Origin of the sequence: Gemmobacter serpentinus (genome assembly GCF_008973825.1) — a bacterium.
GTDB classification, from domain to species: Bacteria; Pseudomonadota; Alphaproteobacteria; order Rhodobacterales; family Rhodobacteraceae; genus Gemmobacter; species Gemmobacter serpentinus.
In genome coordinates, this window is sequence record NZ_WCHR01000039.1 from 1 (window position 1) to 55,734 (window position 55,734).

56 protein-coding genes (1 of these 56 only partly in view) are annotated in these 55,734 nt (G+C 63.3%); 24 read left to right on the forward strand and 32 right to left on the reverse strand.

Features of this window, described 5'->3' with window-relative positions; genetic code table 11:
* The first annotated feature begins 823 nt into the window (after positions 1 to 823).
* The 10 genes from yidC to GBJ34_RS18065 all read left to right on the forward strand — a co-directional run bounded on the left by yidC (position 824) and on the right by GBJ34_RS18065 (position 11,012).
* Positions 824 to 2,707, forward strand: a complete 1,884-nt coding sequence (yidC, locus tag GBJ34_RS18020; RefSeq protein WP_151720591.1) for a membrane protein insertase YidC — start codon at positions 824 to 826, stop codon at positions 2,705 to 2,707.
* Positions 2,704 to 3,450, forward strand: a complete 747-nt coding sequence (locus tag GBJ34_RS18025) for an MOSC domain-containing protein (protein ID WP_151720592.1) — start codon at positions 2,704 to 2,706, stop codon at positions 3,448 to 3,450. The genes yidC and GBJ34_RS18025 overlap by 4 nt, the downstream gene beginning before the upstream one ends.
* Complete coding sequence (gene yihA / locus GBJ34_RS18030; protein ID WP_151720593.1) at positions 3,447 to 4,097, forward strand: ribosome biogenesis GTP-binding protein YihA/YsxC; 651 nt, start codon at positions 3,447 to 3,449, stop codon at positions 4,095 to 4,097. The genes GBJ34_RS18025 and yihA overlap by 4 nt, the downstream gene beginning before the upstream one ends.
* Complete coding sequence (locus GBJ34_RS18035; RefSeq protein ID WP_151720594.1) at positions 4,094 to 4,471, forward strand: fluoride efflux transporter FluC; 378 nt, start codon at positions 4,094 to 4,096, stop codon at positions 4,469 to 4,471. The genes yihA and GBJ34_RS18035 overlap by 4 nt, the downstream gene beginning before the upstream one ends.
* Positions 4,468 to 5,505 carry an RluA family pseudouridine synthase gene (locus GBJ34_RS18040; RefSeq protein WP_151720595.1) on the forward strand — a complete coding sequence of 346 codons (1,038 nt, stop codon included), beginning with the start codon at positions 4,468 to 4,470 and terminating at the stop codon, positions 5,503 to 5,505. Before GBJ34_RS18035 ends, GBJ34_RS18040 begins: the two co-directional genes overlap by 4 nt.
* 1 nt (position 5,506) lies before the next feature.
* On the forward strand, positions 5,507 to 6,214 hold the full coding sequence (locus GBJ34_RS18045; protein WP_151720596.1) for an ATP12 family chaperone protein: 708 nt from the start codon (positions 5,507 to 5,509) through the stop codon (positions 6,212 to 6,214).
* A gap of 243 nt (positions 6,215 to 6,457) precedes the next feature.
* Positions 6,458 to 7,474: an amino acid ABC transporter substrate-binding protein gene (locus GBJ34_RS18050; protein ID WP_151720597.1), complete on the forward strand. Its 1,017-nt coding sequence runs from the start codon at positions 6,458 to 6,460 to the stop codon at positions 7,472 to 7,474.
* 120 nt (positions 7,475 to 7,594) lie between these two features.
* Complete coding sequence (locus GBJ34_RS18055; RefSeq protein WP_151720598.1) at positions 7,595 to 8,911, forward strand: amino acid ABC transporter permease; 1,317 nt, start codon at positions 7,595 to 7,597, stop codon at positions 8,909 to 8,911.
* Position 8,912: 1 nt separating this feature from the next.
* Positions 8,913 to 10,220 (forward strand): amino acid ABC transporter permease, encoded by a 1,308-nt coding sequence (locus GBJ34_RS18060; protein WP_151720599.1) that lies wholly within the window; start codon positions 8,913 to 8,915, stop codon positions 10,218 to 10,220.
* Between the two features lie 12 nt (positions 10,221 to 10,232).
* Entirely contained in the window at positions 10,233 to 11,012 is a 780-nt protein-coding gene (locus GBJ34_RS18065) for an amino acid ABC transporter ATP-binding protein (RefSeq protein WP_151720600.1), read from the forward strand.
* A 113-nt stretch (positions 11,013 to 11,125) separates the two neighbouring features.
* On the opposite strand, the gene GBJ34_RS18070 is transcribed toward GBJ34_RS18065, so the two are convergent.
* The 3 genes from GBJ34_RS18070 to argB are packed head-to-tail and all read right to left on the reverse strand — an operon-like array spanning position 11,126 to position 13,238.
* The gene (locus GBJ34_RS18070) at positions 11,126 to 11,632 is read right to left on the reverse strand and encodes a SixA phosphatase family protein (RefSeq protein ID WP_151720601.1); all 507 of its coding nucleotides are present in this window, start codon (positions 11,630 to 11,632) and stop codon (positions 11,126 to 11,128) included.
* Positions 11,562 to 12,335: a ferredoxin gene (locus GBJ34_RS18075; protein WP_151720602.1), complete on the reverse strand. Its 774-nt coding sequence runs from the start codon at positions 12,333 to 12,335 to the stop codon at positions 11,562 to 11,564. Before GBJ34_RS18075 ends, GBJ34_RS18070 begins: the two co-directional genes overlap by 71 nt.
* A 6-nt stretch (positions 12,336 to 12,341) precedes the next feature.
* Entirely contained in the window at positions 12,342 to 13,238 is an 897-nt protein-coding gene (argB, locus tag GBJ34_RS18080) for an acetylglutamate kinase (RefSeq protein ID WP_192931280.1), read from the reverse strand.
* Positions 13,239 to 13,343: 105 nt separating this feature from the next.
* On the opposite strand from argB, the gene GBJ34_RS18085 reads away from it, so the two are divergent.
* Positions 13,344 to 14,075, forward strand: a complete 732-nt coding sequence (locus GBJ34_RS18085) for an SDR family NAD(P)-dependent oxidoreductase (protein WP_151720603.1) — start codon at positions 13,344 to 13,346, stop codon at positions 14,073 to 14,075.
* 117 nt (positions 14,076 to 14,192) lie between these two features.
* On the opposite strand, the gene GBJ34_RS18090 is transcribed toward GBJ34_RS18085, so the two are convergent.
* The 15 genes from GBJ34_RS18090 to dapA all read right to left on the reverse strand — a co-directional run bounded on the left by GBJ34_RS18090 (position 14,193) and on the right by dapA (position 27,762).
* Positions 14,193 to 15,509: a replication-associated recombination protein A gene (locus GBJ34_RS18090; RefSeq protein WP_151720604.1), complete on the reverse strand. Its 1,317-nt coding sequence runs from the start codon at positions 15,507 to 15,509 to the stop codon at positions 14,193 to 14,195.
* Positions 15,510 to 15,551: 42 nt separating this feature from the next.
* Positions 15,552 to 16,940: a trypsin-like peptidase domain-containing protein gene (locus GBJ34_RS18095; RefSeq protein WP_151720605.1), complete on the reverse strand. Its 1,389-nt coding sequence runs from the start codon at positions 16,938 to 16,940 to the stop codon at positions 15,552 to 15,554.
* 254 nt (positions 16,941 to 17,194) lie between these two features.
* Entirely contained in the window at positions 17,195 to 17,611 is a 417-nt protein-coding gene (rplQ, locus tag GBJ34_RS18100) for a 50S ribosomal protein L17 (protein WP_151720606.1), read from the reverse strand.
* A 167-nt stretch (positions 17,612 to 17,778) separates the two neighbouring features.
* Positions 17,779 to 18,795, reverse strand: a complete 1,017-nt coding sequence (locus GBJ34_RS18105) for a DNA-directed RNA polymerase subunit alpha (RefSeq protein WP_151720607.1) — start codon at positions 18,793 to 18,795, stop codon at positions 17,779 to 17,781.
* 115 nt (positions 18,796 to 18,910) lie between these two features.
* Positions 18,911 to 19,300 (reverse strand): 30S ribosomal protein S11, encoded by a 390-nt coding sequence (gene rpsK / locus GBJ34_RS18110; protein WP_151720608.1) that lies wholly within the window; start codon positions 19,298 to 19,300, stop codon positions 18,911 to 18,913.
* 13 nt (positions 19,301 to 19,313) lie between these two features.
* Positions 19,314 to 19,682: a 30S ribosomal protein S13 gene (gene rpsM / locus GBJ34_RS18115; protein WP_151720609.1), complete on the reverse strand. Its 369-nt coding sequence runs from the start codon at positions 19,680 to 19,682 to the stop codon at positions 19,314 to 19,316.
* A 214-nt stretch (positions 19,683 to 19,896) separates the two neighbouring features.
* Entirely contained in the window at positions 19,897 to 20,481 is a 585-nt protein-coding gene (locus tag GBJ34_RS18120; protein WP_151720610.1) for an adenylate kinase, read from the reverse strand.
* Positions 20,482 to 20,519: 38 nt separating this feature from the next.
* Positions 20,520 to 21,878, reverse strand: coding sequence for a preprotein translocase subunit SecY (gene secY, locus GBJ34_RS18125; RefSeq protein ID WP_151720611.1), 1,359 nt, complete (start codon positions 21,876 to 21,878; stop codon positions 20,520 to 20,522).
* A 99-nt stretch (positions 21,879 to 21,977) separates the two neighbouring features.
* Positions 21,978 to 22,448 carry a 50S ribosomal protein L15 gene (rplO, locus tag GBJ34_RS18130; protein ID WP_151720612.1) on the reverse strand — a complete coding sequence of 157 codons (471 nt, stop codon included), beginning with the start codon at positions 22,446 to 22,448 and terminating at the stop codon, positions 21,978 to 21,980.
* A 132-nt stretch (positions 22,449 to 22,580) separates the two neighbouring features.
* A complete protein-coding gene (locus GBJ34_RS20635) occupies positions 22,581 to 22,733 on the reverse strand; it encodes a hypothetical protein (RefSeq protein ID WP_192931284.1) in 153 nt (50 codons plus the stop codon).
* A gap of 251 nt (positions 22,734 to 22,984) precedes the next feature.
* Entirely contained in the window at positions 22,985 to 24,166 is a 1,182-nt protein-coding gene (locus GBJ34_RS18135; protein ID WP_151720613.1) for an amino acid aminotransferase, read from the reverse strand.
* Positions 24,167 to 24,170: 4 nt separating this feature from the next.
* The gene (sseA, locus tag GBJ34_RS18140; RefSeq protein WP_151720614.1) at positions 24,171 to 25,031 is read right to left on the reverse strand and encodes a 3-mercaptopyruvate sulfurtransferase; all 861 of its coding nucleotides are present in this window, start codon (positions 25,029 to 25,031) and stop codon (positions 24,171 to 24,173) included.
* Positions 25,032 to 25,377: 346 nt separating this feature from the next.
* A complete protein-coding gene (gene smpB, locus GBJ34_RS18145; RefSeq protein WP_151720615.1) occupies positions 25,378 to 25,857 on the reverse strand; it encodes an SsrA-binding protein SmpB in 480 nt (159 codons plus the stop codon).
* Positions 25,858 to 25,930: 73 nt separating this feature from the next.
* Complete coding sequence (locus GBJ34_RS18150) at positions 25,931 to 26,794, reverse strand: DMT family transporter (RefSeq protein ID WP_151720616.1); 864 nt, start codon at positions 26,792 to 26,794, stop codon at positions 25,931 to 25,933.
* A gap of 95 nt (positions 26,795 to 26,889) precedes the next feature.
* Positions 26,890 to 27,762 (reverse strand): 4-hydroxy-tetrahydrodipicolinate synthase, encoded by an 873-nt coding sequence (gene dapA / locus GBJ34_RS18155; RefSeq protein ID WP_151720617.1) that lies wholly within the window; start codon positions 27,760 to 27,762, stop codon positions 26,890 to 26,892.
* A gap of 156 nt (positions 27,763 to 27,918) precedes the next feature.
* Here dapA and GBJ34_RS18160 point away from each other — a divergent pair, with 156 nt between their 5' ends.
* Positions 27,919 to 29,844, forward strand: a complete 1,926-nt coding sequence (locus tag GBJ34_RS18160) for a lytic transglycosylase domain-containing protein (RefSeq protein WP_226341261.1) — start codon at positions 27,919 to 27,921, stop codon at positions 29,842 to 29,844.
* A 35-nt stretch (positions 29,845 to 29,879) separates the two neighbouring features.
* Here the strand turns inward: GBJ34_RS18160 and GBJ34_RS18165 are convergent, their stop codons facing one another.
* The 8 genes from GBJ34_RS18165 to GBJ34_RS18200 all read right to left on the reverse strand — a co-directional run bounded on the left by GBJ34_RS18165 (position 29,880) and on the right by GBJ34_RS18200 (position 39,046).
* On the reverse strand, positions 29,880 to 30,077 hold the full coding sequence (locus tag GBJ34_RS18165; protein WP_151720619.1) for a hypothetical protein: 198 nt from the start codon (positions 30,075 to 30,077) through the stop codon (positions 29,880 to 29,882).
* Positions 30,078 to 30,413: 336 nt separating this feature from the next.
* Entirely contained in the window at positions 30,414 to 31,625 is a 1,212-nt protein-coding gene (locus tag GBJ34_RS18170; protein WP_151720620.1) for a phenylacetate--CoA ligase family protein, read from the reverse strand.
* A 177-nt stretch (positions 31,626 to 31,802) separates the two neighbouring features.
* Positions 31,803 to 32,654 carry an ABC transporter ATP-binding protein gene (locus GBJ34_RS18175; protein ID WP_151720621.1) on the reverse strand — a complete coding sequence of 284 codons (852 nt, stop codon included), beginning with the start codon at positions 32,652 to 32,654 and terminating at the stop codon, positions 31,803 to 31,805.
* A 97-nt stretch (positions 32,655 to 32,751) separates the two neighbouring features.
* Positions 32,752 to 34,053 carry an ABC transporter substrate-binding protein gene (locus tag GBJ34_RS18180; RefSeq protein ID WP_151720622.1) on the reverse strand — a complete coding sequence of 434 codons (1,302 nt, stop codon included), beginning with the start codon at positions 34,051 to 34,053 and terminating at the stop codon, positions 32,752 to 32,754.
* A 70-nt stretch (positions 34,054 to 34,123) separates the two neighbouring features.
* The gene (locus GBJ34_RS18185; protein WP_151720623.1) at positions 34,124 to 35,200 is read right to left on the reverse strand and encodes a branched-chain amino acid ABC transporter permease; all 1,077 of its coding nucleotides are present in this window, start codon (positions 35,198 to 35,200) and stop codon (positions 34,124 to 34,126) included.
* A gap of 96 nt (positions 35,201 to 35,296) precedes the next feature.
* The gene (locus GBJ34_RS18190; protein ID WP_151720624.1) at positions 35,297 to 36,283 is read right to left on the reverse strand and encodes a branched-chain amino acid ABC transporter permease; all 987 of its coding nucleotides are present in this window, start codon (positions 36,281 to 36,283) and stop codon (positions 35,297 to 35,299) included.
* Entirely contained in the window at positions 36,276 to 37,094 is an 819-nt protein-coding gene (locus GBJ34_RS18195) for an ABC transporter ATP-binding protein (protein ID WP_151720625.1), read from the reverse strand. Before GBJ34_RS18195 ends, GBJ34_RS18190 begins: the two co-directional genes overlap by 8 nt.
* Positions 37,091 to 39,046 carry a long-chain fatty acid--CoA ligase gene (locus GBJ34_RS18200; protein ID WP_151720626.1) on the reverse strand — a complete coding sequence of 652 codons (1,956 nt, stop codon included), beginning with the start codon at positions 39,044 to 39,046 and terminating at the stop codon, positions 37,091 to 37,093. The genes GBJ34_RS18195 and GBJ34_RS18200 overlap by 4 nt, the downstream gene beginning before the upstream one ends.
* Positions 39,047 to 39,256: 210 nt before the next feature.
* On the opposite strand from GBJ34_RS18200, the gene GBJ34_RS18205 reads away from it, so the two are divergent.
* Both GBJ34_RS18205 and GBJ34_RS18210 read left to right on the forward strand, forming a co-directional pair.
* Entirely contained in the window at positions 39,257 to 41,242 is a 1,986-nt protein-coding gene (locus GBJ34_RS18205; protein WP_151720627.1) for a PAS-domain containing protein, read from the forward strand.
* The gene (locus GBJ34_RS18210; RefSeq protein ID WP_151720628.1) at positions 41,239 to 41,940 is read left to right on the forward strand and encodes a response regulator transcription factor; all 702 of its coding nucleotides are present in this window, start codon (positions 41,239 to 41,241) and stop codon (positions 41,938 to 41,940) included. The genes GBJ34_RS18205 and GBJ34_RS18210 overlap by 4 nt, the downstream gene beginning before the upstream one ends.
* Positions 41,941 to 41,983: 43 nt before the next feature.
* Here the strand turns inward: GBJ34_RS18210 and GBJ34_RS18215 are convergent, their stop codons facing one another.
* Together GBJ34_RS18215 and GBJ34_RS18220 are read right to left on the reverse strand one after the other, a co-directional pair.
* Positions 41,984 to 42,583 (reverse strand): MlaC/ttg2D family ABC transporter substrate-binding protein, encoded by a 600-nt coding sequence (locus GBJ34_RS18215; RefSeq protein ID WP_226341262.1) that lies wholly within the window; start codon positions 42,581 to 42,583, stop codon positions 41,984 to 41,986.
* 7 nt (positions 42,584 to 42,590) lie between these two features.
* Entirely contained in the window at positions 42,591 to 43,355 is a 765-nt protein-coding gene (locus tag GBJ34_RS18220) for an MlaA family lipoprotein (protein WP_151720629.1), read from the reverse strand.
* Between the two features lie 180 nt (positions 43,356 to 43,535).
* Here GBJ34_RS18220 and GBJ34_RS18225 point away from each other — a divergent pair, with 180 nt between their 5' ends.
* The 6 genes from GBJ34_RS18225 to GBJ34_RS18250 all read left to right on the forward strand — a co-directional run bounded on the left by GBJ34_RS18225 (position 43,536) and on the right by GBJ34_RS18250 (position 49,962).
* Positions 43,536 to 45,284 (forward strand): type I secretion system permease/ATPase, encoded by a 1,749-nt coding sequence (locus GBJ34_RS18225; protein ID WP_151720630.1) that lies wholly within the window; start codon positions 43,536 to 43,538, stop codon positions 45,282 to 45,284.
* Positions 45,285 to 45,540: 256 nt separating this feature from the next.
* The gene (locus GBJ34_RS18230) at positions 45,541 to 46,845 is read left to right on the forward strand and encodes an HlyD family type I secretion periplasmic adaptor subunit (RefSeq protein ID WP_151720651.1); all 1,305 of its coding nucleotides are present in this window, start codon (positions 45,541 to 45,543) and stop codon (positions 46,843 to 46,845) included.
* A 118-nt stretch (positions 46,846 to 46,963) separates the two neighbouring features.
* Positions 46,964 to 47,422: a RidA family protein gene (locus GBJ34_RS18235; RefSeq protein ID WP_151720631.1), complete on the forward strand. Its 459-nt coding sequence runs from the start codon at positions 46,964 to 46,966 to the stop codon at positions 47,420 to 47,422.
* Entirely contained in the window at positions 47,422 to 48,195 is a 774-nt protein-coding gene (locus GBJ34_RS18240) for a glycerophosphodiester phosphodiesterase family protein (RefSeq protein WP_151720632.1), read from the forward strand. The genes GBJ34_RS18235 and GBJ34_RS18240 overlap by 1 nt, the downstream gene beginning before the upstream one ends.
* 81 nt (positions 48,196 to 48,276) lie before the next feature.
* Positions 48,277 to 49,434 carry a GNAT family N-acetyltransferase gene (locus tag GBJ34_RS18245; RefSeq protein WP_151720633.1) on the forward strand — a complete coding sequence of 386 codons (1,158 nt, stop codon included), beginning with the start codon at positions 48,277 to 48,279 and terminating at the stop codon, positions 49,432 to 49,434.
* Between the two features lie 168 nt (positions 49,435 to 49,602).
* Positions 49,603 to 49,962 (forward strand): 4a-hydroxytetrahydrobiopterin dehydratase, encoded by a 360-nt coding sequence (locus GBJ34_RS18250; protein ID WP_151720634.1) that lies wholly within the window; start codon positions 49,603 to 49,605, stop codon positions 49,960 to 49,962.
* Positions 49,963 to 50,074: 112 nt separating this feature from the next.
* On the opposite strand, the gene GBJ34_RS18255 is transcribed toward GBJ34_RS18250, so the two are convergent.
* Positions 50,075 to 50,563, reverse strand: a complete 489-nt coding sequence (locus GBJ34_RS18255; RefSeq protein WP_151720635.1) for a peroxiredoxin — start codon at positions 50,561 to 50,563, stop codon at positions 50,075 to 50,077.
* 113 nt (positions 50,564 to 50,676) lie between these two features.
* On the opposite strand from GBJ34_RS18255, the gene GBJ34_RS18260 reads away from it, so the two are divergent.
* Genes GBJ34_RS18260 through GBJ34_RS18275 form a run of 4 tightly spaced genes read left to right on the forward strand, consistent with a single transcriptional unit; the run spans position 50,677 to position 53,622 of the window.
* Positions 50,677 to 51,888, forward strand: a complete 1,212-nt coding sequence (locus tag GBJ34_RS18260) for an NAD(P)/FAD-dependent oxidoreductase (RefSeq protein WP_151720636.1) — start codon at positions 50,677 to 50,679, stop codon at positions 51,886 to 51,888.
* Positions 51,885 to 52,454 (forward strand): 16S rRNA (guanine(966)-N(2))-methyltransferase RsmD, encoded by a 570-nt coding sequence (rsmD, locus tag GBJ34_RS18265; protein WP_151720637.1) that lies wholly within the window; start codon positions 51,885 to 51,887, stop codon positions 52,452 to 52,454. Before GBJ34_RS18260 ends, rsmD begins: the two co-directional genes overlap by 4 nt.
* Entirely contained in the window at positions 52,451 to 52,975 is a 525-nt protein-coding gene (locus GBJ34_RS18270) for a hypothetical protein (RefSeq protein ID WP_151720638.1), read from the forward strand. Before rsmD ends, GBJ34_RS18270 begins: the two co-directional genes overlap by 4 nt.
* Entirely contained in the window at positions 52,960 to 53,622 is a 663-nt protein-coding gene (locus tag GBJ34_RS18275) for an HAD family hydrolase (protein ID WP_151720639.1), read from the forward strand. The genes GBJ34_RS18270 and GBJ34_RS18275 overlap by 16 nt, the downstream gene beginning before the upstream one ends.
* A 32-nt stretch (positions 53,623 to 53,654) precedes the next feature.
* Here the strand turns inward: GBJ34_RS18275 and GBJ34_RS18280 are convergent, their stop codons facing one another.
* From GBJ34_RS18280 to GBJ34_RS18290, 3 genes are all read right to left on the reverse strand, one after another.
* Positions 53,655 to 53,993, reverse strand: a complete 339-nt coding sequence (locus GBJ34_RS18280) for a hypothetical protein (RefSeq protein ID WP_151720640.1) — start codon at positions 53,991 to 53,993, stop codon at positions 53,655 to 53,657.
* Between the two features lie 359 nt (positions 53,994 to 54,352).
* Positions 54,353 to 54,844, reverse strand: a complete 492-nt coding sequence (locus GBJ34_RS18285) for a hypothetical protein (protein WP_151720641.1) — start codon at positions 54,842 to 54,844, stop codon at positions 54,353 to 54,355.
* Positions 54,845 to 55,084: 240 nt separating this feature from the next.
* On the reverse strand, positions 55,085 to 55,734 hold the 3' portion of the coding sequence (locus tag GBJ34_RS18290; protein ID WP_151720642.1) for a response regulator. It continues 154 nt past the right edge of the window; 650 of the gene's 804 nt are visible here — the last part of the coding sequence; its start codon lies off the right edge, out of view — the gene reads right to left on this strand; its stop codon occupies positions 55,085 to 55,087.

Consider the following 55,734-nt stretch of genomic DNA (forward strand, 5'->3'; position numbering starts at 1 on the left):
CAGACCCAGACCCAGACCCAGACCCAGACCCAGACCCAGACCCAGACCCAGACCCAGACCCAGACCCAGACCCAGACCCAGACCCAGACCCAGACCTACCTTCCCGTTAACACCCGCGCAAGCGAGATTGCAGGTATTGGGCCCCGGTCAGGCGAGACATTCCTTCGCCCATCGCGGCGTTCGCCCAAGGGCAAATTCCCTCGTTCGGACACCCGATCAGCCGCTTCCGGCAAGATCCCTGTCAATCGGCATCCAGACGGCCCCCAGATCGGCGTCCCTAAGTGCCCCCTTTGGCGAGCGGATGAGCAGGCCCATGGCGGCGTAGCTTTCCAGCTGGCGCAGCCGTCACGGGCCTTCGCTTCGGGGGGTGTTCAGGCTCGGGTTTTGGATGCGCCAACTGACGTTGTCGGTCTCGACGATGTCGCAGTGGTGGGTGGGGTCCCATTTGGACGCCGATCAACCCAGAAGCGGGGTCCTTATTGCAAGCCGTTCAACAAGATCCCTGCCAGACTGCGGCACGATCTGGACCTGCCCCATGATCTGAGCACAGGCCCGCTCAAGGCCACAAGCGCAGCCATGCAGGTCAGGATCCGACCAACGCCTGCCCCCCGCGCCGCAGGCGCAACACCGGCCCTGGACGGCTGCCGGGCCTCGGCAGGTCAAGGCAAAGCCTGTGCGCGGTGGTCAATCGCCGCCGATTTGCCCGACTGGGACCTTGCAGCCCTGCAAGCGCCACGCGAATTAGCTTGACCTTTGCGCCCCCCTTCTGTTGAACCACGCCTGACCCGCAGGGGTGCAGGCTGCAAACGACGGTGGGATGCGGATGGAAGATCAGAACAAGAACCTCATTCTTGCAACCGTGCTCAGTTTCCTTGTGATTCTGGGCTGGTTCTGGATGTTCCCCCCGCCGGAGCCGGTGGTGGACCCCAATGCCCCGGTGGCTGGCCAGACGGCGCAGGCCCCGGCGGCAGGTGCCGCGACAAGCCCCGTGGCCCCGGCCGATCAGGGTGGCATCGCCGCCGTGCCGCAAGCCCCGCGCCTGAAGATCGATACGCCGACCTTGCAAGGCTCGATTTCGCTGTCGGGCGGCCGGATCGACGATCTGAGCCTGAAGAATTACAAGGTCACGCTTGATCCGGGGTCGGACATCGTCCGCCTGCTGTCGCCGGTTGGCGAACCCAATGCCTATTACGCGCTTTACGGATGGGCGGCGGGCGGCAACCTGGCGGCAACCGATGCCCCTGGTGCCAGCACCGAATGGACCATTGCCGAAGGCAGCACGCTGTCGCCGGGCCAGCCAGTCAAGCTGGAATGGCAGAATGGCAAGGGCCTGACCTTCACCCGCACCATCGCGATCGATGACGATTACATGTTCTCGATCACCGATGGCGTGCGCAATGACAGCGCTGAACCTGCCACCCTGCAGCCTTACGGCGTCGTGGCGCGCCATGGCAAACCGGCCGATCTGCAAAACTTCTACGTCCTGCATGAAGGCGTGGTGGGTCGGATCGACGGCACCCTGCAGGAAGTGAAATACAAAGCTCTGGACGACATGCCGGTCGTCGCCCATGAGGGCGCACAGGCCGAGGTGCATGAGGCCACCAAGGATGGCTGGCTGGGCTTTACCGACAAATACTGGATGACGGTTCTGGTGCCCGAACAGGGCAAGCCCTTCACCGCAGTCGCGAAATATGACGCGCGTTCGGGCATCTATCAGACCGAGACCCGCCTTCCCGCGGTCACCGTGGCACCGGGTGCCGCGACTGAGGTGACCTCGCAATTGTTTGCGGGCGCCAAGGAATGGGAAGCGATCCGCTACTATCAGAATGACCCCAGCCTGCTGGAGCGCGTGTTCGGCCAGAAGGTCGATCCGGCACGGGCGCAGATCGGCGGCTTCATCGATTCCATCGACTGGGGCTGGTTCTTCTTCTTCACCAAACCGATTTTCTGGGTGTTGCACACGCTGCATGGCTGGATCGGCAATATGGGCCTTGCGATCATCGCGCTGACTTTCGTGCTGAAACTGATCGTGCTGCCGCTGGCCTATAAATCCTATGTCTCGATGGCGCGGATGAAAGAGCTGCAGCCCGAGATGGAGGCGCTGAAAGAACGCGCGGGCGATGACCGCGCCAAGCTGCAGAAGGAAATGATGCAGCTTTACAAGGACAAGAAGGTCAATCCGGCGGCGGGCTGTTTGCCGATCCTGATCCAGATTCCGATCTTCTTCAGCCTTTACAAAGTGATCTTCGTCACGCTGGAACTGCGCCACGCGCCGTTTGTCGGCTGGCTGAAAGACCTGTCGGCCCCCGATCCATCCTCGCTTTACAACCTGTTCGGGCTGCTGCCCTGGGCGGGCCCGGATCACCCATCGCTGCTGGCCACGATCTTCATCGGGGCGCTGCCGATCCTGCTCGGCGTGTCGATGTGGCTGCAACAGAAGCTGAACCCGGCACCCACCGATGCGGCACAGGCCATGGTCTTTGCCTGGATGCCCTGGGTGTTCATGTTCATGCTGGGCAGCTTTGCCTCGGGTCTGGTGCTCTACTGGATCACCAACAACACCATCACCTTCCTGCAGCAATATACGATCATGCGCAGCCATGGGCACAAGCCGGACCTGTTCGGAAACATAAAGGCGGGATTCAAGAAGAAACCCGCCGAGGCCAAGGCCGCCGCCGCGAAGGCCCCGGCGAAAGGCAAGAAATGACGGCACGGCTCTCTCTGATCTGCCGTCACCCGATCAAGAGCCACGGACGCGAAGACCTCGCGTCCGTTCGGCTTTTGGCGGGCGAGGGCCTGCCATGGGACCGCTTCTGGGCGGTGGCCCATGATGCGGCCAAGCTGCGCGATGGCTGGAGCCCTTGCGTCAACTTCGCGCGCGGGGCCAAGGCCCCTGCCCTGATGGCGATCACCTGCGCGCTGGAGGAAGACAGCCGCACCGTGACCCTGCATCACCCCGAACGCGGCAGTTTCCGCCTGCGCCCGGACGTGGCCGAGGATCTGCCGGGATTTCTGGACTGGGTCACCCCGCTGAACCCGCCGGGCCGGGCGATGCCTGCGCGCATCGTCAGCGCCGGCCGCGCGATGACCGACAGCGACTGGCCTTCGGTCTCGATCCTGAACATGGCCTCACTGGCGGAACTGTCCACCCGGATGGGGATTGATCTGTCGCCCCATCGCTTCCGGGGCAATCTCTGGATCGAGGGCTGGGCCCCCTGGGCGGAATGGGATCTGCTGGGCAAACGCCTGCGCATCGGCGACGCGGTGCTGGAGGTGCGCGAACGCATCACCCGCTGCAACGCCACCAAGGTGGATGTCGAGACGGGCGTGCTGCATGGCGATACGCTGGGCAGTCTGCAAGGCCATTACGGCCACAAGGATTTCGGGGTCTATGCCGAGGTCATCGAAGGGGGCAGCATCGCCCTTGGACAAGAGGTTGTGCTGCAATGAACCTTCCCTTCCCCATCGTCGCCGAGCCCGATGATTTCGCGCGCGAGCGTGGGCGGCTGCTGTTTGCGGGGCCGGTCGATTTCGTCAAGGGCGTGGTCGCCATGTCTGGCCTGCCGCCGGCCGACCGGATCGAGGTCTGCTTTGCGGGCCGGTCCAATGTCGGGAAATCCAGCCTGATCAATGCGCTGACCACGCGCAAAAGCCTGGCTCGCGCCTCCAACACGCCGGGGCGGACGCAAGAGATCAACTATTTCGCGCTTGGCGAAAGCCGCTATCTGGTTGACCTTCCGGGCTATGGCTATGCCGAGGCGCCGGTTGCCACCGTGGCGAAATGGCAGACGCTGCTGAAGGCCTATCTGCAAGGCCGTCAGACCCTGCGCCGGGCTTTCGTGCTGATCGATTCGCGCCATGGCGTGATGAAGGTCGATGACGAGATCATGACCCTGCTGGACCGAAGCGCCGTGACCTTCCAGGTGGTGATGACCAAGATGGACAAGCTGTCGCGCCCTGAACGGGAGAAGAATCTGGATCAGGTTCGTGCCGCGCTCGCCAAACACCCCGCCGCCTATCCCGAGATCGTCATGACCTCGTCCGAAAAGGGCGACGGGATCGAGACACTGCGCGCGCTGATCGCGGGGCTGGAATGAGCATTCCGGCATGGGTTCAGGTCGCAATGGGCGGGGCCACGGGCTCCGTCTTGCGCTATGGCATGAACCTTGCCGTGCCGCGCATCGCCGGGATGGGCTTTCCCTGGCATACGCTGGTGATCAATGTGCTGGGATCTGGCATGATGGGCGTGGTCATGGTCTGGCTGGCCCATCGTGGCCACCAGCATCTGGCACCGCTGCTGATGACCGGGATCCTGGGTGGTTTCACCACCTTCTCGGCCTTTTCGATGGATACGATGCTGTTGGCAGAGCGGGGGCAGCATCTGGCCGCCCTTGCCTATGTCGCGGCCTCTGTCCTGCTTTCTCTGGCGGCCTTTGCCCTCGCCGCCCAACTGACCCGGAGTCTCGCATGAGCGGCGTCAACCTGTTGACCGTATCCACTGAAGAGGGCGAACAGCGCCTTGACCGCTGGTTCAAGCGGCGTTTCCCGCAGATCAGCCAGGGCCATGTCGAAAAGATGTGCCGCACCGGGCAGGTCCGGGTCGATGGTGCGCGCGCCAAGGCCTCTGATCGCGTGGTGCCGGGCATGGTGATCCGCGTGCCCCCCCTGCCCGATGCCGAGGCCCCGAGCCGGGTAAAGCCGTCGGGCATCAGCGCCGCCGATGCCAAGATGATCCAGGACTGCGTCATCTTCAAAGACGAGCACATGATCGTGCTGAACAAGCCGCCGGGGTTGCCCTCACAAGGTGGCTCTGGTCAGGGCGACCGCCATGTCGATGGACTCACCGAGGCGCTGAAATTTGGCTACAAGGACCGGCCTAAGCTGGTGCATCGGCTGGACAAGGACACTTCCGGCCTGTTGATGCTGGCGCGCACCGATCGCGTGGCGCGCGCGCTTTCGGAAAGCCTGCGCCATCGCAACACCCGCAAGATTTATTGGGCGGTGGTGGCCGGTGTGCCGCATCCGCGTCAGGGCAGCATCAAATACGGGCTGCAAAAGGGTGGCGGCCGCGGCGAACATGAAAAGATGATCTGTATCCATCCCGCCAAGATGGGCGATCACCCCGAGGCCAAGCGCGCCCATACCGACTACTTTACGCTGTGGTTCCTGGGCACCCGTCTCAGCTGGATGGCGCTGGAGCCGATCACCGGCCGCACCCACCAGCTGCGCGCCCATATGGCCGAATTCGGCCACCCGATCCTTGGCGATGGCAAATATGGTGGCTCCGGCACTGAAAACCTTGGCGATGGCTGGGGCGCGGGGTCAGGCGGCGATCTGTCGCGCAAGCTGCATCTCCATGCCCGCCGCCTGACGGTGGAACATCCGATCCTGAAAACCGAAATGACTTTCACCGCCCCCCTGCCCGAGCATATGCAGCGCACCTGGAAGCTGATGGACTGGAAAGAGGGCGACGTGCCGGAAGATCCGTTCGAGAAGCTGCACTGACATGTCGGCCTGGAAACCAAAACGATTCTGGAAGGAAGCCACCGTTGCTGCCGTCGAGGGGGGGTTTGCCGTTCTGCTGGACGGGCGGGCGGTCAAGACCCCCGCCAAGACCGCATTGATCCTGCCAACCGAGGGTCTGGCCCAGCTGGTGGCGGCGGAATGGGACGCGCAAGAGGAAAAGGTCTTGCCCGAGACCATGCCCGCCACGCGCACCGCCAATTCCGCCATCGACAAGGTTCAGGTGCATTTCAGCGAAGTCGCTGAAATGCTTGCCGAATATGGCGGCACCGACCTCCTGTGCTACCGCGCCGAGGGCCCCGCGCCGCTGGTGCAGCGGCAGGCTGATGGCTGGGATCCGTTGCTGGAATGGGCGCGGGCGCGCTATGATGCGCCGCTGGCCACCACATCGGGCGTGATGTTCGTGGCGCAGCCCCCCGGCAGCTTGGCTGCGCTGCGGCAGGCGCTGTTCGATCAGACCCCTTTCCAGCTTGCCGGGCTGCACGATCTGATCGCGATTTCGGGCTCGCTTGTGCTGGGGCTGGCGGTGGCCGAAGGTCGGCTCAGTGCCGATCAGGCTTTCGACCTCAGTCGAATCGATGAGCATTGGCAAATCGAGCAATGGGGCACGGATGAAGAGGCCGCAGAGCAAGAAACGCTCAAGCGTCAAGGCCTGCAAGAGGCTGCCCGATTCCACGCATTGTGTCGATAACAATCTTGCCCAAGCGATAATCAGTTCATCTGCTTATTGCGCAAGTTCCGTATGTTTGCACCCAAATCAGCACTGTTAGCGCTAACCTAAGGGTTTCGCTTGACGATCCAAAGCGCTTTGCAGGAGACTGGCCGACACTGAGACGCGGATATGTTTGCATATCCGCCATCGGACAACCGTCCCCGCAAAGGGGATCCATAAATCACCGCCCGAAAACGGGTGGATACTCAGGAAGAGGTACGCATGAAAAAATCCGTATTCCTTGGCACGCTGTCGGCTGCCGCCCTTTTTGCGGGCATCGCTGGCGCGGGCACGCTGGAGGATGTGAAGGCGCGTGGCGTTCTGAACTGCGGCGTCAACGTCGGCCTCACCGGATTCGGTGCGCCGGATGCCAATGGCAACTATCAGGGCTTTGACGTCGCACTTTGCAAGGCTGTGGCTGCTGCCGTTCTGGGCGATGCTTCCAAGGTGAAATATGCACCGACCACCGGCGAGACCCGCTTCACCGCGCTGGCCTCGGGCGAAGTGGATGTGCTGATCCGCAACTCCACCTGGACCTTCTCGCGCGATGTCGACCTGAAGTTCGATTTCGTGGGCGTCAACTATTATGACGGCCAGGGGTTCATGGTGAAGAAGGATCTGGGCGTGTCCTCCGCAAAGGAACTGGATGGCGCGACCGTCTGCATCCAGACCGGCACCACGACCGAGCTGAACCTGGCCGACTTCTTCAAGGCCAATAACCTGACCTATACGCCGGTGACCGTGGCCGACGATTCCGAAGGTCAGCGCCAGTATCTGGCCGGTGCCTGCGACGCCTATACCACCGATGCCTCGGGTCTTGCCGCTTCGCGCGCCACCATGCCGGATGCCGACAATCACATCATTCTGCCCGAGATCATCTCGAAAGAGCCGCTTGGCCCGCTGGTGCGCCATGGCGACAACGTCTGGGGCGATGTGGTGCGCTGGACCTTCTTCGCGCTGGTTGCAGCCGAAGAATATGGCGTGAACAAGGCCAATATCGAAGAGGTCGCCTCGACCACCACCAACCCGGAAGTCAAGCGCCTGCTGGGCACCGAAGGTGATCTGGGTGCCATGCTGGGTCTGGACAAGGAATGGGCCAAGCGCGCCATTGCCGCCAATGGCAACTATGGCGAAATCTTCGAGGCCAATATCGGCTCCGCCACCCCGATCAAACTGGCGCGCGGCCTGAACGCGCTCTGGACCCAGGGTGGCCTGCAATACGCCCCGCCCTTCCGCTAAGATCGACGGGAACCGACAGGGGCGCAAATTTGCGCCCCTGTCCATAAAAGAAGACTGAAATCCTGACCCATTTGAGGCCCCGACAGAATGGGCCGGGCAGGATCAGGGGGTACGCTCAACATGGCTTTTGTCCAGGATGCGCCGAAAGATAGCTTTCGGTTGGGAATGCTTATTTACGACACGCGTTACAGATCGATCACCATCCAGGTGGTGGTGCTGATCCTGTTCCTGCTGTTTCTCTCTTGGCTGGTGAACAACACCGCCCAGAACCTCGCCGCGAAGGGCCGGACATTCGATTTCGGCTTCCTGTGGATGCGTGCGGGCTATGACATCAACCAGAGGCTGGTCGATTACACCAATGACAGCACGCATATGCGGGCGGCCTTCATCGGCCTGCTGAATACGCTGCTTGCGGCCTTTGTCGGCTGCATCATCGCCACCATTCTTGGGGTGGTGATCGGCGTGCTGCGCCTGTCGAAGAACTGGATCGTCTCGCGTCTGATGACGGTCTATGTGGAAATCTTCCGCAACGTGCCTGTCCTGCTGTGGATCCTGCTGGCCGCCACAATCCTGTCGGAAACCACACCGCAGCCACGCGACTTCCGCCAGACACCCGAGATGGAACAGGCCGGCGAAGAGCCCAAGGCCTCCATGCTGTTCGGGATCATCGCGGTCACCAATCGCGGCACCGTGATCCCGGAGCCGAAATTCTGCATCGGCAAACCGCAGGCAGAATGTGACGCCGACCCCAATGAGGGTGGTCTGGGCGTGATCGATCTGGGGATCTTCAAGGTCTCGCTGAACCTGCTGGCGCTGCTTGTGGTGTTCGGGGGATCGATCTTTGTGAACAGCCGCATCACCAAGCAGGCAAATGCCACGCAAGAGGCAACCGGCATCCGTCCGGTGACATGGTGGAAATCGCTTGCGGTGCTGATCATCCCCTCGGCCATTTTGCTTTGGGCACTTGGCCTGCATTTCGTGGTGCCGGAACTGAAGGGCTTCAACTTTGTTGGTGGCATCAGTGTGCTGCACAGCTTCACCGCCCTGACGCTGGCGCTGGCGCTGTATACCGCGGCCTTCATCGCGGAAATCGTGCGGGCTGGCATCATGGCCATCTCTCGCGGGCAGTCCGAGGCCGCCGCGGCCCTTGGCCTGCGCCCCGGCCGCACCATGAGCCTGGTGATCCTGCCGCAAGCCTTGCGAGTCATCATCCCGCCGCTGATCTCGCAATATCTCAACCTTACCAAGAACACCTCGCTCGCCATCGCCGTGTCCTACATGGACCTGCGCGGGACACTGGGCGGCATCACGCTGAACCAGACCGGCAAGGAACTGGAATGTATGCTGCTGATGATGGGGATCTATCTCACGATCAGTCTGATCATCTCTGCGCTGATGAACCTGTTCAACCGCGCCGTGAAGCTGAAGGAGCGCTGAGATGACCGAATTCACCCCCTTCGTCCGCAAGGATATGCTGGAACCGCGCGACCCGCCGGGCAATCAGCAAGGCCCCATCGCCTGGGCACGCGAGAACCTGTTCTCCGGCCCGATGAACACGGTTTTGACGCTGCTTGGCATCTTGGCCGTGGGCTGGCTTGCGCTGCATATCATCCCCTGGCTGATGCATTCGGTCTGGAACGCCAATTCGCTCAGTGAATGCCGCGCCATCATCGCCCAGACCTGGGGCCCGGACGCGACCGGGGCCTGCTGGGCCATGGTGCGCGAACGTTGGCACCAATATGTCTTCGGGTTCTATCCTATGGACCTGTATTGGCGCCCGACACTGGCTTTCCTGCTGATGCTGGTGGCAATTGCCCCCGTGCTCTATCAGTCGCTGCCCCGCAAGATGATGTGGTTTACCGCACTTTACCCCTTCATCTGCTACTGGCTGCTCTGGGGCGGCACGCTCTGGGCACCGATCGTGGTGCTGGCGGGCTTTGGCCTTTTCGCGCTGGCCTTCCGGTTTGCCGCGCCCAAGCTGGGTGTGCCGGTCTCGGCCGGTCTCGGTCTGCTCGCCGCAGCGGTCTGGTGGCTTTTCGTGCAGACACCATTGTCCACGGCGCTGAACGGCATCATCCCGCTGTCGATCCGCGATGTGGACAGTGATCAGTTTGGCGGCTTCCTTCTGTCCATCGTGATCGGGATCACCGCCATTTCGGCCTCGCTGCCAATGGGGATCCTGCTGGCGCTTGGCCGGAAATCCGACATGCTGCTGGTCAAGTCGCTGTCGGTGATGTTCATCGAGTTCATCCGCGGCGTGCCGCTGATCACGCTGCTGTTCACCGCATCGCTCCTGCTGCAATATTTCCTGCCACCGGGATCGAACTTTGACATCATCCTGCGCGTCATCATCCTGGTGACCCTGTTCGCTGCGGCCTATATCGCCGAAGTGATCCGGGGCGGTCTTGCGGCGCTGCCGCGTGGCCAATACGAGGCCGCCGATGCGCTTGGTCTGGATTACTGGCAGGCCCAGCGGCTGATCATCATGCCGCAGGCCCTGAAGATCTCGATCCCCGGCATCGTCTCCAGTTTCATCGGTCTGTTCAAGGACACGACGCTGGTGGCCTTTGTCGGGCTGATGGATCCGCTCAAGGGCATCACCGCCGTGGTGCGCGCCGACATCAACTGGAAGGGCATCTACTGGGAGCCCTACATTTTCGCCGGCACCATCTTCTTTCTCATCTGCTTCGGCATGTCGCGCTACTCCATGTGGCTCGAACGCAAGCTGAAGACCGATCACCGTTAAGGAGCCGCAACCATGGCTGAACAAGCAATCGACCTGAGCAAGATGACCATCTCGGACGAGGTCGCCGTCCAGATCAGCAACATGAACAAATGGTATGGCCAGTTTCATGTCCTGCGCGATGTCAACATGACGGTTCATAAGGGCGAGCGGATCGTGATCTGCGGCCCTTCCGGCTCGGGCAAATCGACGCTGATCCGCTGCATCAACCGGCTGGAAGAACACCAGTCGGGCCAGATCGTGGTGGACGGGACGGAACTGACCAACGACCTGAAGAACATCGACAAGGTGCGCTCCGAGGTTGGGATGGTGTTCCAGCACTTCAACCTGTTTCCGCATCTGACGATTCTGGAAAACTGCACGCTGGCGCCGATCTGGGTCCGCAAGATCCCGAAACGCGAGGCCGAAGAAACGGCGATGCACTTCTTGTCCAAGGTGAAGATCCCCGATCAGGCCCATAAATATCCCGGGCAGTTGTCGGGCGGACAACAGCAGCGCGTGGCCATCGCGCGTTCGCTTTGTATGCGCCCGCGCATCATGCTGTTCGACGAGCCGACCTCGGCACTGGATCCCGAGATGATCAAGGAGGTGCTCGACACCATGATCTCGCTCGCGGAAGAAGGCATGACCATGCTCTGCGTGACCCATGAGATGGGCTTTGCCCAGGCGGTGGCAAACCGGGTGATCTTCATGGACAAGGGCCAGATCGTGGAACAGAACTCGCCGCGCGAATTCTTCAACAATCCGCAATCGGAACGCACCAAACTGTTCCTGAGCCAGATCCTCGGGCACTGAACGGGCACCGGGTCGCGATTTTTCGACGAAAAATCGCCCCCCTTTCCAAAATCAAAAGGCACCCCGCGGGGTGCCTTTTTTCATTGTCATGACAGTCACTTCAGCCGCGTATCTCAGGCAATCAACTCACGCGGCACAATGAAATCGTCTGCACTGCCCATTGCCCAATTCACCTCTGCCCAGCTGTCGACTGCGAATTCGCAAACCAATGTGGCCCCTGTCGGAAAGCGTTGGAATTCCGCATTCAACGGTGCCCGCGCGACGATCCGCTGCGCAAATTCCGCAATGCCCGGATTATGTCCGACCATCATGACCACACCGGCCGAGGCATGACGCAGGACCGCCAGCATCACATCGGCACTGGCGTGATAAAGGGTGGGCTTCAGATCCAGCACCGGCTTGGCCGGGAGTTGCCCGGCAATCATGCTCCAGGTTTCCCAGGTGCGCTGCGCGTCCGAGCACAGCACCTGTTCCGGCAGGTAACCGCGCGAAACCAGCCAATTGCCCAGATCGGTCGCCGCCGCCTTGCCGCGCTCGTTCAGCGGGCGATCATGGTCGCTCATCAGCGGGTCGTCCCAGCTGGATTTGGCGTGGCGGGTCAGGATCAGCCGAAGGGTCATTTTGAAACTGTCTCATATGATATGCCGATTGTGCGTCCAGTCTGGCATAGGATTGCGACAAGGGGCAAGCGCGCCGAACAGCGCAGCCCTGCGCGAGACAGCCTTGCGGAACACTGGCCTGTGTAGGACTGGCCAGTGCGGGACGGGCCTGTGCGGGACGGGCCTCCCCCGCCCCGCTTGCCAGATGCGCGCGACAGCGCGGCAGGTCGTAGCCCTGCCCTGTCAGCGCCCCGACCGGGCAGGCATTGCGGCAGGGTTGCAGGCAGGCCTCGCATGGAACCGGCTGCGGCGGAGGCAGATCCACCCTCTGCTGCAGCGCCAAGGCACCCCGGCATGAGAACCACAGGCCCTGCTCCGCATGGACCGTCAACTGCACCGGACTGACCCTTGCCCGCCCGCTGCGCAACGCCCATTGGGCAAAAGGATGATGCGGCGGTCCGCCAAAGGGAAACAGCGCCTTGCCGCGCAAATCACAGGCGATGCGCCCGATCACCCGGCGCGACCAGCGATCCAGTGGATCGGGCCTGCCGTCCTGCCATTCGGGGCTGCCGGTGGCATGCGGCCAGAAACCCGGCTCGGCCGGGCCGATCAGCAACAGGCTGCGGGTGCCGTGCGGCAGGCCGGGATCGCCTTCGGCATGAAACCCGCCCAGGAGTTCCAGCCGATGCGCGGCAAGCCGGGCGGCGATCTCTGCCCCGGTCAACCCGCCTCAGCGCCGGATGCGCGGCTTCACCCGCGGCTCGGTGGAGCGGATCTGCGACCCTGCGCCATGGTCGGTGAACAGTTCCAGCAGAACCGCATTGGGCAAGCGCCCGTCAAGAATGGTGACCGCCCGCACGCCCTCGGCCAAGGCAGCCAGCGCGGTTTCGGTCTTGGGGATCATGCCCCCCGCGATCACGCCAGCATCGGTCATCTGGCGGATTTCCTCGGGCGTGATCTGCGTCATCACCTCGCCCGCCGCATTCTTCACCCCGGAAACATCGGTCAGCAGCAGCAATCGGTCGGCCTGCAATGCCCCGGCAATCGCCCCTGCGGCAGTGTCGCCGTTCACGTTGAAGGTCTCGTTATCCGCAACGCCGGTGGCAACCGGGGCCACGACCGGAATGATCCCAGCATTGTAAAGATCGCGCAGCACCTGCACGTTCATCTCCACCGGGCGGCCCACAAAGCCCAGTTCGGGATCATCGGCCTCGCAGACCATCAGGTCGTCATCCTTGCCGGAAATGCCGACCGCGCGCCCGCCCTGATCGTTGATCGCCTGCACGATCCGCTTGTTCACCAGACCCGAAAGGATCATCTCCACCACCTCGACGGTGGCCTTGTCGGTCACGCGCTTGCCGCGCACGAACTCGGATTTGATGCCCAGCTTGGACAGCATCTCGTTGATCATCGGCCCGCCGCCATGCACCACGACCGGGTTCACGCCGACCTGGCGCATCAACACGATGTCGCGGGCGAATTCTGCCATGGCAGCGTCATCGCCCATGGCGTTGCCGCCGAATTTCACCACGACCACCGCACCGGAATAGCGCTGAAGATGCGGCAACGCCTCCGAAAGAGTGCGGGCGGTTTGAGCGGGGTCCTGCATACTGGCCTGCTTTTTCATGAACGGTCCTCGGTTTGCGCGAACTTGGTAGCCCCTTTGGCGCGCGCTGCCAACTTGCAAATCGCCAGCGGCTGGCACAGGCTGGCGCCAAACGGAGGGGCAGAAATGGCTGAGCAGAAGGTGATGGTGTTGACGGGGGCCAGCCGGGGGATCGGCCACGCCACCGTCAAGCGTTTCGGGGCCGAGGGTTGGCGGGTGCTGACCTGTTCGCGTCAGGCCTTTGATCCACGCTGCCCCTGGCCCGGCGGCGAGGAAAACCATATCCAGATCGACCTTGCCAGCCCCGATGCCACCATCGCGGCCATCGCCATGATCAAGGAAAAGATCGGCGGCAAGCTTCATGCGCTGGTGAACAATGCGGGGATCAGCCCCAAAGCACCCGATGGGGGGCGCCTGAACAGCCTGCAGACAGATCTGCGCACCTGGGGCCAGGTGTTTCACGTCAATTTCTTTTCCTCCATCGTGCTGGCGCGCGGCCTGCAGGATGAACTTTCTGCCGCGCGCGGAACGGTGGTCAATGTGACCTCCATCGCGGGCAGCAGGGTGCATCCCTTTGCCGGGGCAGCTTATGCCACCTCAAAGGCGGCATTGGCCGCGCTGACGCGAGAGATGGCGCATGATTTCGGACCGATGGGGGTGCGGGTCAATGCGATCGCGCCGGGTGAAATCGCGACCTCCATTCTGAGCCCCGGCACCGAAAAGATCGTGGAGAAGCTGCCGCTGCAGCGCCTGGGGCAGCCCAAGGAAGTGGCCGATGTGATCTGGTTCCTGTGTTCGGATCAGGCCAGCTACATCTCAGGTGCCGAGATCGAGGTGAACGGGGCGCAGCACGTCTGACGGCAGCGCGGCCCTGCGCGCGGCGTTTTGAGTATTTGGGCAAGCAGCAAAGGGCAGAGGCAAGCGCGGGTGGCCAAGCATGGGCCCCCTCTCATGCTTTGCTGCTTGCCCAAATACTCAATTTCCCCCGCGCCGCTTGGCGCGCAGATTGGCGAAATATTCCACTCGCTTCTTCAATTCGCGCTCAAAACCGCGCTCGGGCGGCGCGTAGAAGACCGGATGTTTCATGCCATCAGGAAAGTAATTCTGCCCCGAAAAGCCGTCTTCGGCATCATGGTCATAGGCATAGCCCGCACCATAGCCGATCTCTTTCATCAGCCGGGTCGGCGCGTTGCGGATATGCAGCGGCGGCGGCAGGCTGCCGGTTTCGCGGGCTGCCACACGCGCGGCCTTATAGGCGGTGTAGACGCCATTCGATTTCGGCGCGAGGGCCAGATAGACCACAGCATTGGCCAATGCCAGCTCGCCCTCGGGGCTGCCCAGGCGTTCATAGGTCTGCCAGCTGTCGACGCAGACCGCCTGCGCCTGCGGATCGGCAAGGCCGATATCCTCGACCGCCATGCGGGTCAGGCGGCGAGCCAGAAAGCGCGGGTCTTCGCCGCCTTCCAGCATTCTGGCGAACCAGTAAAGGGCAGCATCCGGGTCTGATCCGCGCACTGATTTGTGCAGGGCGGAGATCAGGTTGTAATGTTCTTCGCCCGATTTGTCATATTTGCTGGCGCGCCGCATCAGACGCTGGCCCAGCTGCGCCTTGGTCAAGGCATCGCCCTTATGGGCGCTGACCTGTTCGATCAGGTTCAGCAGCGCCCGGCCATCGCCATCGGCCATTTCCAGCAGGCTTTCCCGGGCTTCGGCCTTTAGCGGCAAGGCCCGACCCAGCTCTTTTTCGGCGCGCTGCGCGAGGCGCTCCAGATCGGCAAGGCTCAGGCGTTCCAGCACGATGACCTGCGCGCGCGACAGCACAGCGGCGTTCAGCTCGAAGGACGGGTTCTCGGTGGTGGCGCCGACCAGAAGGATGGTGCCATCCTCCATATAGGGCAGAAAGCCGTCCTGCTGCGCCTTGTTGAAGCGGTGGATCTCGTCAACGAACAGAAGTGTCCCCTGACTATTGGCGCGCCGGATTTTCGCCGCCTCGAACACTTTGCGCAGGTCCGGCACGCCGGTGAAGATCGCGCTGATCTGCACGAAGGCCAGTTGCGTCTGATCGGCCAGAAGCCGCGCGATGGTGGTCTTGCCCACCCCCGGCGGCCCCCAGAGGATCAGCGAAGACAAGCTGCTCGCCGCCAGCATCGCGCCCAAAGGCCCCTCGGGGCCCAGCACATGCTCCTGTCCGATCACATCCGACAGGCTGCGCGGGCGCAGCCGATCTGCCAGCGGTCGGGGTCCGGGCGCATCCGGGGGCGGGCTTTGCGGGGTGTCGAACAGATCGGCCATGATGCATTCCAGATTAACCGCGGCCCCGCGCCCTGGGAAGGGTCAGAGACGGAAGCGCAACATCACACGCCGGCCCTCGCGCAGCACCTCCACCGTCCAGCGACGCTGGTTGGGCGCGCTGAGCAGCTCGGCATCCTCAGGGGTCGTGACCGCGCTGTCATTGATGGTGACCAGCACATCGCCCGGGCGCAGGCCGACGCGGGCGGCAAGCCCTTCCGCCCCGGTGACCACGACACCATCATTGACGGCGACCGGCAGGTCCATCTCGGCTGCGACCGCCGGGTTGATGCGCGAGACAGAAAGCCCGTGCAACACGCTGTCGCCGCCCAGGGTGCGGGCATCGCGCGCAGGCGTATCGGGCGGGGCGATCAGGGTCACCGTCGCGTCCAGCTCATCTCCTTCATGGAGATAATGCACGGTCACCTCTTTGCCGATGCCAAGGGAGGCCAGGCGGAACATCACCTCTTGCGGGCTATCGGTGGGCTCGCCGTCGATGGCAAGCACCACGTCCCCCACGACAAGACCGGCGGCCAGAAGCGGACTTTCGGGATGGAAATCCGACAGGACCACGCCTTCTGGGCGCGGCAGGCCCATGGCCTCGGCCATGGCGGCATCCATCGCCTGGCCCTGCACCCCGGCCCAGGGCCGCTGGAAGCGCGTCTCACCCGCCACCGCCTGATCGACGAAGTTCTGCACCAGATTGGCCGGGATCGCGAAGCCGATGCCATTGGATCCGCCGCCGCGGGTCAGGATCGCGGTGTTGATCCCGATCAGACGGCCCGCCACATCGACCAGCGCGCCACCCGAATTGCCCGGATTGATCGCCGCATCGGTCTGGATGAAATAGCCGCGCCCCGAATCCAATGCGAGGGTAGAGCGCCCCAGCCCGGAAATGATGCCCGACGACACCGTCTGCCCCACGCCGAACGGATTGCCGATGGCCAGAACCAGCTCACCCACCTCAAGCTCGTCGGAGTTGCGCAATGGCAGGGCGGGAAGGTCAGATGCCCCCTCCAGCTGCAACACCGCCAGGTCGGAATCCTTATCCGCCAGCAGCACATGGGCGCGGTATTCACGACGATCCGACAGCTCCACCCGAATCTCGGTCGCATTGCCGACAACGTGGTAGTTCGACACCACGATCCCATCCGCCGCCACGATCACACCAGAGCCAAGCGCATTTTCGACGCGTGGCGTGCTGCGGCCCATCCCCTGAAAGAACTGCTCGAAGAACGGATCACCCGCAAAGGGGTTCTCTCGCCGCTCCACCACCACGGTGGCGTAGATATTCACCACGGCTGGCGCGGATTGGCGCACCACCGGGGCAAAGCTCATCGACAGATCCGTCACCGATTGCGGCACGGTTTGCGCCATCAGCGGCGCGCCAAGCGCGGCAAGGACGGGAAGCACAAGCAGATAGGGGCGCAGCATCTGATATCCTGACTGGCATGGCGCATCGGGCCACCACGCCCAAGGATATGGAATCGCATCGGGCTTGATGCAACGGATCAGTGTCAGACCGGGCGAGATCTGGCGCAGATATGAAGGGGCGAACGGCCCCCAAACTACAGGATGGCGGCGAACGCGGCCGGGCAAAACCACCGGATCTTGGGTGCAGAATGTTCGCAGAATGCAAAAGGCCCGCACAAGGGCGGGCCTTTCGACAATCGGTCAGCCAGGAGGAATTATTCCTCGGCGAACTCCGCTTCCAGACGGGCGCGGTCAGCGGCGCCTTTGGCGGAAGGATCACGATCCACGAATTCGATGATCGCCATCGGCGCCATGTCGCCATAGCGGAAACCGGCTTTCAGGATGCGGATATAGCCGCCCTGACGGTTCGCATAGCGCGGGCCGAGGATCTCGAACAGACGTGCAACATGCTTTTCGTCGTTCAGTTGGGCCGAAGCCTGACGACGGGTGTGCAGGTCACCGCGCTTGGCCAGCGTGATCAGCTTTTCGACGATCGGACGCAGTTCCTTCGCTTTCGGAAGGGTGGTCTTGATCTGCTCGTGCTCGATCAGGCTGCCTGCCATATTGGCAAACAGGGCCTTGCGGTGTTCGTGGGTGCGGTTCAGGCGACGGTAGCCGCGAGCGTGACGCATGATGATCTCCTAAGTGTTTTGCTTTGTCTTGCGACCCTGCGTAGGGGCCACTTCGTTGGGGCGGTATTGCCCATTCAGGTCGACAACGATCCCCCGGATCGTTCTCTTCCCTTCATTCCCCGCCAACGCGGGCATTGCACGGGGGGCGGTAAGGCCCCCCGACATTCTTAGAACTGGTCTTCGAAACGCTTGGCCAGATCTTCGATGTTCTCCGGCGGCCAGTCCTCGACATCCATGCCGAGGTGCAGGCCCATGGCCGACAGCACTTCCTTGATCTCGTTCAGCGACTTGCGGCCGAAGTTCGGGGTGCGCAGCATCTCGGCTTCGGTCTTCTGGATCAGATCGCCGATATAGACGATGTTGTCGTTCTTCAGGCAGTTTGCCGAACGGACCGAAAGTTCCAGCTCGTCCACTTTCTTCAGGAGAAGCGGGTTGAACTCGAGGCCGGTGTCCAGTTCCTGCTTGGAGGCCGATTCCGGCTCGTCGAAGTTGACGAACACGGCCAGCTGGTCCTGCAGGATGCGCGCGGCATAGGCCACGGCATCCTCGGGCGTCAGCGCGCCGTTGGTTTCGATCTTCATGGTCAGCTTGTCATAGTCCAGCACCTGACCTTCGCGGGTCGGGGTGACTTCATAGGACACTTTCTTGACCGGCGAGAAGATGGCGTCGATGGCGATCAGGCCAATCGGGGCATCTTCCGGCTTGTTCTTGTCTGCGGCCACATAGCCCTTGCCGGTATTCACCGTCAGTTCCATGTAGACATCGGCACCGTCATCAAGGTGGCAGATCACATGATCCTTGTTCAAGATCTCGATGCCATTCGATTCCGAAATGTCGCCGGCGGTCACGACGCCCGGCCCTTTGGCCGAGATCGACAGGCGCTTCGGCCCCTCGACTTCCATCTTCAGCGACACGCCCTTGAGGTTCAGCACGATGTCGGTGACATCCTCACGGACGCCCGCAACAGAGGAGAACTCGTGCAGCACGTTGTCGATCTGCACCGAGGTGATGGCCCCGCCTTGCAGCGACGACATCAGCACGCGGCGCAGCGCGTTGCCGAGCGTCAGGCCGAAGCCACGCTCCAGCGGTTCCGCGACGACGGTCGCGGTGCGCGAAGCATCCGGCCCGGCCTTCACGACCAGCTGAGTCGGTTTGATCAGCTCTGCCCAATTCTTGTGGATCATGCTTTCGCCTCCATACTTGTTCTCTACCCATGTCCCTAAGCAGAAAACGCCCGAGGTTCAGAAATGCGTGAAAGGGCCGCGCCGGATACAGCGCGGCCCCATCGAAAAATATGCGTCAGACGCGGCGACGCTTGGGCGGACGGCAGCCGTTATGGGCCAGCGGCGTCACGTCGCGGATCGAGGTGATAGTCAGACCAACCGCAGCCAGCGCGCGCAGCGCCGATTCACGGCCCGAACCCGGACCCTGCACTTCGACCTCAACGGTCTTCATGCCATGTTCCTGAGCCTTTTTGGCGGCGTCTTCGGCAGCCATCTGAGCGGCGTAGGGGGTCGACTTGCGCGAGCCCTTGAAGCCCATGGTGCCCGAGGACGACCAGGAGATGGCGTTGCCCTGAACGTCGGAGATCAGGATCTTGGTGTTGTTGAACGAGGAGTTCACATGAACCACGCCAGCGGCGATGTTCTTGCGTTCCTTGCGCTTCATGCGGGTTTTATCGCGTGCCATATCTCAGCGCCCCTTATTTCTTCTTGCCGGCAATGGCCTTTGCGGGGCCTTTGCGGGTGCGAGCGTTGGTATGGGTGCGCTGACCGCGAACCGGGAGGTTGCGACGGTGACGCAGGCCACGGTAGCAGCCGAGATCCATCAGACGCTTGATGTTCATCGACACTTCGCGACGCAGGTCGCCTTCGACGGTGAAGTTCGCGTCGATATATTCGCGGATCGCCAGAACTTCGGCATCCGTGAGCTGGTTGACGCGGCGTGCGCGGTCGATGTTCAGCGATTCACAGATTTGCTCTGCGAAATGGGCACCGATGCCATGGATATATTGCAGAGAGATGGGGACGCGTTTCCCGGTCGGGATGTTAACGCCAGCAATACGAGCCAAACGTATGTTCCTTCATTGTTGCGGTTCCGTAATGCCAGAACCTTTTTTCACAACACCGGCGCGACCTTGAGAGTGCATTAACGGTCGCCCGGCTCGAATACGCCCAAAGCCGCGAATCCCCTGACGGAAAAACGAAAGCCACGGACGATTCCCTTGCGGGACGCCGTGGCTTAGGGGGTTTTCCACGACCCGTCAAGGGCCGCAGGGGCAGGATTTACGTTCTGTCAAGAACTTTCGCGATTGCGGCCCCGACATCGTCCATGGCGGCCATGCCATCGACCTGTTTCAGATCACCCTTGGCATAGTAATAGCCCAGAAGCGGCGCGGTCTTCTTGTAATATTCGCGCAGACGCCCGGCAAAGACTTCCGGGTTGTCATCGGCGCGCACTGGCTGGCCTGCGGCTGCGGTTTCTTCGGCCCGGCGCACAATACGGGCCACCAATGCCTCGTCATCCACCACCAGTTCGATCACCGCATCCAGCCTCTGCCCCATCCGCTCCAGCAGCGCGCCGAGCGCATCGGCCTGCGCCAAGGTGCGCGGAAAGCCGTCGAAGATGAAGCCGCCCCCGGCGGGGCCAGCCAGCTTTTCGGCGATCAGACCGATCACGATCTCATCCGTCACAAGCTGGCCCTTGTCCATCACCTCGGCCACGCGGCGGCCCATCTCGGTGCCCGAGGACTTGGCCTCGCGCAGCATGTCGCCGGTCGAAAGCTGGACCATGTTCCGTTCATCGACCAGACGCTTGGCTTGCGTGCCCTTGCCCGCGCCGGGGGGTCCGAGAAGGATGATATTGGTCATGGACGAGCTCTCTCCCTGAGATGGTGCCGGCGCCGGACTTAGCGGCGAGTGGGTGCCTTGCTGCCACGGCCCTTGCGGCCACGCAGCTGCGACTTTTCGATCAGCCCTTCATATTGATGGGCCAGAAGGTGCGACTGGATCTGGTTGATCGTGTCCATCGTCACCGAGACCACGATCAGCACCGAGGTGCCGCCAAAGTAGAAGGGGATCGCCAGCTGGTGCCGGATGATCTCGGGCAGAAGGCAGACGAAGGCCAGATAGGCGGCACCGATCACCAGGATACGGTTCACGACATATTCCAGATAATCCTCGGTCTTCTTGCCGGGACGGATGCCGGGCACGAAACCGCCCTGGTTCTTCAGGTTATCCGCCACCTCGTCGACCTTGAAGGCGACGTTATGGGTGTAGAAATAAGCGAAGAACACGATCATCGCCGTGAAGAACAGCAGGTAAAGCGGCTGACCAGGGCCGAAATAGGCCAGGATCGTCGACATGACCGGGCCCGATTGCGCGTGCGAGAAGGCCGCGATGGTCGTCGGAAGCAAGAGCAGCGACGAGGCGAAGATCGCCGGGATCACGCCGGCCGGGTTGACCTTGACCGGCAGATGGCTGGAACCGCCATCATAGATCTTCATGCCGACCTGACGGCGGGGATACTGGATATGGATCTTGCGCAGCGCGCGTTCCATGAACACCACGAAGGCAATCACCACGACCACCATCACGATCACCCCGATGATGACCGCAGGCGAGATCGCGCCCGAACGCCCCTGGCTGAAGAACTGTGCCAGGGCGGCGGGGATCTCGGCCACGATGCCGACAAAGATGATCAGCGAAATGCCGTTACCGATGCCGCGTGCGGTGATCTGTTCCCCCAGCCACATCAGGAACATGGTGCCGCCAACCAGCGTGATGACAACGCCTGCCTTGAAGAACAGGCCCGGCTCATGCGCCAGATTGCCCGCCTCAAGACTTGCGGCAATGCCCCAGGCCTGGAACAGCGCCAGCGCCACGGTGCCGTAGCGGGTGTATTGGTTGAGCTTTTTCTTGCCCTGTTCACCCTCTTTCTTCAGCTGTTCCAGCGGCGCCCACATGGCCGACAGAAGCTGCACGATGATCGAGGCCGAGATATAGGGCATGATGCCGAGGGCAAAGATACCCATCCGGCTGATCGCGCCGCCGGTGAACATGTTCAGGATGCCGCCGATTCCGGCCGATACATCCGACATGAAGTTCCGCAGCGCCAGACCGTCGATTCCCGGCACCGGGATATAGGTGCCCAGACGGTAGACGATCAGCAGACCGATGGTGAAGAAAATGCGTTGGCGAAGGTCGGTCGCCTTGCCAAGGGCGCCCCAGCTCAGGTTCGCCGCCATTTGCTCTGCAGCAGATGCCATGCCCAGCTCTTTCATGAGAGCGCCGCCGATCCGTTCTCCGGTTCGGCGGCGCGGGAAAACTTGGCCTTCATGTAAGCGGTCTTGCGACCGCTCACAACATTATTCGGCAGCGACCGCGGCCACGTTCAGCTTGCCACCGGCCTTCTCGACGGCTTCGATGGCCGATTTCGAGGCACCGGTCACGGTCAGAGTGACTTTCGAGGTGATCTCGCCCTTGGCAAGAATGCGGATACCGTCATGCTTGCCTTTGGTCACGCCAGCCGCAACCAGAGCGTCCTCGGTGATCTCGACGGCGGCGTCCAGCTTGCCGGCTGCGATGAATTTCTCGATCAGGCCGAGATTGACAACCGCGTATTCCTTGGCGTTCGGCTTGTTGAAGCCGCGCTTCGGCAGACGACGATAGAGCGGCATCTGGCCGCCCTCATAGCCGCCAATGGCGACGCCCGAACGCGATTTCTGACCCTTGATACCACGGCCAGCGGTTTTACCCTTGCCCGAGCCCGGACCGCGCGCCACGCGCTTCTGCTTGCGGGCTGCACCTTCGTTGTCGCGAAGTTCATTCAGTTTCATGTCGCTACTCCTTGGCCGGAAAGCCCCCGCCAGCGACGGATGAGGGCAACACGGCATTTCTTGTTGATTCTGTGACAGCAAGGTCACCGGGGGCGTATAGGGCGAAGTGCCAAGTTTGGCAAGCTGGCCGCGTCAATGGCAATGCACCCTGCCGGTTGCGCGTTCCATATGGCAGCATTCCCCCGGCAGCGAGGATTTGCGGCAACCGCCACCATAGGCCTGCGCCGGAAAGGTAGAAAGACCAAAGAGGCCCGAAATCGGGATCGTCATAATGAACGGGCGCAAATGCGAGGCCTCCTAAAAGTTAACGGCACCGCCCTAACGGCGCGGTCGCCGGGCTGTCGACCGCCCCCCTGCCCTGCCTTTTCCGCCCGTGGCCTCCAGCATCCCGATCAAGTGGCCTGAACTGCGGAAGGGTCATTGGCAGACCCGACGCGTCCGCGGTAGCGCGCGGCGCAAATGCCCCATTTCCCCCCCCTCCAGATGCAAAAGGGCGGGGATCATTGCCCCGCCCCCTATCCGTCTCGGATCGGATCTTACAAAACCGCCGCCACCGACCGCGCCAGAACCGGCACGGTGCGGGCATTCAGCCCGGCGATGTTGATGCGGGAATCGCTGACCATATAGATGCCGAATTCTTCGCGCAGGCGCGTCACCTGCGCCTCGGTCAGCCCCAGCAGCGAAAACATGCCACGGTGCCGCCCGACGAAGTCAAAGCGATCGGAATTGGTTTCCTTGCGCAACGCATCCGCCAGTTGGGCGCGCAGCGCCAGCATTCCATTGCGGGTCTCTTCCAGCTCGGTCTTCCAGTCGGCCTCGAGCTCCGCATCTTCCAGCACCGTCATCACGGCACGGATGCCGTGATCGGGCGGGAAGGAATAGGTCTGACGGTTGAGATAGCTCAGGTTGCCCTGGGTGATCTTGGCCTGTTCTGCATCCTTGGAGATCGAGATCAGGATGCCTGCACGGTCGCGATACACCCCGAAATTCTTGGAGCAAGACGCCGCAATCAGCACCTCCGGGAACGAGGTCGCGATGAGGCGCGTGGCCTCGGCGTCCTGATCCAACCCATCGCCAAAGCCCTGATAGGCCAAATCGACCATCGGGAAGGCCGATTTGGCCTGCAGCAATGCAATGACTTGCTTCCATTGATCCGGCGTCAGATTGGCGCCGGTCGGATTGTGGCAGCAGCCATGCAGCAGCACCACATCGCCTGCCTTGACCTGTGCCAGATCCTCCAGCACCGCCGCAAAATCGACCTCGCCCGAGGCAGCATGGAAATAGCGGTATTCGGCGACCGGCAGGCCCACGAATTTGATGATCGAGATATGGTTGCCCCAGGTCGGCTTCGACACCCAGACCGTGGCCCCCGGATTGGCCATCTTGGCCAGATCGATACCAAGGCGCACAGCCCCCGTGCCGCCCGGTGTCGCGATCGAGGACAGGCGATCACCCGCCACCACACCATCCAGGATCAGCTGGCGCATCGCGCTGTTATAGCCCGGCTCGCCGGTCAGCGCCGTATAGGTCTTGCTGTCCTGCGTGTCCCAGATCTTTTTCTCGGCCGCCTTCACCGCGCGCATCACCGGGGTCAGGCCGGTTGCATCCTTGTAGACGCCCACGCCCAGATCGACCTTGTCGGTCCGGGGATCATCCTTGAACATCTGGATGAGCTGCAGGATCTTGTCCTGCGGTTGCGCCTTCAATGCCTCGAACATCGCCTTACCCTTTCGCGACCTTCAGATCTTCATACATGCCCCATTCGGCCCATGAGCCATCATAGAGCGCCCAGTTCCGGTGCCCGATCCGCTCCAGCGCCAGCGACAGGATTGCCGCTGTCACGCCAGAGCCACAGGAGGTGATCGCGGGTTTGCCAAGGTCCACCCCTGCCGCCTCGAACACCGCGCGCAGCGCCGCCGGATCCTTCATGGTGCCATCAGAATGCAGCACATCCGCGATGGGCACATTCTTGGCCCCCGGAATATGCCCCGAACGCAGACCCGGACGGGGCTCTGCCACCTCGCCACGGAAACGCGGACCGGGCCGCGCGTCGATAATTTCCGCCAGCCCCAGCTTGGAGGCGTGCGCCACCTGCGTCACATCCTTCACCAGCCCGGCCTGACGGCTGACGGTGATGTGGCGGTCGCGCAAGGTCGGGGCCATATCCTCGATCTCGCGACCTTCGGCGCGCCATTTCGGCAGGCCGCCATCCAGCACGGCAATGTCGGTCTTGCCCATCAGGCGGAAGGTCCACCAGACCCGCGCCGCCGAAAACAGGCCAGAGGCGTCATAGACCACGACCTGATGCCCGTCGCCCACACCCATCGCCCGCATCCGCGATATGAACTTTTCAACCGGCGGCGCCATATGCGGCAGCTCTGACCGCTGGTCACTGATGTCATCAATGTCGAAAAAGCGCGCGCCGGGGATATGCCCCGCCTGATACTCGGCCTTGGCGTCGCGCCCCGATCCGGGCAGGAACCAGCTTGCATCCAGAATGCGCAGATCGGGATCGCGCAGATGGGCGGCAAGCCAATCGGTCGAGACAAGCGTCTTCGGGTCGTCCTTGAGGGCGGAAGTCATCGGCGGCTCCTCCTGTGATCGGGAACCGCTTTATCACAAGGGGCAAGGCAGGCAAGGCAAAGTGACAAGCCTGCGGCGCGGGGGCGACGAAGGTCTGACCTTCGGGGAGGAAGGCAGGAAGGGACCGGGTGCGGGCCTGATGCCCGATCGCCCCTGTCATCGCGCGCCGGGGGGCTGTCTGCCCCCCAAAGGCCTGCGGCCTTTCCCCCCGAGGATATTTGAGAACAGGTGAATGCGCAGGGATGCCACCTGCACGCATCAGTTTTCAAGTATCCTCAGGTCACGCCCGCGCCCCGTTTGGCGCGGTGCGATAGCATCAAAAGCGCGCGCGCCCCTGACCTGTGGATCACTCGCGCGCGCCGTGTTTCAGCAGGCGCTGCTTCTGGCGGTCCCAGTCGCGATTGGCGCTGGTCTCGCGCTTATCGGCCAGCTTCTTGCCCTTGGCCACGCCGATCTTGATCTTCACGATACCGCGCTCGTTGAAATACCACTGCATCGGGATCAGCGTCATGCCTTCGCGTGCGGTGGCATTCCACAGCCGCGACAGTTCGCGCTTGGAGACCAGGAGCTTGCGCTTGCGCCGCTCCTCATGGCCCCAGGTCTTGGCCTCGCGGTAAGGGGCGACATAGCTGTTGATCAGCCACAGCTCGCCCCCCTCGACGCTGGCATAGCTTTCGCCCAGGTTCGACCCGCCCTGCCGCAGCGATTTCACTTCGGAGCCAAGCAGCATCACCCCCGCCTCAAGATCGCTTTCGATGAAGTAATCGAAACGCGCCCGGCGGTTTTCGGCAATCAGCTTGGAATTGGGATCGGATTTCTGGGCCATGATCGGGCAGAGATAGGCAATCGGGTGATGAAAGTCCAGATCGGCGGAAGGCCCGGATCGGGCCTACGCCCGATCATGCGGCGCGGCGCGAGCGCAGCAGGGTATAGATCCCCGCCGCCACGACAATGGCCGATCCGATCAACGTGGCGGCATCGGGCCGTTCACCAAAGACCAGAACGCCCAGGATCAGCGCGAAGACCAGCCTTGTATAGCGGAAGGGGGTGACCACGCTGACCTCGCCGCTGCGCATTGCGACCGTCAGCGCCCAGTAAGCCATAACCCCCACAACCACCGCGCCGGTCAACTGTGCGGCCATTGCGGCATCGGGCCAGACCGCCCCGCCCTGCCAGATCAAGAGCCCGGCCCCTGTCGGCACCATGGCAAGAAATCCGTAAATCCCGAGCTGGAAGTTCGACAGCACCCTGGGGGCCGCCCGTGTGGCCAGATCGCGGCCGGCAAAGCCCAGAAGACCCAGCACCGCCAGCAGCGACGCAGGGGTGAAACCATCCAGCCCGGGGCGCAGGATGATCAGCACCCCGGCAAGGCCGAGCAAGATCGCGCTCCAGCGCCGCCAGCCGACCTTTTCCCCGAAGATCAGCGCAGCCCCCGCCACCACGACCAGAGGCGTCGCTTGCAGGATTGCGCTGGCGCTGGACAGCGCGGTCAGCGCGATGGCCAATGTGTAGAACAGCCGCCCCATGACCTCGAAGGCGGCTTTTACCAACATGCGCGGGCTGATCACCGCCGGGTGCCAGATCGGCTGGCCCTGCATCCGCGTCAGCACCGCGAACAGCAAAGCCCCGCCGCCGCCAAAGAAGATCAGGATTTCGCCGACCGGCATCCCCGCCCCGGCCACGCGCTTCAGCGCCATATCCTCGATGGCAAAACCCAGCATGGCCAGAACCATGAACAGAGAGCCGCGCAGATTGTCACTCATGGCCCGGATTCCCTGCCGATTGGCTGCCATTCAAACGTGAAAGGGGGCCCGGTGACAGGCCCCCGATCTTCGCCATGCGCAGAGGCAAGGCTATGTCAGATCAGGCCCGCATGTTGCATCGCCGCCTTGATGCGCGCCTTGGTGCCATCGGTCAGACCGACCAGCGGCAGGCGCACCTCCTCGCTGCACAGCCCCAGCAGAGACAGGCCGTATTTGGCACCGACCAGACCCGGCTCCAGGAAGATGGCCTCATGCAGCGGCATCAGACGGTCCTGATATTCCAGCGCCTTGGCGTAATCGCCGCGCAGCGTCGCCTCCTGGAACTCCGCGCAAAGGCGCGGTGCCACATTGGCAGTGACCGAAATGCAACCCACGCCGCCATGGGCGTTGAAGCCAAGCGCCGTCGCATCCTCACCCGAAAGCTGGATGAAATCGGCACCGCAGGTCGCACGCTGCTGGCTGACGCGTTCGATCTTGCCGGTCGCGTCCTTCACGCCAACGATGCGCGGCAGTTTCGCAAGTTCGCCCATGGTCTCGGGCGACATGTCGACCACCGAACGGCCAGGAATATTGTAGATCACGATCGGCAGATTGGCCGCATCATGCAGCGCGGTGAAATGCGCGATCATCCCGGCCTGGGTCGGCTTGTTGTAATAAGGCGTCACGATCAGCGCGGCATTGGCCCCGGCCTTTTCGGCATGGCGGATCAGGCCGATTCCTTCGGCGGTGGCATTCGAGCCCGCCCCCGCAATCACCGGCACCCGGCCTGCGGCGGTTTCCACCACGATCTCGATCACGCGGCCATGTTCCTCATGGCTCAGCGTCGGGCTTTCGCCGGTCGTGCCCACCGGCACCAGACCATGGCTGCCTTCGGCAATCTGCCATTCGACAAGTTTCTTGAGCGTGTCGACATCCAGCTCGCCGTTCTTGAACGGCGTGACCAGGGCAGGCATGGACCCTTTGAACATGACACGCATCTCCGCTAGCTGGGGCAGTTTCGCCCGATTGACCGCTTCCCCTTAGCGTCAGCGGCGCGCCTTGCCAAGTTGCTCTGTTACAGCCGGTAATGGCGCTGATGTGAGTTGCCCCCGCGCCGTGCTTGCGGCACCCTTCGCGACATGAAATTGCTGCGCCCCCTCCTGCTTGCCCTGAGCCTTGTCGCCCCCACCGCCCCACCTGCTAGCGCCCAGACGGAGGCGGCATCTGCGTTGCGGCTGGCGCTGAACGAGGCCGGGCGGCGCAACTGGCCCGAGGCACAGCGCCTGGCCAGCGCAAGTTCCGCCGTGGGGGCCGATATCATCGAATGGCAGCGCCTGCGCGCGGGCGAGGGCACGCTGACGGAGTATGAGACCTTTCTGGCCCGCCGCCCCGACTGGCCCGGCCTCGCGCTGCTGCGCGAAAAGGCCGAGGTGGCGGTGGCACGATCCACCAGCCCCGACCGTGTGTTGCGCTGGTTCGGCAGCGCCCTGCCCCAGACCGGCACCGGGTCGCTGGCGGTGATCCAAGCATTGCGCGCCCAAGGCCGCGATGCAGAAGCCGAGGCCGAGGCGCGCCGTGCCTGGGTAGAACTGCCGATGACGGTCGAGACCCAGACCTCGCTGTTTGCGCTTTACCCGGGTCTGTCCGCCCTCACGCAAGACCGCCTCAGCCGGATGCTGTGGGATGGCAAGGCGGATGAGGCGCGCCGTCTGCTGCCGCAGGTGCCGGAAAACATGCAAGCCCTGGCCCGCGCGCGCCTTGCCCTGATGAGCCGGGCGGATGGTGTGGATGCATTGGTGGGTGCCGTGCCGCGCGATATGGCAGCGCATCCGCTGCTGGCCCATGCGCGGATGGATTACCGGATCTTCCGCGATCTTTGGGGCGATGCGGCGGCCCTGATGCTGGATCAGACCGACAATCTGGGTCAACCCGAGGCCTGGGCGCGGCGGCGCGCGCAGCTGTCGCGGCAATTGCTGCGCGATGGCGATGCGAAGACAGCGTATCGCGTGGCCTCACGCCACGGGCTGACCAAGGGCGCGGATTATGCCGATCTGGAATTTCTGTCGGGCTTCATCGCGCTGCGGCAATTGGGCGATGCGCAAACCGCGCTGACCCATTTCAAGCATCTGGGCGCGGCGGTTGCCACGCCCATTTCCACCTCGCGCGCGCTCTATTGGCAGGGCCGCGCGCTGGAGGCTTTGGGCGATCCGCAGGCACAGGTGATGTATCGACAGGCGGCAGGCTATCAAACGGCCTATTATGGTCAGCTTGCTGCCGAAAAGCTGGGAATGCAGCTTGACCCGGCCTTGATCGCGCCCTTGCAGGCCGCAGATTGGCGCAGCCGTCCCTTTGCCCGCTCTTCGGTGCTGGAGGCCGCGCTTTTGCTGCTGAAGGCCGGCGACAAGGTGCAGGCGAAACGGTTTTTCCTGCATCTGGCGGAAAGTCAGGGCCGCGAGGATCTGGCGAGCCTTGCCGCGCTGACGCTGAGTTTGAACGAGCCGCATTTTGCGGTGCTGCTGGCCAAACAGGGGGCCGAACGCGGGCTGATCCTGCCCGAAGCCTATTATCCGGTGCCCGACCTGATCCCGGCGCAGGGGCTGGCTGTGTCGCGTGCCTTCGCGCTGTCGATTGCCCGGCGCGAAAGCGAGTTCGACATTGCCGCGCAAAGCCGGGTCGGTGCGCGCGGATTGATGCAGTTGATGCCGGAAACCGCAGAACGCACGGCGAAATCGCTGGGTCTGGATTTCGCGCTGTCACGCCTGACCACCGATCCCACCTATAACACCACATTGGGCAGTGCCTATCTGGCCAAGCTGGTGGAGGAGTTCGGGCCATCGGTCGCGCTTGTGGCCTCGGGCTACAATGCAGGGCCGGGGCGGCCGCGGCGCTGGATCACCGAAATGGGCGATCCGCGCGCTGCAGGTGTCGATGTGGTGGATTGGGTCGAGATGATCCCGCTTTCCGAGACCCGGACCTATGTGATGCGGGTCTCGGAATCGCTGGTGATCTATCGGGCCAAACTGCGGGGCAGCGCCGGCCCGATCCGGCTGACCGAAGAATTGAAGGGCTGATAAGCCCGCCCCCCCCTCTGGTCAGGTCTTCAGGTTCACGTCTTGAGCGGCAGATCCGGGCTCTGCGCCAGTTTCAGCCAGGCAATCATGCCAGTAAGAAATCCGGTGGCGGCCAAAACCACGGCCACGACCATTTGCCCGGTTTCCGCCGATCCCGCCGACAGGGCGAGATAGCCGAAGGCCCAGAAACCGGACCAGCTGATGACGCAAATCAAGGCGATCAATTTGTTCATGCGGTTCCTCCCAAAACCTCACGCATGGGGTGAGGATGGGGCAGAATGCCGCAGCCTGCCAGAAAAATCGTCGCGGCGCTGCGGCATGGCGGGCGCAGAATAGCGCAGGTCCTGATCGTGCAGACATGAAGCAGCGGCACGGAAAGCTTCGCACCGCATCGCCCATGAATTGCACGCAAGCCCATGTTTTTTCACAAAATCGGCAGAAATCCCCATGGCCGTGCATCCATGCAAGACCTGCGCCGGTCTTCGATCCCGCAACCCGGGGCCTCATGCCCAAGACAGGTTCCCTGGCCCCGCAGACCTCCCCCCAAGTCCAACGCCCCGCGGCATCTGTCAGCCGTAGCTGCGCCGGTCCTCGATCACCTTGCCATCATTGGGCAGGCTGCCCGGGGCGACAATCTCGATCTTGCCACGCAGTTTCAGCACCTCCAGCACCGATCCTTCATAGAGGGCGGGATTGGTGGCGCGGCTTTCGACCTGCACGGTCATCGCGTCCATCTCGCCTTCACGGCTGGCGATGACGCGGGCGCGCGCAACCTCTTCATGGCGCGCCACAAACTCCGCCACCTGTTCGGGGCGCACGAACATGCCCTTGATCTTGGTCGTCTGGTCGGCCCGGCCCAGCCAGCCCCGGATGCGCAGATTGGTCCGACCGCAGGGCGATTGCCCCGGCATCAGCGCCGACAGATCGCCGGTGGCAAAGCGCACCAGCGGATAGTCGCGGTTCAGCGTGGTCACGACCACCTCGCCGACCTCACCCATCGGCACCGGATCGCCGGTGCCGGGGCGCACGATCTCCACGATCACGCCCTCATCCAGAATCATGCCTTCCATCGCTGCGCTCTCATAGGCGATATTGCCCAGATCGGCGGTGGCATAGCATTGCAGGGTCAGGATGCCGCGATCCGCATATTCCTGTCGCAGGCTGGGGAACAGTGCCCCGCCCCCCACGGCCGCGCGGGTGATCGCCAAGCGCACGCCCATCTCGTCGGCGCGGTCGAGGATGATCTTCAGGTAATCGGGCGTGCCCGCATAGGCGGTGGTGCCGATATCGACCGCGGCACGCACCTGCAGATCGGTCTGTCCGGTGCCTGCGGGCAGCACCGATGCCCCCACGGCCCGCGCGCCGGATTCGAAGATCATGCCCGCGGGCGTCAGGTGATAGCCAAAGCAGTTCTGCACGATGTCCCCACGCCCGACGCCGCAGGCGTGCAAAAACCGCCCCATACGCCACCAGTCGGTGCCGGTGCGACCGATTTCGTAGATCGGGCCGGGGGACTGAAAGACGTGTTCAAACGCCGCCCCGGCAGGCAGATAGCCACCAAGGGGCGGATGCGCCTTCTGCGCCGCAGACAGATCGGACTTGCGGATCACCGGCAAGGCCGCGAGGGATTCCACGCTGGTAATAGCCCGGGGATCGACGCCCTGCAGGCTTGCGGCCATCGCAGGCGCGGTCTTTGCATGGGCAATCAGCCCGGGCAGCGCCTGCGCCAGATCGGCGGCGCGCTGATCGCTTGATCGGGTCTCCAGCGCGTCAAAATACATCGGTGCCCCCTGCCCCTGATGCGATGCAAGGGAATGCCCCCCTGCCCCCATTGCCTGATCCCGCGCCATGCCTGCCTCCGATACCCGTCCGGGCCCTGTCCGTCCTGTGCCTGCCGGTGTCCCCCTTTGGGCAGGCGGGGCCGCATGTCGCAATGCCGCCCGATATTCTTGTCTGCGTCATGCCAGCCACCGCTTGCGGCGGCGGTAGCTGCGCACATCGCGAAAGGACTTGCGGCCCTTGTCCGACATGCCCAGATAAAACTCCTTCACATCCGGGTTCTCGCGAAGATCGGCGGCGGCCCCCTCCATCACCACGCGACCGGATTCCAGAATGTAGCCGGTATGGGCGTAGCGCAGCGCGACATTGGTGTTCTGTTCGGCCAGAAGGAAGGTCACGCCCTCGCCCTCGTTCACCGCCTTCACGATCTCGAAAATCTGTTCCACCAGCTGTGGGGCCAGCCCCATCGAGGGCTCATCCAGCAGGATCATTTCCGGGCGCGACATCAGCGCGCGGCCCATGGCAACCATCTGTTGCTCGCCGCCCGAGGTATAGCCCGCCTGGCTTTTGCGCCGCTCTTTCAAGCGCGGGAAATAGGTATAGACCATCTCCAGATCGGCGTTGATCGCTGCCGTCCCGTCGCGCCGGGTATAGGCGCCGGTCAGCAGGTTTTCCTCCACCGTCAGGTGTTCAAAACAATGCCGCCCCTCCATCACCTGAATGACGCCGCGCTTGACCAGCTCGGCCGGGTTCAGCGCCTGCACGCTTTGCCCGCGATAGAGGATCTGGCCCTTGGTGACCTCGCCGCGCTCCGAATGCAAAAGGTTCGACACGGCCTTCAGCGTGGTGGTCTTGCCCGCGCCATTGCCCCCCAGCAATGCGGTGATGCCGCCCTTGGGCACCGCAAGGCTGACCCCCTTCAGGACAAGAATGACGTGATTGTAGATCACCTCGATATTGTTGACCTCCAGCAAGGTCTCGCCAGGCCGCGGATCGGCGGCATTCGGGGCGGTCTGGGTCGCATCAAGCATGGCTCTGGCCTCGCATCAGGGGCGTTCGGGATGCCAGAGGCCCCATGGGGCCTCCGGCGGGTCATGCAGGGGGCGGTCCAGCCCCCCTCCGGTCGCATCAGTTGCAGCGTTCCGTGATCTTGTTCTCGGCGGCATAGGCACCGGAATCTTCGGCGATCAGCGGATCCAGCACATCCTTGTCCGGCTCGATGAAGCCGGTGATCAGGTTCCATTTACCGGCCCCCGCATCCCACTGCTGGATCATCGCGGCCCCCGGCCCACCATGGTCTTCACAGGTGGCGGCAAAGGCCTGTCCGAACTGCGGCAACCCCAGCTCGGTCATGCGCTCTTCGCTGATCGACAGTTGCTCAAACCCGTCACGAAGCTGGCTCGCATTGATCGCGGGCGTCCCGCTCAGCTCCTGTGCCTTGCGGATCGCCTCGGCGATGACCATGGCCGCATACATGCCGCGCGAATAGACCGCCGATCCGGTCTGATCGCCCGCACCCGCCGCCTTGCCCGCGTCATAGACGTATTTCTTCAGATCGCCGTAAACCGGGTAATCCTGCCCCACGCCATGGAAGGTCAGCGCCTTGTAGCCATTGGCCCCGGCACCCGCCGGTTTCACGTCATTCTCGGACCCCGACCACCAGATGCCGATGAAGTTTTCCATCGGGAAGCGGATATTCGCGGCCTCCTGAATGGCGACCGAGTTCATCACCCCCCAGCCCCAGAACAGCACATAATCCGGCTTGTCGCGGCGCACCTGCAACCACTGGCTTTTCTGTTCCTGTCCGGGGCTGTCGATCGGCAGCTCGGTCAGGGCAAAGCCGTGTTTCTTCGCCAGTTCCTGCAGGGTGCGGATCGGCTCCTTGCCATAGGCAGAGTTGTGGTAAAGCAGCGCAATCTTCTTGCCCTCAAGGCTGCCGCCGTTCTGGTCCAGCAGATGCTTGATCGCGACCGAGGCCCCATCCCAATAATTGGCGGGATAGTTGAAGACCCATTCAAACACCTTGCCATTGGCCGCCGAGGTGCGGCCATAACCAGGGGTATAAAGCGGGATCTTGTCGGCGGTGACCTTGGGGATCAGCTGATAGGTGATGCCGGTCGACAGCGGATTATAGACCAGCGCGCCCTGCCCCTTGGTCGATTCGTAGCATTCCACCCCTTTCTCGGTGTTATAGGCGGTCTCGCATTCCGGGACCTGGATCTTCTCGCCGCCGATGCCGCCGTCACGCTCGTTCAGCAGGGTGAAGTAATCGGCAAAGCCATCCGCATAGGGGATACCGCCGGCTGCAAATGGCCCGGTGCGGTAGCTCAGGTTCGGCACGACCAGATCAGCCGCGGCGACAGTTGGCGAAAGTGCCGCGCCGCCTGCGGCAATCGCCGCCGCCGCCAGCATGGTGAAGGTCTTTTTCATGTTATTCCTCCCACGTTTGAATTGAGCCCCTGCGCCTCCCTGCGCCGGGGATGATCGCCGCCCGCCCCGCCTAATGCGGGAAGGGCCAGAGCCGCAGCTTCTCCTTCGCCACCCGCCACAATTGCGCCAGGCCATGCGGCTCCAGGATCAGGAAAGTGATGATGAGACCGCCCACGATCATCAGTTCGATATGGGCGGCCAGATCGGTGGGCCAGCCAAGGCCGCCGACCAGCAGGTTCTTCAACAGCACCGGCAACAGCACGAGGAAGGCCGCCCCTGCGAAGGATCCAAACATCGACCCCAGGCCCCCGATGATGATCATGAACAGCACAAGGAAGCTCTTGTTGATGCCAAAGGCCTCGCCCACTTCGGCAGCCCCCAGATAGACCGCAAAGAACAGCGCGCCCGACACCCCGATGAAGAAGCTGGAAATGGCAAAGGCCGACAGTTTGGTGGTCAACGGGTTTACCCCGATGATCTCGGCCGCGATGTCCATGTCGCGGATCGCCATCCATTTGCGCCCGACCATGCCCCGCGTCAGGTTGCGCGCAAGCCAGGCCAGCGCCACAAGGATCACAAGGCAGAACAGATACTTGGCCCAGGCGGGCGTGTTGGCGCCGGTCACCGCAATGCCAAACATCGTGCGTTCCGGCGCGGTGATCTGGCCCGAAGCCGAATAGTTGTAAAACCACGGCACCTTGTTGAACAGCCAGACCAGAAAGAACTGCGCGGCCAGCGTCGCCACCGCCAGGTAGAAGCCCTTGATGCGCAGCGATGGCAGGCCGAACAGCACGCCGACGCCTGCGGTGATCCCGCCCGCCAGCAGCACGTTCAGCAGCATCGGCATTTCGGGAAAGCCGGTCATCAGCTTGTAGCAGGCATAGGCCCCCACCGCCATGAAACCGCCGGTGCCAAGACTGACCTGCCCGCAATATCCGGTCAGGATGTTCAATCCGATTGCCGCAATCGCATAGATCAGGAAGGGCACGGCCACCGCATTGGCCCAGTAATCATTGATGATGAAGGGCACCACCAGAAAGGCCACCGCCAGCAGCGCGAAATAGGCCATCCGGTCCGCCTTGATGGGGAAGGTCTGGCTGTCCTTCACATAGGAGGTCTTGAAATCACCCGCCTCACGATACAGCATCCGTCACGCCCTCCCCTTCCTGCCTGTCTTCTTTTCTCAGATATTTCCGGAGCTTGAGGACGGGCCCCAAAACCCTCATCGACCAAAGGCGCATCGCTAGACCCTCTCGATGATGCGCTCGCCAAACAGGCCCTGCGGCCGGAAGACGAGGAACAGCAGCGCCAGCACATAGGCGAACCAGTTTTCAGTCGCCCCGCCGATCATCGGGCCCGCGAAGAACTCGAACAGTTTTTCGCCCATGCCGATGATCAGCCCGCCGACAATCGCGCCGGGGATCGAGGTAAAGCCCCCCAGCATCAAGACCGGCAACGCCTTCAGCGCGATCAGGGACAGCGAGAATTGCACCCCGGATTTGGAGCCCCACATGATGCCCGCGACCAGCGCGACAAAGCCCGCAATCGACCAGACCAGCACCCAGATGAAGCGCAGCGAGATGCCAACCGACAGCGCCGCCTGATGGTCGTCCGCCACCGCCCGCAGGGCGCGGCCATATTTGGTATATTGGCTGAACAGGGTCAGGCTCAGCACCAGCGCCGCCGCCACACAGGCCGCCACGATATCCAGATTGTCGATGAAGAAGCCGTAACCGAACCAGTTGAAGGTAGCATTGTCGATAGCCTCATTGATGCCCTGCGGCAGACCGACATCCAGCTTCTTGATATCCGCCCCCCACATCACATCGCCCAGACCTTCCAGGAAATAGGCCAGTCCGATGGTCGCCATGAACAGGATGATCGGTTCCTGATTGACCAGGTGTTTCAGCACCAATCGCTCGATGGCCCAGGCCAGCCCCACCATGACCAGCGCGGTCAGGGCGATGGCCACCACCGCGGGCAGCGTCCAGCCAAAGCCGTGCAGGCTGGTGCCGAAGACCGCATTGATCAGATGCGCAAAGGGGATCTGGCCGTTTTGCAGCCCCACCAGCGTCAGCGCCGCAAACAACGCCAGCACGCCTTGCGCATAGTTGAAGATGCCCGAGGCCTTGAAGATCAGCACGAAACCAAGCGCCACCAGCGCATACATGATCCCGGCCATCAGCCCATTCAGCGAGACCTCGATGGCATAAAGCAAAGTATCAGGCATGTCCCACCCCCAGATAGGCCCGGATCACTTCGGGGTTGCTGCGCACCTCATCGGGCGGGCCGTCACCGATCTTGCGGCCGTAATCCATCACCACCACCCGATCGGACAGGTCCATGACCACGCCCATATCGTGTTCGATCAGGGCAATGGTGGTGCCGAACTCGTCATTCACATCCAGAATGAAGCGGCACATGTCCTCTTTCTCCTCGACATTCATGCCCGCCATCGGCTCGTCCAGCAGCAGAAGTTTCGGCTCGGCCGCCAGCGCCCGCGCCAGCTCCACCCGCTTTTTCAGCCCATAGGGCAGCCGCCCCACCGGGGTCTTGCGGATATGCTGGATCTCCAGAAAGTCGATGATCTTCTCGACCTTCTCGCGGTGTTCGGTTTCCTCGCGCTGCGCGCGGCCCCACCACATCGCCTGCGCTGCAAGCCCCGATTTCATCAGGGTCAACCGCCCGGTCATGATGTTGTCGAGCACGGTCATGCCCTCGAACAGCGCAATGTTCTGGAAGGTGCGGGCAATGCCCTGCTGCGCCACCTGATAGGGGCGCATCGGCGCGCGCTTCTTGCCATGGAACCAGACCTCGCCCTCTTGCGGGACATAGAAGCCGGAAATCACATTCAGCATCGAGGATTTGCCCGCGCCGTTCGGCCCGATGATCGCGCGGATCTCGCCCTCGCGGATGTCAAAGCTGATATCGGTGATCGCTTTCACGCCGCCAAAGCGCAGGGTGATGTTCTTCATCTCCATCATGACGCCGCCGATCTTGCGACCATCCGCCGTCATATAGCCGTCGCCTGAATTGCTCATGCGGCCCTCCGCTGTGCCGGGGCCTGCACGGCCGCATCCATCATGCGGACGGTGGCGCGGATCGCGCCCTTGCGGCCATCCTCATAGGTCACTTCCGTCTCGGTCGCGATGCTTTCGGCCCCGTCATATAGGCCCGCGATCAGGTCGGCATATTTCTGTTCGATGATGTTACGGCGCACCTTGCGGGTGCGGGTCATCTCGCCGTCATCGGCATCCAGTTCCTTGTGCAGAATACAGAAACGGTGGATCTGGCAGCCCGACAGCATCGGATCCTGCGCGACCGAGGCATTCACCTCCTCGACATGGGCCTTGATGGTCTCGTAGACGCGGGGATGCCCGGCCAGTTCCTGATAGCTGGAATAGGCGATGTTGTTGCGTTCGGCCCAGTTGCCGACCGCCGTCAGGTCGATATTGATGAAGGCCGTGCAGCGGTCCCGTCCATTGCCGAAGACCACGGCCTCCAGAATGTTCGGATAGAACTTCAGCTTGTTCTCGACATATTTCGGCGCGAACAGATGGCCATCGGCCATCTTGCCGACATCCTTGGCGCGGTCGATGATACGCAGGTGCCCGGTGCCTTCCTCAAAGAAGCCCGCATCCCCCGTGGCCACCCAACCTTCGGCATCCTTGGTGGAGGCGGTGCTTTCGGGGTTCTTGTAATAGGCCACGAAGGTGCCGGGGCTGCGATAGAACACCTCGCCATTGTCGGCGATGCGCAGTTCCACCCCTGGCGAGGGCACGCCCACGGTGTCAGAGCGCACCTCGCCATCAGGCTGCTGGGTGATGAAGACCGAGGCCTCGGTCTGACCGTAAAGCTGCTTCAGGTTGATGCCGAGCGCGCGGTAGAAATCAAAGATCTCCGGCCCGATGGCCTCGCCCGCCGTATAGCCCACGCGGATACGGCTGAAGCCCAGCGTGTTCTTCAGCGGTCCGTAAACCAGTTTATCGCCGATCCAATAGGCCAGGCGATCCGCGAAAGAGACCGCCTTGCCGTCCAGAATGGCGGGACCGACCCGGCGCGCAAGCTGCATGTAATGGTCGAAGATGCGCTTCTTGAAGCGACCCGCATCTTCCATGCGGATCATCACCTGGGTCAACTGGCCTTCAAAGACACGGGGTGGGGCAAAGAAATAGGTCGGGCCGATCTCGCGCAGGTCGGTCATCATGGTGGTGGCCGATTCCGGGCAGTTCACACAGAACCCCGCCCAGGTCGCTTGGCCCACCGAGAAGATGAAATCCCCCACCCATGCCATCGGCAGATAGGCCAGCACATCATCGCCGGGGCGCAGCCCGTCAAAGCCCGCGGTGTTGCGCGAGGTTTCGATGATGTTGCGGTTCGACAGGATCACGCCTTTCGGCTTGCCTGTCGTGCCCGACGTGTAAAGCATGACACAGGTGCTGTCGGCATTCAGTTCCGCGATGCGTGCATCCAGTTCGGCGTCAAAACGGTGATGGCCCGCCCGCCCCTCTGCCGCGACATCCTCCAGCGCATTCATGCGGGAATGGTCGTATTTGCGCATCCCACGCTTGTCGACATAGATCACCTGATCGATGTGATGGACCTGCGCCTGCACCTCGATCACCTTGTCGACCTGTTCCTGATCGCCGCAGATCACGAAACGGGCGCCGCAATGATCCAGCACATAGGCCATCTCTTCGGCAACCGCGTCCTGATAAAGCGGCACCGGCACCGCGCCGCACATCTGCGCCGCCATCATCGACCAGTAAAGCGCAGGGCGGTTGCGCCCGATGACCGCGACGTGGTCGCCCCGGTTCAATCCCAGCGCCAGAAGGCCCAGCGCAATGGCGCGGATCTCTGCCGCCCCCTGCTCCCAGGTCCAGCTTTGCCAGATGCCGAATTCCTTTTCGCGCCATGCCGGTCGTGCCCCGTAAAGCCTTACGTTGCGCGCCAGCAGCGCAGGGATCGAGGTCAACTCGCCCGCAGCCGCCATTCCGTCTCCTCCCTGCCCCGTCCGGGGATCGGACCCCTCCTCAAGGGCCGTTTGGCCGGGACGAATCTGACGCGCCCCTTGCCGACGGTTGCAGATTTGCCCCGAATGGTTGCGCGACTTTTTCGCAATCCTTGCGAATTGTAACAGGCGGGATTTCTCGCTTTCCTTGTAGCGCGACGGGGTGTTAGCCAAGATGAGAGGGGGATGGCAATGGCAAGCGATGATGAACAGACCGCCTTGATGCGGGCCGGTCTCAACCTGATCCAACAGGCGCTGTCAATCTATGACCGTGACCTGCGCCTGTCGGTCTGCAACCGCCGCTTTCAGGAAATGTTCATGCTGCCCGAGACACTGGTGACCCCCGGCGCGAGTTTCGAAGACACGATCCGCTTTCTGGTGCAGCGCGGCGAATATGGCCCCGTCGAAGACCCCGAGGCCGCCGTTCAGGCCCGCGTGCAGGCCGCCCGTGCCTTTCAGCCGCATTACATGGAACGCGAACGCCCCGCCGGGCGCTGGATCTCGGTCGAAGGGGCACCGCTGCCGCAAGGCGGCTGGGTCACCGTCTATACCGACATCACCGAAGTGAAGCTGCAGGAACGCATGTTGCGCGACCGATCGGATGAATTGTCGGACGAAGTGTTGACCAAGGCCGAACGCCTGGCCCAGGCCAATCGCGAGCTGGCGGCGACCAATACACGGCTTGAATCCGCCCGGCGCGAACTGGCCGAGATGGAGGCGCGCATCCGCCTGACGACCGAGATGATGCCCGCCCATATCGCCCATGTCGGGCGCGATCTGCGCTATACCTATTCCAACCGCCGTCTTGGCAGCGTGATGCCGGGACGCCCGTCAGAGATCATCGGCCTGACCGGGCGCGAGGCTTTGGGCGAAACCGCCTTTTCCCGCATCCTGCCCTTTCTGGAAAAGGCGCTGGCGGGCGAAGCCTCGGTGCTGGAATTCAGCGATGACCTGTCGGGGCGTCGCATCCGCGCGGCCTTTACCCCCGACCGGATCGGCGCGGGGCCGGTGAACGGGGTCTATATCCTGTCGGCCGATGTGACGGACGAAGCGCAGGCCCGCGCCGCCCTGACCCAGACCCGCAAACGGGAACTGGCCGTGCAGCTGACCTCTGGCATCGCGCATGATTTCGCCAATCTGCTGACCATCATCATGGGGATGCAAAGCCGGATGGAACGGCTGCCGCTGGCCGATGATGCCCGCGCGCTGGTCAGTGGCACGCTGGCTGCTGCCCGGCGCGGCGGCGTGTTGCTGGACCGGCTGGCCTCCATCTCGGGACGGCCCTCGCTGAAGCTGGGGCCGACGGATCTGGTGGCGCTGCTGGACGATCTGGCGCTGATGGCGCGCCCGGCTTTGCCCGAACAGACCCGGCTGGAGGTGCATCTTGGCGGCGCGCTGCCGCGCCTCATGCTGGATGCGGGCGTGGTGCAGGATGCGCTGCTGAACCTGATCCTCAATGCCCGTGACGCGATGGGGGAGACGGGCGGGCTGATCCGCATCTGCGCCCGCGATCTGCGCAACACATGGCTGGAAATCCGGGTCGAGGATGAAGGCCCCGGCTTCACGCCCGAGGCGCTGGAACGCGCGCTGGACCCGTTCTTCACCACCAAGGGCGGCGAAGGATCGGGGCTTGGCCTGTCGATGGTCTATGACCAGATCACATTATGCGGTGGTTCTTTGCGCCTGATCAACCCGGCCCATGGCGGCGCGCTGGTCTCGCTGCGGCTGCCGTTCCGCCCGGTGGCCGAGGCGCAGCCACCGCTGCTGGTGCTGCTGGTCGAGGATGACAGCGATATCCGGGAAACCGTGCGCGAGATGCTGCGTGGATTTGGCCATGCGGTGATTGAGGCCGGATCTGCGCCCGAGGCCCGCGCACTGGCCGAGGTGCCGGGGATCGGGCTGATCCTATCGGATATTCAGCTGGCGGGGGGCGATGGTGCGCAACTGTTGCGGGATCTGGCACTTGCCGGGCATCCGGCGCGCCAGTTGCTGATGACCGCCCTGCCCGCCAGTGACCCGCGCCGCGCCGCGGCCAGCGTGCCGGTGCTGGGCAAGCCCTTCGATGCGGCAACCCTTGCCGCCACCATCGCCGCCCTTTCCGCCCCCGAGTCTGCCCCGGAATCTGCTCCAGCGACTGCCGCAGCTTCTGCCCCGGGCCCGACAGGAGCCGCCGCATGACCGCCCATGTTGCCATTCTGGATGACGAACCCGAAATCCGCCGCATGTTGGCAGATGCGCTGGAAGAGGCGGGCTTTCGCACCACCACCCATGGCCGCGCCACCGAGTTCGAGGCGGCCCTGAAAAAGATGACGCCCGATGTCTGTCTGGTGGATCTTGGCCTGCCCGATCGTGACGGGCTGGCGGTGGTGCATCGGCTTGCGCTGGAATCCGGGGCCGCGATCATCATCATATCGGGCCGGGCGCAGGTGCAGGATCGGGTGACCGGGCTGGAACTGGGGGCCGATGATTACATCATCAAACCCTTCGATCCGGCCGAGGTGGTGGCCCGCGTCCGGGCCCGTCTGCGCAAAAGCCGCGCCGAACCAGATCGCGCCAGCCAGACCGCGCGCTTCAACGGCTGGACCGCGCAGTTTGACCGTTATCTTCTGCTGGCCGATGACGGGACCGAGGTCGCGTTTTCCCATGCCGAGGGCGAGGTGCTGCGCCTTTTCCTGGAAAGCCCCAAACGCCTGATTTCCCGCGCGCAGATGCAGGAAAGCCTGGGCGGGGTGGCGGGCGAAAGTTTCGACCGGGCGATGGATGTGCGCATCTCGCGGCTGCGCACCAAGCTGGGGGAAGATCCCAAGAACCCGACACTCATCAAGACGATCTATGGTGCGGGCTATATCTTTCTGGGCGATGTGATCTGGTCATAAGAAAAGGCGGCCCGAGGGCCGCCTTTCGATCTGGTCAGACAGATCAGGCCTTTTTCAGTGCCGCGATCAGGGCGTCGATATCGCCCTTTTGCTGCTTGAGCATGGCCCCGATCTCTTCCCGCTCCGAGGCGAGCATGTTCACGCCTTCGATGATGATGTTGAAGAACAGATCGCGCCCCGATTTGTTCGACACATGCCAGCGCAGATCAAAGGGTGCCTCGCCCTTCAGATGCGCAACCGAAATCACCTCGAAATAGCTTTTCAGCGGCTTGGCGTCGGTGACCTCGATGGTGCCCCCGATGAACTCGCGGAAGCGGCGGCCATATTTGCGGCTGATATAGCCCTGATAGGCCGCCGTGAATGCCTTCATCTGCGCCGCCGAGGCGGTGCGGGCAGCAGGGCCAAGCGCCGAACGCGCAATCGCGCCGACATCGGCATATTTCGCGAAGATGCGCTCGAAATCGGCATACATCGCGCCTTCGGCCTTGCCGGAATTGATGACCTTGTTCACCTCGCCAATGGCGCGGTCGATCAGGGCCTTGGCCGAAGCCAGATCCAGCGCCGCCGCAGGGCGGGCGGTCATCGCGGCAGCCGCACCGGCGGCAAGGGTTGCGCCAAAGGCGCGGCGGGTCATCAAAGTCATGTCACCATCACTCCGCATAGGGGTCAATGAAGTCATCGGCACCGCCACCCGCCCCGGTCTGCCCCAGCTCGAACCGGCGGTTCTGCAGATAGAGCAGCCGTGCCTGCGCATAGCTGTCGGCGCTTTCATATAGGATCGAGTCGATCGTATCGGAATAGCGGTCGCGATCACCAAGTTTTGAACCGACCTTGGCAATGGTCGCATAATAGCTTTCCGGCGAGGGCAGCGCGAGGCTGACCGGGTTGGCTGCGATATCAACCGCCGTGCCCACCACATCGCGCACGGTCGAGGGGCCAAGCCCCGGCAATTCGACATAGGGGCCTTCCGCCACGCCCCAGACATGCATGGTCTGGCCGAAATCGGTCTTTTCTTGGTTCAGACCAAAGGACTTCGCCGGATCGAACAGCCCGCCCACCCCCAGCGTTGTGTTGATCGCAAAGCGGAACAGGTTCTTGCCGAAACCGTTGATATTGCCTTGCAACAGGCCGTTCACCATATCGCCCGGCAGATCGAGGTTGGTCGCGAAATTCGCAACACCCGTCTTCACCGGCTGCGGCACGATGGAGCCATAAACCTTGGAGGACGGCCGCACCAGCGCGCGGTCCAGCCCGCGGTTGATGCCATGCATCACGCGGTTGGTGGGTTCATACGGGTCATAGCTGCCCGCAGGCGGCGGCGGGGCAGCGCAGGCACCAAGGCCCAGCGAAAGCAGGGAAACGCCCGCAAGCCTGCCATAATTTTGCAACAATGCCGAATTCAATACACGCATCATCGTCCTGTCGCCTACTACCTTGTCGTATCAGGGGCTAACCAAGGCCTCGCGCCCTGAAAGGCAAGCCTTAAGCGTATCAGGACGACATGACAATTGAAGACCGTGACATTGCGGTGACGAAAGCGTTATGACGCCCAAGGGCTGTCTAAGCCATCGTTAGGATCCTTGGGAGTCATACGAATGAGCCGGAATGAGATCGGCCTGAACATCACGCCGGGTCTGGCGGAACTGCGGGCAGCCCGACGCGAATCGAACGGACTGCTGCTTGCTGTCTTCCTGTTCAGCATCTTTGTGAACATCTTGATGCTGACCGGGCCGCTTTACATGCTGCAGGTCTATGATCGCGTGCTGGGCTCGCGGTCGGAACCGACCCTGTTTGCCCTGACCGGGCTGATCCTGTTCCTGTTCCTGGTGATGGGCGTGCTGGACCATGTGCGCGGGCGCATCATGGCGCGTGTCGGTGCCGCCTTTCAGGCGCGCCTTGACCGTCGCACCTTTGAAGCCGCGCTGAAACGCGCGCAGGTTGCGCCATCTGACCCCGCGGCCAATGCCGCGCAACGCGATCTGGAGGCGATCCAGCGCCTTTGGGCTTCGCCGGTGCTGCTGGCCGTCTTTGACATTCCCTGGGTTCCGATCTTCTTCGGGGCCATCTTCATCTTCCACCCGATGATGGGTTGGCTGTCGGTTGCGGGTGGGGTGATCCTGATCATCGTGACCGTGCTCAACCAGCGTTCCACCAAGATCCCACTGCAGCGCGCCAACAGCGCCTCGCTGGTCGCCGAACGGATGTCCGACACGCTGAAGGCCGAATCCGAGATCGTGCAGGCCCTCGGGATGCGCGAAGCGGGTTTCAGCCGCTGGCAACAGGCCCGCGGGGCGGCGCTGAAGGAAAGCATCGCTGCCGCAGATGTGGGCGGCAGCTATTCGACGCTGACCAAGACCTTTCGGCAATTCCTGCAATCGGCGATCCTTGGCCTGGCCGCATGGCTGGTGCTGCGAGGCGAGTTGTCCTCGGGCGCGATGATCGCGGGCTCCATCCTGATGGGCCGGGCGCTGGCACCGATCGAGGTGGCGGTGACGCAATGGGCCGTGGTGCAGCGCGCCCAGGAGGCATGGTATCGTCTGGCCGAACTTTACAGCCGCGTCCCCGAAGAAGACAGCCGCACCGCGCTGCCGCGCCCGCGTGCCATTCTGGACATCCAGAACCTGACCATGGTGCCGCCGGGTGAAAGCTATGCCACGCTGCGCATGATGAACTTCACCCTGCAACCCGGACAGGCGCTTGGCGTGATCGGGCCGTCGGGGTCGGGCAAGTCGACGCTGGCGCGGGCCATCATCGGCTCCTGGCCACCCGCAGGCGGCAAGGTGCGCCTCGATGGGGCCGCCCTTGACCAATATGACCCGGACGTTCTGGGCAGCTATATCGGCTATCTGCCGCAGCGCGTGACGCTGTTCGAGGGCACGATTGCCGAGAACATCGCCCGTCTTCAGGCCAATCCCGATGGGCTGAAAGTGGTGGAGGCCGCCAAGAAGGCCGCCGCCCATGACATGATCCTGCGCCTGCCCGAAGGCTATAACACCCGCGTCTCGGCGCTTGGCGGGCGGCTGTCGGGTGGCCAGATCCAGCGCATCGGCCTGGCCCGTGCGCTTTACGGCGATCCGGTCATCATCGTGCTGGACGAGCCGAACTCCAACCTCGACAACGAGGGGTCTCTGGCGCTGAACGAGGCGATCAAGCAGATGAAGGCGGCGGGCTGCGCCATCCTCATCATGGCGCACCGCCCTGCCGCGATCCAGGAATGCGAATTGCTTCTGGTGATCGAGGAAGGCACCCGCCGCGCCTTCGGGCCGCGCGATCAGGTGCTGCGCGAGATGGTGAAAAATCATGGCGAAATCAGCCGCAGCGCGGGGCCGGGTGGCGTGACCTGATCCAAGGTCACAGTCCCCATCGCCACGCCCCGCAACGGAGATCCCCCAGATGAGCGACCCCAACACCCATTCCGAAGCCGGGGGCAAAGCCGCCCCGGCAGGCGGCAATGCCACCGCATCGCCTGCGCCCGCCGCAAGCAGCCCTGACGCGGCCACGACCATCGAAGGCCGCGCCGAACAGACCCCTGCGCCCCCCCCGACCACCCGACGCGAAACTGCCCCCGCCGCACCGCCGCGCGGCGTGGTCGAGGCCCCCATGCGCAGTCAGGCAGCAGGCTGGTCCGCCAAACGCCATGTCATCATTGGCCTTTTCACCACCGCCATTCTTGTGGGGGGCTTTGGCGTCTGGGGCGTGGCGACCAATATTGCCGGTGCCGTCGTCGCCTCGGGCCAGATTGAGGTCGAAAGCCACCGTCAGGTCGTGCAGCACCCCGATGGTGGCGTGGTCGAGGCGATTCATGTGCAGGAAGGCCAGACCGTTGCGGCAGGCGACCTGCTGCTGACGCTGGATGGTGCGGCGCGGCGGTCCGAGCTTGCGATTGTCGAAGGCCAGCTGTTCGAGCTGATGGCGCGGCGCGCCCGCCTCACCGCCGAACGCGACGACGCCAAGACTGTCACCTTCCCGCAAGAGCTGGTCGAGACTGGCGCGCAACGCCCCGAAGTGGCAGAGCAGATGGAAGGTCAGGTCCATCTTTTCGACGCACGTCTGGAAACGCTGGCGAAACAGACCGAACAGATGGCCGAACGCCGCGCGCAGATCCTGTCGCGGATCGTCGGGATCGATGCGCAGTCCAAGGCGCTGGTTGTGCAGCTGGAGCTGATCAACAAGGAACTGGTCGACCAGCAAAGCCTGCTCGACAAGGGGTTGGCACAGGCCACCCGCGTCTTGGCCCTGCAACGCGAAGCCGCCCGCCTGGAAGGCCAGGTCGGAGAATTGACCGCCTCGCGCGCGCAGGCCGAGGAAAACATCTCCGAGATCGATCTGGAGGTGCTGCGCCTTGGTGCCGCCCATCGCGAAGAGGCCAATACCCAGCTGCGTGACATCGGCAGTCAGGAACTGGAACTGGCGGAACGCCGCCGCGCCTTGATCGAACAGGTCAACCGGCTGGAAATCCGCGCGCCGGTCTCGGGCGTCGTGCTGGGCCTGCAGGTCACCACGCCGCGCGCGGTGCTGCGCCCGGCCGATCCGGTGCTGTATCTGATCCCGCAGGATCGCCCGCTGGTCATCGCGGCTCAGGTCTCGCCCCTGCATGTCGACGAGGTGTTCCCGGGGCAGGAAGCCAAGCTGCACTTCTCGGCCTTCTCCTCGCGCACCACGCCGGAACTGGTCGGACATGTCACCGTGGTCTCTGCCGATGCCCTGGTCGACCAGCGCACGCAGGCCTCATACTACCGGATCGAGATCGTCCCCGATCCGGGCGAGCTGACAAAGCTTGGCGGGCAGGTCCTGCTGCCCGGGATGCCGGTCGAGGCCTTTATCCGCACCGGCGACCGCTCGCCGATGGCCTATTTCGTGAAACCCTTCATGGATTACTTCAATCGCGCCTTCCGCGAGCAGTAATCCCGGCCAATCAAGGCACAAAGGGGCGGCATCTGCCGCCCCTTTTGCGTCACGCGCCTTTCACTTGCCGCCCCCCGCGCTTGCCGCTAGCCTCCCGCCCAAACAACAGGAGGCCCCCATGTCCATCGAAGCCCGTCTTGCCGATCTTGGCATTTCCCTGCCCGAGCCGCGTCCGCCGGTCGCCAATTATGTGGGCTATGTCATCACCGGCAACCTTGTGCATATTTCGGGCCAGATCAGCTCGGATGCCAATGGCCTGATCATTGGCAAGCTGGGGGCCGATCTCAGTGTCGAGCGCGGAGCAGAAGCCGCACGCGGCTGCGCGATCTCGCTGCTGGCACAGGTGAAGATGGCCTGTGGCGGCGATCTGTCGCGCATCAAGCGGCTGGTCAAGCTGGTGGGTTTCGTGAACTCCACCCCCGATTTCACCGACCAGCCCAAGGTGATCAACGGGGCCTCTGATCTTATGGTCGAAGTGCTGGGCGATGCCGGGCGTCATGCCCGCGCCGCTGTCTCGGCACCGTCGCTGCCGCTGGGCGTTGCGGTCGAAATCGACGCGATCTTCGAGATCGCCTGATGCAATCCCCTGCCCTGCCGCCCGCCTTTCTGCGCCTGCCACTTGCGCATCGTGCCCTGCATGACCGCGCGGCCGGTCGACCGGAAAACAGCCGTGCGGCCATTCGCGCCGCGGTGGCGGCAGGCTACGGGATCGAGATCGATATCCAGCTTTCGGCGGATGGTGCGGCGATGGTGTTCCATGATGAACGCCTTGACCGCCTCACCGCCGAAACCGGCTGGGTGAAGGATCGCACAGCCGCCGATCTGGGCGCGATCCGCCTGCTGGATGCCGAGGATGGCATCCCGACCCTGGCCGAAGTTCTGGAGATCGTCGCGGGCGCGGTGCCGCTGTTGATCGAGGTGAAGGACCAAACCCTGACCCCGGATGGCCGCATCGGCCCGCTGGAGGCCGCGATTGCCAAAGCTCTGACCGGCTATGCTGGCGATGTGGCGCTGATGTCCTTTAACCCCGATGCGGTGGCCGAACTGGCCAGACTCTGCCCCGCGACCCCGCGCGGGATCACCACCGGCGGCTATGATTACGATGGCTATGCCCCGCTTGCCCCCGATCTGTGTGACCGTCTGCGCGAAATCCCCGATTTCGACCGCACCGGCGCCAGCTTCATCAGCCATGAGGCCGCCGACCTGTCCCGCCCGCGCGTAGCCGCGCTCAAGTCCCAGGGCGCGCATATTTTGTGCTGGACCATCCGCTCGGCCGAAGCCGAGGCAACTGCCCGCCAGATCGCCGAAAATATCACCTTTGAGGGTTATCTGCCGCCGCTTCCGGCCTGACCCTCTCATCTGTTTCCAAATTATCCTCGGGGGTCCGGGGGCAGACAGCCCCCGGCAGCCGCCGCAGATTACAGGCACGCCATGACCGGCTTGACCGCCAGCTTCACCGACAGTTTTGCCGCGATCCCCGAACTCGCCTGGGATGCGCTGGCCCGCAGAGGCGATCCCTTCACCAGCCACCGCTTCCTGCGGGCCTTGGAGACGTCCGGCTCCATTGGTCCCGGCACGGGATGGGAGGCGCATCCGCTGCTGATCCATGAGGGTGACCGCCTGATCGCCGCAGCCCCGCTTTTTGCGAAATCGCACAGTCAGGGCGAATATATCTTCGATCACGGCTGGGCCGAAGCCTATGAGCGCGCAGGTGGCCACTACTACCCCAAGCTGCAGATCGCGGTGCCCTTCACCCCCGTCACCGGCCCGCGGCTGCTGACCCTGCCGGGCTTTGAAAACACCGGCCGCGCTGCGCTGATCGAAACCGCCGTGGCACTGGCAGAGCAGAACAAGCTGTCATCTTTGCACCTGACCTTCTGCACCGCCGAGGAGGCCGAGGCAGGTGCCGCCCTTGGGCTTTTGCCGCGCAGCAGCCAGCAGTTCCACTGGTTCAATGACGGCTATCACAGCTATGACGATTTCCTCTCCAGCCTCGCCTCGCGCAAGCGCAAGGCCCTGCGGCGCGAGCGCGAGATTGCGAATGGCCATGGGCTTCAGATCGTCTCGCTGACCGGCGACGCGATCCTGCCTGCACATTGGGATGCCTTCTGGGCCTTTTATCAGGATACGGGCGCGCGCAAATGGGGTCAGCCCTATCTGACCCGCGCCTTCTTTGACGCGCTGCACGACAATATGCGCAATGATATCCTGCTGGTTCTGGCGCTGGATGAGGGGCGCCCCGTCGCCGGTGCACTGAACTTCATCGGCACAGATTGCCTTTATGGCCGCTATTGGGGCTGCATCGCGGATTACCCCAGCCTGCATTTCGAACTGTGCTATCATCGCGCCATCGACTGGGCAATCGCGCATGGGTTGCGTCGGGTCGAGGCGGGCGCGCAGGGCGAACACAAGCTGGCGCGCGGCTATCTGCCGGTCGAAACCCATTCGCTGCACTGGCTGCGCGATCCGGGATTTGCCCGCGCGGTGGCGGATTTCCTGGCCCGCGAACGCGCCGCCGTGGATGAGGAGATCGAGGTGCTGACCAGCTATGGCCCGTTCCGGCGCGGCCCAAGGCAGCTGGACGAATAGCCATGTGCAGAACACGATTTCCACAAATCCGCGACCCTTACCCCAGATACATGACCGGCAAATCATGTGACAGTCGGGCCCGGCCATGCGATGCTGCCCCATCGCCATGGGCACCCGCGCCGGGGGCCGAAACCCATCAGACCCAGATTGACCGCAGAAGGTGATTGCATGACCGGATCGCGCCCCGCCCTGCTGACCGATGCCGCCCGCGCCGAGGCGCTGCCCGCCCTGATCACCAGCGGCTGGCACCCGGTCGCGGGGCAGGATGCGCTGCGCAAGGTTCTGAAATTCCGTACCTTCTCTGAGGCCTGGGGCTTCATGACTCGCGCAGCCCTGACGGCCGAGAAGCTGAACCACCACCCGGATTGGCGCAATGTCTACAATCTGGTCGACATCACCCTGACCACGCATGACTGCAAGGGCCTGTCAGAACTGGATCTGAAACTCGCCCGCGCCATGAACCGTCTGGCCGCGGGGGCCGAGGTGCTGGGGCCGAATGATCCGCTGGTTTGTGGGTGTCAGACCTGAACCGGACCGGATCCCAATTCGCCCGAAAATTCAGAAGGCTTTGGCGGCCCGCAAAGGGCAGCCCGGCCCTCAAGATCCCCCGGCCCCGCATAGCGCCGGGGGACACTCGCGCTCAGATCGCGTCCAGCAGCGCCTCGCCGCCGGAGACGGTGCATTGGCCAGCATTTTCTTCGACCTGAAGCACCTTGACCACACCGCCCTCGGCGTAAAGCGCATAGCGTTTGGAGCGGTCGATCAGCCCGGCGGCCGGCACGCTGAAGTCAAGGCCGATGGCCTTGGTGAACGCGCCATCGGCATCGCCCAGGAAGGTGATCCCGGCGGCGGTGGCACCCGTCGACTCGCCCCAGGCCTTCATCACGAAGGGGTCATTGACCGAGACGCAGATGATCTCGTCCACGCCCTTGGCCGCGAACTTGTCCTTGGTGCGCATGAAGCTCGGTACATGGGCGGTGGTGCAAGTGCCGGTATAAGCGCCGGGCAGGCCAAAGATCACAACCTTGCGGCCCTGCAGTTTCGCGCCAAGATCCACCGCTTCCGGGCCATTGGCCCCCATTTGCAGCAGCGTGGCACCTGGCAGGTTCGCCCCCTCAGAAATCGTCATTGTCCGTCCCTCGCGCGTTGCGTTTCCGATACCGGCAGATATAGGGTCCAAGCGGCGGGCGGGCCAGAGAAATCCGGCCCAATGCGGCGGCGGAGACAAGGGAGGCGGATCACATGGCGCATTTCGTAGTGGTGGGGGCAGGTCAGGCAGGATCGGCCCTCGTGGCGCGACTGCGCGCCAACGGGTTTGACGGGCAGATCACCCTGATCGGCGACGAGGCCGCGCCACCCTATCAGCGCCCGCCTTTGTCCAAGGCCTATCTGCTGGGCGAGATGGAGCTGGACCGGCTCTATCTGCGACCGCTGGAATTTTATGCCGAGAAAGACATCACCCTGCGCCTTGGACAGCCGGTGACGGCCATCGACACCAAGGCCCAAAGCCTGACCCTGGGCGATGCGGTGCTGCATTACGATGCGCTGGCCTTCACCACCGGGTCGGTGCCGCGCCGCCTGCCCGCCAGTGCCGGGGGCGATCTGGATGGGGTTTTCACCGTGCGGACGCTGGCCGATGTGGACGCGATGCGCGACCGTTTCAAGCCGGGCGCGCGGGTCGTCATCATCGGCGGTGGCTATATCGGGCTGGAGGCCGCAGCGGTGGCCGCCAAGATGGGGCTGGAGGCCACGGTGATCGAGATGGCACCGCGCATCCTGCAACGGGTGGCATCGCCGGAAACCGCTAACCATTTCCGCACCCTGCATGGTGCGCATGGCGTCCGCATCATCGAGGAAACCGGGCTGGATCAGCTGATCGGCACGGATGGCCTCAGCGGCGCGGTGACGGCGGCGCGCCTGACCTCGGGCGAGGAAATCCCTTGTGATTTCGTCATCGCGGGCGTCGGCATCCTGCCGGTCACCGATCTGGCGGAGGCTGCGGGCTGCGTGATCGAGAACGGCATCCGCACCGATGAGCAGGGCCGCACCTCGGTGCCGCATCTCTGGGCGGCGGGCGATTGCGCCAGTTTTCCACACAAGGGCGGGCGGCTGCGGCTGGAATCGGTCGGCAATGCCATCGATCAGGCCGAGATCGTCGCCGACAACATGATGGGGGCGGCCAAGAATTACGAGGCAAAGCCGTGGTTCTGGTCGGACCAGTTTGATTGCAAGCTGCAGATCGCGGGTCTCAATATCGGCTATGACCGCATCATCACCCGCGGCAGCGGCGAGGCGGTGTCATTCTGGTATTATCAGGGTGATACGCTTCTGGCCGTCGACGCCATGAACGATCCACGCGCCTATATGGTGGGCAAGCGGCTGATCGAGGCCGGCCGCTCGCCCGACCCGGCGGCGGTGATGGAGGCCCCTGACCTGAAAGCGCTGTTGAAATGAGGATCATCGGCGGCGCATCGCGTGGCCTGAAGCTGGCCGATGTCGGCGAGGGCGATGCGCAGGCCCATCTGCGCCCGACCTCTGACCGCGTGCGCGAGGCAATCTTCAACCTGCTGATCAATGGTCGCGTTGCGCAAGCGGGCGACCCGGTCAGCGGTGTCCGGGTGCTGGATCTGTTTGCGGGCACAGGCGCCCTTGGGCTGGAGGCGCTGTCGCGCGGGGCGGCGCATGTGGCCTTTGTCGATGACGGCACCGCCGCCCGCGCGCTGCTGCGCCGAAATATCGAGCTGATGCGGGCCATGGGGGCCACCGATGTCTGGCGGCGCGATGCCACCAGCATGGGACCGAACCGCGGCGCGGGCTTTGGTCTGGTCTTCATGGACCCGCCCTATGGCAAGGGGCTGGGCGAAAGGGCACTGGCGTCGTGCATCGCGGGCGGCTGGCTTTCCCCCGGCGCGCTGATCGTCTGGGAGGAAAGCACGCCCCCCGCCCTGCCCGCCGGGATCGAGATGATCGACCAGCGCAGCTATGGCGGCACGGTGATCACGCTGGCGCGGACAGTATGAACGACGATATCCGCCTGACAAGCCACGCCACACCCGGCCAATCGACAGCCACGATCCTGCGGGCCATCGACGACAGCCCCGGACAAGGACGCCGCAAGCAGCTGGCCTTCGCGTTGATGCTTCTGGGGGCGCTTCTGTTTGGTGGCGCGATGACGCTGATCGGGGCAATTCCCCTTACAGTCGGGCTTGTGATTTCCGTCGCGGCCCTGTTTGGCGCGCTGATCGGTATGCAGATTGCAATCCGCATGAATGGCGCGGCCATCCAACGCCTGCAAGCTGCCGACTGGCGCTGGCAGCAGGGACTGCCCATGACCTTGCGCCCCGATGGCCTTGTGCTGGAGGCGCGGCTGGTGCCATGGGATGCCGGGCACGGCACCTCACGGCTGAAGGACGCGACCGTCCTGCATCTGGGGCGGCTTGACACCGTGGTCATTCCCGATGCCGATCTGCCGCCTGGTCTTTCGCCCGAGAACCTGCAAACAAAAATCGCCGGCTGGAGATCGCAATGCCCCCCGTTCTGAGACCTGCCGCCGTTCTGTTCGATTGCGACGGGGTGGTGGTCGACAGCGAACCTGCAACCTTCGATCTGCTGGCGGAAGATTTTGCTGCGCGCGGGTTGCATCTGAGCCATGCCGAGATGGAACAGCGCTTTCTGGGCGGCACCATCGAGCGGTGCGGCCGTATAGCGGCTGAACTGGGTGCCAATATTCCCGCCGACTGGTCCGCGCAATTCTATGAGGCGCTTTATGCAAGGCTGGCGCAGGGCACCGCGCTGATCCCCGGTGTCGTGTCGGTCTTTGACGCGCTGGATGCAGCTGCCATTCCCTATGCCATCGGCTCGAACGGCACGATGCGCAAGATGCAGGTGACTTTGGGCCAGCATCCGACGCTTGCCACGCGGCTAAAGGGGCGGATCTTTTCCGGCCTGGATCTGGGGATGCTGAAACCCGCGCCAGACCTTTACCTGCACGCGGCCCAGGCCCTGAATGCCGATCCCGCAACCTGTGTGGTGATCGAGGATAGCGCAACCGGCGCGCGCGCAGCACAGGCCGCCGGGATGCGCTGCATGGGCTATGCCCCGACAGGCGCTAGCATAGCGGCCTTGACCGAAGCAGGGGCGCACACATTCACCCGCATGGAAGATCTGCCAAGGCTTCTTGGCCTTTGACGCCTTGAATGCAGGTATAAAGGCCCGGGCTGTTACAGCCCCGGCAGGCCCATTTCCGTCAGCTTCGCCAAGGCAGCCTCCTGCCCGTCGCAGGATTTCAGCCGGATCGCGACCCGGCCCGCAAAGCCGAAGCGCCCGGTTTTCTCGGGCCGCAGGGTGATGACCAGCCCTTCGGCCCCGACCATCGCCGCAGCAATCGCATCCTCGGCCCCGAAATCTTCGTCATTGACCTCGAACCAGATCGGGCCGCCCGTCATGGCCTGCCGGAACAGGGCATAGGCCTCGTCGCGGGCGTCGACAAAGCCCACAAAGAGCGTGCCATCCTCGACCGCGACCGTCGCATAGGCTGCCTTCACCACAAGATCGCTCACCACTGGCCCCTTCATCTGTCTCTCTGCGGCTGTCTAGCGGCTTTTGCCTGGGCAGGCAAAGGGCGCTGCATGGCGGGCCGCAGACGGCCCGGATCGAACCACCAGCCCCGCGACCGGACCACGCGCCTCGTCTACCCCGCCCTGTTTGACCGCGCCTTGTTTGAATACCCGCATCTGCACGGTGCTGCAGGCCAAGACGCTGGGGGCGATGCGGGCGGCCGCGCACGGAAAGACCTGGATGAAAGGATTGGCCGAAACGGCAACGGCGCGCCCCGCAGGGGACGCGCCGCGCAAACATGGGCACCACATTTGGACAGAGGAACTCTTCAAGCGCCCATGCTTTCGTTCGGTATGCGGCCTTACTTCAGGCGCTCAACCACATTGCTGGCGAAGGCATCAATCATCGCGCGGTAATGCTCCGGCGCATCGGTCATGCTGACGATTGCCACAGATCCTTCCGGCAGGAACTTGCTTGCGGCGCTCATCGAAATCGACAGCTCATAGGCGTCATATTTCGAGTTGTCATCGCTCGAAATCATGACATTGCCCTTGAGTACCGAGTCCTCGGCCCCGATCGACGCCTCAAAGCTGTTCGCCAGCGAGATTTCATCGATGTCGACGGTGATGCGCGAGCCTTTTTCGGCAACCCGGTCGGACACGCGGGCGAGAATTGCGGCCTCAATGTCCTTGGCCACGCCGCCCCAATAGGTCGCGGCACGCTCATTCTTGATCGCGGTGATGTCAGCCTCGACCTTGACGCTTTCCACCGGGGTATCGGTCGCGGCCCATGCCATCGGCGAGAGCGGTGCAACAAGCGCGGCCGAGAGGGCGAGAATACGCAGAGTCTTCATGGTCAACCTCCTGAACATAAACAGGAAAGCTCATTGCCTTCCATCACACAGACAACTCGGCGGATCAGGATACGGTTCCGACAACTGCAAATTATTTTCTGTGTGATCGGCTAAAACAGGGCCCATCAGCTGATAAAAAATGCGACGGGGCGTATCGGCCCCGCCGCATTTCAAGACATGCTTGTCATCGCGCCTTATGGATCGCGTCACCCTGCAAATGCGGGGCAATGCGCGGTCAAGTCAGGCTGTCAGCGTTTCCGTGGAGGCGAAGAACATCGCCTGCGACACCGCAGATCGCAGCTGCGTCTCCGAGAACGGTTTCGTGATCAAAAAGGCCGGCTCTGGCCGTTCGCCGGTCAGCAGGCGCTCCGGGAAAGCCGTGATGAAGATCACCGGCATCGCGGTCGTCTTCGACAGGATCTCGTTCACCGCATCGATGCCCGAGGAATTGTCGGCCAACTGGATATCCGCCAGGATCATGTCGGGGCGCTCACGCGCCGCCAGTGCCACCGCCTCGTCGCGGGTGCGGGCGATGCCGGTCACCCGGTGGCCGATCTCGCTCACGATGTCCTCGATATCCATCGCGATGATCGCCTCATCCTCGATGATCATCACCTTGCCCGAGACCGAATCCTCCATTTCGCGCAGCGCAATCGCGACCAGTTCCGCGGCCTCATCGGTATCGGTGCCAAGGATCTCGGCAATGTCCGAATCGCGAAACTCTTCGATGACCGACAGCAACAGCGCCTCGCGCGAATTGGGCGTGATCAGGCGCGCCATATGCCGCTCGGCCCGGGCAGCAAGCCCGCCATCCACCTCGCCCACCGGGGCACCGGCGCTGGACCAGACCAGATGGAAGGCACGAAACAGCGCAACCTTGGGAGAGGAGG

Coding starts and splice junctions, on each gene's coding strand:
- yidC (WP_151720591.1), top strand. CDS start 824: ATGGAAGATCAGAACAAGAACCTCATTCTTGCAACCGTGCTCAGTTTC.
- GBJ34_RS18025 (WP_151720592.1), top strand. CDS start 2,704: ATGACGGCACGGCTCTCTCTGATCTGCCGTCACCCGATCAAGAGCCAC.
- yihA (WP_151720593.1), top strand. CDS start 3,447: ATGAACCTTCCCTTCCCCATCGTCGCCGAGCCCGATGATTTCGCGCGC.
- GBJ34_RS18035 (WP_151720594.1), top strand. CDS start 4,094: ATGAGCATTCCGGCATGGGTTCAGGTCGCAATGGGCGGGGCCACGGGC.
- GBJ34_RS18040 (WP_151720595.1), top strand. CDS start 4,468: ATGAGCGGCGTCAACCTGTTGACCGTATCCACTGAAGAGGGCGAACAG.
- GBJ34_RS18045 (WP_151720596.1), top strand. CDS start 5,507: ATGTCGGCCTGGAAACCAAAACGATTCTGGAAGGAAGCCACCGTTGCT.
- GBJ34_RS18050 (WP_151720597.1), top strand. CDS start 6,458: ATGAAAAAATCCGTATTCCTTGGCACGCTGTCGGCTGCCGCCCTTTTT.
- GBJ34_RS18055 (WP_151720598.1), top strand. CDS start 7,595: ATGGCTTTTGTCCAGGATGCGCCGAAAGATAGCTTTCGGTTGGGAATG.
- GBJ34_RS18060 (WP_151720599.1), top strand. CDS start 8,913: ATGACCGAATTCACCCCCTTCGTCCGCAAGGATATGCTGGAACCGCGC.
- GBJ34_RS18065 (WP_151720600.1), top strand. CDS start 10,233: ATGGCTGAACAAGCAATCGACCTGAGCAAGATGACCATCTCGGACGAG.
- GBJ34_RS18070 (WP_151720601.1), bottom strand. CDS start 11,632: ATGACCCTTCGGCTGATCCTGACCCGCCACGCCAAATCCAGCTGGGAC.
- argB (WP_192931280.1), bottom strand. CDS start 13,238: ATGAAAAAGCAGGCCAGTATGCAGGACCCCGCTCAAACCGCCCGCACT.
- GBJ34_RS18085 (WP_151720603.1), top strand. CDS start 13,344: ATGGCTGAGCAGAAGGTGATGGTGTTGACGGGGGCCAGCCGGGGGATC.
- GBJ34_RS18090 (WP_151720604.1), bottom strand. CDS start 15,509: ATGGCCGATCTGTTCGACACCCCGCAAAGCCCGCCCCCGGATGCGCCC.
- GBJ34_RS18095 (WP_151720605.1), bottom strand. CDS start 16,940: ATGCTGCGCCCCTATCTGCTTGTGCTTCCCGTCCTTGCCGCGCTTGGC.
- rplQ (WP_151720606.1), bottom strand. CDS start 17,611: ATGCGTCACGCTCGCGGCTACCGTCGCCTGAACCGCACCCACGAACAC.
- GBJ34_RS18105 (WP_151720607.1), bottom strand. CDS start 18,795: ATGATCCACAAGAATTGGGCAGAGCTGATCAAACCGACTCAGCTGGTC.
- rpsK (WP_151720608.1), bottom strand. CDS start 19,300: ATGGCACGCGATAAAACCCGCATGAAGCGCAAGGAACGCAAGAACATC.
- GBJ34_RS18120 (WP_151720610.1), bottom strand. CDS start 20,481: ATGACCAATATCATCCTTCTCGGACCCCCCGGCGCGGGCAAGGGCACG.
- secY (WP_151720611.1), bottom strand. CDS start 21,878: ATGGCATCTGCTGCAGAGCAAATGGCGGCGAACCTGAGCTGGGGCGCC.
- rplO (WP_151720612.1), bottom strand. CDS start 22,448: ATGAAACTGAATGAACTTCGCGACAACGAAGGTGCAGCCCGCAAGCAG.
- GBJ34_RS18135 (WP_151720613.1), bottom strand. CDS start 24,166: ATGTTCGAGGCATTGAAGGCGCAACCGCAGGACAAGATCCTGCAGCTC.
- sseA (WP_151720614.1), bottom strand. CDS start 25,031: ATGACTTCCGCCCTCAAGGACGACCCGAAGACGCTTGTCTCGACCGAT.
- smpB (WP_151720615.1), bottom strand. CDS start 25,857: ATGGCCCAGAAATCCGATCCCAATTCCAAGCTGATTGCCGAAAACCGC.
- GBJ34_RS18150 (WP_151720616.1), bottom strand. CDS start 26,794: ATGAGTGACAATCTGCGCGGCTCTCTGTTCATGGTTCTGGCCATGCTG.
- dapA (WP_151720617.1), bottom strand. CDS start 27,762: ATGTTCAAAGGGTCCATGCCTGCCCTGGTCACGCCGTTCAAGAACGGC.
- GBJ34_RS18165 (WP_151720619.1), bottom strand. CDS start 30,077: ATGAACAAATTGATCGCCTTGATTTGCGTCATCAGCTGGTCCGGTTTC.
- GBJ34_RS18170 (WP_151720620.1), bottom strand. CDS start 31,625: ATGTATTTTGACGCGCTGGAGACCCGATCAAGCGATCAGCGCGCCGCC.
- GBJ34_RS18175 (WP_151720621.1), bottom strand. CDS start 32,654: ATGCTTGATGCGACCCAGACCGCCCCGAATGCCGCCGATCCGCGGCCT.
- GBJ34_RS18180 (WP_151720622.1), bottom strand. CDS start 34,053: ATGAAAAAGACCTTCACCATGCTGGCGGCGGCGGCGATTGCCGCAGGC.
- GBJ34_RS18185 (WP_151720623.1), bottom strand. CDS start 35,200: ATGCTGTATCGTGAGGCGGGTGATTTCAAGACCTCCTATGTGAAGGAC.
- GBJ34_RS18190 (WP_151720624.1), bottom strand. CDS start 36,283: ATGCCTGATACTTTGCTTTATGCCATCGAGGTCTCGCTGAATGGGCTG.
- GBJ34_RS18195 (WP_151720625.1), bottom strand. CDS start 37,094: ATGAGCAATTCAGGCGACGGCTATATGACGGCGGATGGTCGCAAGATC.
- GBJ34_RS18200 (WP_151720626.1), bottom strand. CDS start 39,046: ATGGCGGCTGCGGGCGAGTTGACCTCGATCCCTGCGCTGCTGGCGCGC.
- GBJ34_RS18205 (WP_151720627.1), top strand. CDS start 39,257: ATGGCAAGCGATGATGAACAGACCGCCTTGATGCGGGCCGGTCTCAAC.
- GBJ34_RS18210 (WP_151720628.1), top strand. CDS start 41,239: ATGACCGCCCATGTTGCCATTCTGGATGACGAACCCGAAATCCGCCGC.
- GBJ34_RS18215 (WP_226341262.1), bottom strand. CDS start 42,583: ATGACTTTGATGACCCGCCGCGCCTTTGGCGCAACCCTTGCCGCCGGT.
- GBJ34_RS18220 (WP_151720629.1), bottom strand. CDS start 43,355: ATGATGCGTGTATTGAATTCGGCATTGTTGCAAAATTATGGCAGGCTT.
- GBJ34_RS18225 (WP_151720630.1), top strand. CDS start 43,536: ATGAGCCGGAATGAGATCGGCCTGAACATCACGCCGGGTCTGGCGGAA.
- GBJ34_RS18230 (WP_151720651.1), top strand. CDS start 45,541: ATGCGCAGTCAGGCAGCAGGCTGGTCCGCCAAACGCCATGTCATCATT.
- GBJ34_RS18235 (WP_151720631.1), top strand. CDS start 46,964: ATGTCCATCGAAGCCCGTCTTGCCGATCTTGGCATTTCCCTGCCCGAG.
- GBJ34_RS18240 (WP_151720632.1), top strand. CDS start 47,422: ATGCAATCCCCTGCCCTGCCGCCCGCCTTTCTGCGCCTGCCACTTGCG.
- GBJ34_RS18245 (WP_151720633.1), top strand. CDS start 48,277: ATGACCGGCTTGACCGCCAGCTTCACCGACAGTTTTGCCGCGATCCCC.
- GBJ34_RS18250 (WP_151720634.1), top strand. CDS start 49,603: ATGACCGGATCGCGCCCCGCCCTGCTGACCGATGCCGCCCGCGCCGAG.
- GBJ34_RS18255 (WP_151720635.1), bottom strand. CDS start 50,563: ATGACGATTTCTGAGGGGGCGAACCTGCCAGGTGCCACGCTGCTGCAA.
- GBJ34_RS18260 (WP_151720636.1), top strand. CDS start 50,677: ATGGCGCATTTCGTAGTGGTGGGGGCAGGTCAGGCAGGATCGGCCCTC.
- rsmD (WP_151720637.1), top strand. CDS start 51,885: ATGAGGATCATCGGCGGCGCATCGCGTGGCCTGAAGCTGGCCGATGTC.
- GBJ34_RS18270 (WP_151720638.1), top strand. CDS start 52,451: ATGAACGACGATATCCGCCTGACAAGCCACGCCACACCCGGCCAATCG.
- GBJ34_RS18275 (WP_151720639.1), top strand. CDS start 52,960: ATGCCCCCCGTTCTGAGACCTGCCGCCGTTCTGTTCGATTGCGACGGG.
- GBJ34_RS18285 (WP_151720641.1), bottom strand. CDS start 54,844: ATGAAGACTCTGCGTATTCTCGCCCTCTCGGCCGCGCTTGTTGCACCG.